Annotated in this window: 40 protein-coding genes and 2 tRNA genes (1 of these 42 only partly in view); 27 read left to right on the top strand and 15 right to left on the bottom strand. The window is 35.7% G+C overall.

What is annotated here, in order from left to right; translation table 11 throughout:
- A protein-coding gene (locus JML65_RS17270) for a sensor histidine kinase (RefSeq protein WP_047493352.1) crosses the window boundary here: on the top strand, nt 1-68 show its 3' end. 961 nt of this gene lie to the left of the window's left edge; the window shows 68 of its 1,029 coding nt (coding positions 962-1,029); its start codon lies off the left edge, out of view; the stop codon is at nt 66-68.
- Nucleotides 68-766, top strand: coding sequence for a LytR/AlgR family response regulator transcription factor (locus JML65_RS17265; protein ID WP_047493256.1), 699 nt, complete (start codon nt 68-70; stop codon nt 764-766). Before JML65_RS17270 ends, JML65_RS17265 begins: the two co-directional genes overlap by 1 nt.
- 126 nt (nt 767-892) lie before the next feature.
- Here JML65_RS17265 and JML65_RS17260 read toward each other — a convergent pair whose 3' ends face one another.
- Nucleotides 893-3,280, bottom strand: coding sequence for a M1 family metallopeptidase (locus JML65_RS17260; RefSeq protein WP_202271550.1), 2,388 nt, complete (start codon nt 3,278-3,280; stop codon nt 893-895).
- Between the two features lie 67 nt (nt 3,281-3,347).
- Nucleotides 3,348-3,926, bottom strand: a complete 579-nt coding sequence (locus JML65_RS17255) for a HupE/UreJ family protein (protein WP_047493262.1) — start codon at nt 3,924-3,926, stop codon at nt 3,348-3,350.
- Between the two features lie 151 nt (nt 3,927-4,077).
- Between JML65_RS17255 and JML65_RS17250 the strand changes: the two genes are divergently transcribed.
- Together JML65_RS17250 and JML65_RS17245 are read left to right on the top strand one after the other, a co-directional pair.
- Nucleotides 4,078-7,317, top strand: a complete 3,240-nt coding sequence (locus JML65_RS17250) for a S8/S53 family peptidase (protein ID WP_202271549.1) — start codon at nt 4,078-4,080, stop codon at nt 7,315-7,317.
- 81 nt (nt 7,318-7,398) lie between these two features.
- Nucleotides 7,399-7,911: a DUF6702 family protein gene (locus JML65_RS17245; RefSeq protein WP_047493268.1), complete on the top strand. Its 513-nt coding sequence runs from the start codon at nt 7,399-7,401 to the stop codon at nt 7,909-7,911.
- Between the two features lie 64 nt (nt 7,912-7,975).
- Here JML65_RS17245 and JML65_RS17240 read toward each other — a convergent pair whose 3' ends face one another.
- Genes JML65_RS17240 through radA form a run of 3 tightly spaced genes read right to left on the bottom strand, consistent with a single transcriptional unit; the run spans nt 7,976 to nt 11,102 of the window.
- Nucleotides 7,976-8,569: an ACP phosphodiesterase gene (locus JML65_RS17240; protein ID WP_084085556.1), complete on the bottom strand. Its 594-nt coding sequence runs from the start codon at nt 8,567-8,569 to the stop codon at nt 7,976-7,978.
- A gap of 60 nt (nt 8,570-8,629) precedes the next feature.
- On the bottom strand, nt 8,630-9,739 hold the full coding sequence (locus JML65_RS17235) for a helix-turn-helix domain-containing protein (RefSeq protein ID WP_202271548.1): 1,110 nt from the start codon (nt 9,737-9,739) through the stop codon (nt 8,630-8,632).
- A gap of 13 nt (nt 9,740-9,752) precedes the next feature.
- Nucleotides 9,753-11,102, bottom strand: a complete 1,350-nt coding sequence (gene radA, locus JML65_RS17230; RefSeq protein WP_047493277.1) for a DNA repair protein RadA — start codon at nt 11,100-11,102, stop codon at nt 9,753-9,755.
- 141 nt (nt 11,103-11,243) lie between these two features.
- Here radA and JML65_RS17225 point away from each other — a divergent pair, with 141 nt between their 5' ends.
- From JML65_RS17225 to yidC, 3 genes are all read left to right on the top strand, one after another.
- Entirely contained in the window at nt 11,244-11,813 is a 570-nt protein-coding gene (locus JML65_RS17225) for a YceI family protein (RefSeq protein WP_202271547.1), read from the top strand.
- A gap of 339 nt (nt 11,814-12,152) precedes the next feature.
- Complete coding sequence (locus tag JML65_RS17220; RefSeq protein ID WP_047493284.1) at nt 12,153-13,763, top strand: CTP synthase; 1,611 nt, start codon at nt 12,153-12,155, stop codon at nt 13,761-13,763.
- A 265-nt stretch (nt 13,764-14,028) separates the two neighbouring features.
- Nucleotides 14,029-15,828: a membrane protein insertase YidC gene (yidC, locus tag JML65_RS17215; RefSeq protein ID WP_047493288.1), complete on the top strand. Its 1,800-nt coding sequence runs from the start codon at nt 14,029-14,031 to the stop codon at nt 15,826-15,828.
- 94 nt (nt 15,829-15,922) lie between these two features.
- Here the strand turns inward: yidC and JML65_RS17210 are convergent, their stop codons facing one another.
- A complete protein-coding gene (locus JML65_RS17210) occupies nt 15,923-16,522 on the bottom strand; it encodes a ribonuclease HII (RefSeq protein WP_202271546.1) in 600 nt (199 codons plus the stop codon).
- Between the two features lie 633 nt (nt 16,523-17,155).
- Between JML65_RS17210 and JML65_RS17205 the strand changes: the two genes are divergently transcribed.
- The 5 genes from JML65_RS17205 to JML65_RS17185 all read left to right on the top strand — a co-directional run bounded on the left by JML65_RS17205 (nt 17,156) and on the right by JML65_RS17185 (nt 27,036).
- Nucleotides 17,156-20,083, top strand: a complete 2,928-nt coding sequence (locus JML65_RS17205) for a SusC/RagA family TonB-linked outer membrane protein (RefSeq protein ID WP_202271545.1) — start codon at nt 17,156-17,158, stop codon at nt 20,081-20,083.
- Between the two features lie 5 nt (nt 20,084-20,088).
- Entirely contained in the window at nt 20,089-21,657 is a 1,569-nt protein-coding gene (locus tag JML65_RS17200) for a SusD/RagB family nutrient-binding outer membrane lipoprotein (RefSeq protein ID WP_202271544.1), read from the top strand.
- 420 nt (nt 21,658-22,077) lie between these two features.
- Nucleotides 22,078-25,143 carry a SusC/RagA family TonB-linked outer membrane protein gene (locus JML65_RS17195; RefSeq protein WP_202271543.1) on the top strand — a complete coding sequence of 1,022 codons (3,066 nt, stop codon included), beginning with the start codon at nt 22,078-22,080 and terminating at the stop codon, nt 25,141-25,143.
- Nucleotides 25,144-25,154: 11 nt separating this feature from the next.
- Complete coding sequence (locus JML65_RS17190; RefSeq protein WP_202271542.1) at nt 25,155-26,726, top strand: SusD/RagB family nutrient-binding outer membrane lipoprotein; 1,572 nt, start codon at nt 25,155-25,157, stop codon at nt 26,724-26,726.
- A 172-nt stretch (nt 26,727-26,898) separates the two neighbouring features.
- Nucleotides 26,899-27,036: a bacteriocin-like protein gene (locus JML65_RS17185; protein ID WP_179140040.1), complete on the top strand. Its 138-nt coding sequence runs from the start codon at nt 26,899-26,901 to the stop codon at nt 27,034-27,036.
- Between the two features lie 186 nt (nt 27,037-27,222).
- Here JML65_RS17185 and JML65_RS17180 read toward each other — a convergent pair whose 3' ends face one another.
- On the bottom strand, nt 27,223-27,381 hold the full coding sequence (locus JML65_RS17180; RefSeq protein WP_156126093.1) for a bacteriocin-like protein: 159 nt from the start codon (nt 27,379-27,381) through the stop codon (nt 27,223-27,225).
- A gap of 214 nt (nt 27,382-27,595) precedes the next feature.
- Between JML65_RS17180 and argS the strand changes: the two genes are divergently transcribed.
- A complete protein-coding gene (gene argS / locus JML65_RS17175; protein ID WP_047493313.1) occupies nt 27,596-29,356 on the top strand; it encodes an arginine--tRNA ligase in 1,761 nt (586 codons plus the stop codon).
- Nucleotides 29,357-29,496: 140 nt separating this feature from the next.
- On the opposite strand, the gene JML65_RS17170 is transcribed toward argS, so the two are convergent.
- From JML65_RS17170 to ccoN, 5 genes are all read right to left on the bottom strand, one after another.
- On the bottom strand, nt 29,497-30,435 hold the full coding sequence (locus tag JML65_RS17170; protein ID WP_202271541.1) for a YihY/virulence factor BrkB family protein: 939 nt from the start codon (nt 30,433-30,435) through the stop codon (nt 29,497-29,499).
- Nucleotide 30,436: 1 nt separating this feature from the next.
- Nucleotides 30,437-32,764, bottom strand: coding sequence for a BamA/TamA family outer membrane protein (locus JML65_RS17165; RefSeq protein ID WP_202271540.1), 2,328 nt, complete (start codon nt 32,762-32,764; stop codon nt 30,437-30,439).
- A complete protein-coding gene (locus JML65_RS17160) occupies nt 32,764-37,794 on the bottom strand; it encodes a translocation/assembly module TamB domain-containing protein (protein WP_202271539.1) in 5,031 nt (1,676 codons plus the stop codon). Before JML65_RS17160 ends, JML65_RS17165 begins: the two co-directional genes overlap by 1 nt.
- A gap of 295 nt (nt 37,795-38,089) precedes the next feature.
- The gene (locus tag JML65_RS17155; RefSeq protein ID WP_202271538.1) at nt 38,090-38,977 is read right to left on the bottom strand and encodes a cbb3-type cytochrome c oxidase N-terminal domain-containing protein; all 888 of its coding nucleotides are present in this window, start codon (nt 38,975-38,977) and stop codon (nt 38,090-38,092) included.
- Between the two features lie 19 nt (nt 38,978-38,996).
- Entirely contained in the window at nt 38,997-41,276 is a 2,280-nt protein-coding gene (gene ccoN, locus JML65_RS17150) for a cytochrome-c oxidase, cbb3-type subunit I (RefSeq protein WP_047493355.1), read from the bottom strand.
- Between the two features lie 180 nt (nt 41,277-41,456).
- Between ccoN and JML65_RS17145 the strand changes: the two genes are divergently transcribed.
- From JML65_RS17145 to JML65_RS17125, 5 genes are all read left to right on the top strand, one after another.
- Complete coding sequence (locus JML65_RS17145) at nt 41,457-41,756, top strand: helix-turn-helix domain-containing protein (protein WP_228406077.1); 300 nt, start codon at nt 41,457-41,459, stop codon at nt 41,754-41,756.
- 110 nt (nt 41,757-41,866) lie between these two features.
- A complete protein-coding gene (locus JML65_RS17140) occupies nt 41,867-43,285 on the top strand; it encodes an amino acid permease (RefSeq protein WP_202271537.1) in 1,419 nt (472 codons plus the stop codon).
- Between the two features lie 233 nt (nt 43,286-43,518).
- Nucleotides 43,519-44,625, top strand: coding sequence for an agmatine/peptidylarginine deiminase (locus JML65_RS17135; RefSeq protein WP_202271536.1), 1,107 nt, complete (start codon nt 43,519-43,521; stop codon nt 44,623-44,625).
- A 365-nt stretch (nt 44,626-44,990) separates the two neighbouring features.
- Nucleotides 44,991-45,581, top strand: coding sequence for an HdeD family acid-resistance protein (locus JML65_RS17130; RefSeq protein ID WP_202271535.1), 591 nt, complete (start codon nt 44,991-44,993; stop codon nt 45,579-45,581).
- Between the two features lie 339 nt (nt 45,582-45,920).
- On the top strand, nt 45,921-46,553 hold the full coding sequence (locus JML65_RS17125) for an HdeD family acid-resistance protein (RefSeq protein ID WP_047493339.1): 633 nt from the start codon (nt 45,921-45,923) through the stop codon (nt 46,551-46,553).
- Nucleotides 46,554-46,637: 84 nt separating this feature from the next.
- On the opposite strand, the gene JML65_RS17120 is transcribed toward JML65_RS17125, so the two are convergent.
- On the bottom strand, nt 46,638-48,062 hold the full coding sequence (locus JML65_RS17120; RefSeq protein WP_202271534.1) for a tetratricopeptide repeat protein: 1,425 nt from the start codon (nt 48,060-48,062) through the stop codon (nt 46,638-46,640).
- A gap of 572 nt (nt 48,063-48,634) precedes the next feature.
- Here JML65_RS17120 and JML65_RS17115 point away from each other — a divergent pair.
- From JML65_RS17115 to JML65_RS17095, 5 genes are all read left to right on the top strand, one after another.
- Entirely contained in the window at nt 48,635-50,200 is a 1,566-nt protein-coding gene (locus JML65_RS17115) for a hypothetical protein (RefSeq protein WP_202271533.1), read from the top strand.
- A gap of 224 nt (nt 50,201-50,424) precedes the next feature.
- Nucleotides 50,425-50,787 carry a transposase gene (locus JML65_RS17110; protein ID WP_317194084.1) on the top strand — a complete coding sequence of 121 codons (363 nt, stop codon included), beginning with the start codon at nt 50,425-50,427 and terminating at the stop codon, nt 50,785-50,787.
- A gap of 51 nt (nt 50,788-50,838) precedes the next feature.
- Nucleotides 50,839-51,162 (top strand): helix-turn-helix domain-containing protein, encoded by a 324-nt coding sequence (locus JML65_RS17105; protein WP_202271531.1) that lies wholly within the window; start codon nt 50,839-50,841, stop codon nt 51,160-51,162.
- A 493-nt stretch (nt 51,163-51,655) separates the two neighbouring features.
- On the top strand, nt 51,656-52,684 hold the full coding sequence (locus JML65_RS17100) for a hypothetical protein (RefSeq protein WP_202271530.1): 1,029 nt from the start codon (nt 51,656-51,658) through the stop codon (nt 52,682-52,684).
- Between the two features lie 176 nt (nt 52,685-52,860).
- On the top strand, nt 52,861-53,064 hold the full coding sequence (locus JML65_RS17095; protein ID WP_202271529.1) for a hypothetical protein: 204 nt from the start codon (nt 52,861-52,863) through the stop codon (nt 53,062-53,064).
- Nucleotides 53,065-53,198: 134 nt separating this feature from the next.
- Here the strand turns inward: JML65_RS17095 and JML65_RS17090 are convergent.
- Nucleotides 53,199-53,269, bottom strand: a tRNA-Gln gene (locus tag JML65_RS17090).
- 237 nt (nt 53,270-53,506) lie between these two features.
- A tRNA-Gln gene (locus tag JML65_RS17085) sits at nt 53,507-53,577 on the bottom strand.
- Between the two features lie 99 nt (nt 53,578-53,676).
- Between JML65_RS17085 and JML65_RS17080 the strand changes: the two genes are divergently transcribed.
- From JML65_RS17080 to JML65_RS17065, 4 genes are all read left to right on the top strand, one after another.
- Nucleotides 53,677-54,705, top strand: a complete 1,029-nt coding sequence (locus JML65_RS17080) for an AMP-binding protein (RefSeq protein ID WP_202271528.1) — start codon at nt 53,677-53,679, stop codon at nt 54,703-54,705.
- 29 nt (nt 54,706-54,734) lie between these two features.
- Nucleotides 54,735-55,127: an alternative ribosome rescue aminoacyl-tRNA hydrolase ArfB gene (gene arfB / locus JML65_RS17075; RefSeq protein WP_084085516.1), complete on the top strand. Its 393-nt coding sequence runs from the start codon at nt 54,735-54,737 to the stop codon at nt 55,125-55,127.
- Nucleotides 55,128-55,527: 400 nt separating this feature from the next.
- Complete coding sequence (locus JML65_RS17070; protein WP_202271527.1) at nt 55,528-55,908, top strand: GreA/GreB family elongation factor; 381 nt, start codon at nt 55,528-55,530, stop codon at nt 55,906-55,908.
- 321 nt (nt 55,909-56,229) lie between these two features.
- Nucleotides 56,230-57,201, top strand: a complete 972-nt coding sequence (locus JML65_RS17065; protein WP_047490081.1) for a deoxyhypusine synthase family protein — start codon at nt 56,230-56,232, stop codon at nt 57,199-57,201.
- Nucleotides 57,202-57,671 lie beyond the last annotated feature (470 nt).

Here is a 57,671-nt window from a genome sequence, read left to right as displayed (position 1 = left end):
GATTTACTTTTATATCCGAAACGATGGAAAACAATATGTATCAGACTATATTAAAAATTAAATTGTAATGGCCAACCTGACGATTGTAAGTGTAGATGATGAATATCCGGCATTAGAACTGATCCGGCATTATTGTGAGCGGATGGAAGATGTCGATCTGCTGGAGGTATTTCAGAATCCTCAGGATGCTCTGGAGTACCTGAAGGAAAATAGAGTAGACCTTGTGATTCTGGATATTAATATGCCCTATATCAATGGAATTGAACTTTTACTTCAGCTTCCCTATAAACCCCTGTGTATATTTCTTACCCTGGAAACCCAGTATGCTGTAAAAGCTTTTGAACTTGATGTAGTTCATTATCTGGTAAAACCGGTAGATTTTGAGACTTTTAGAAAAGCTGTGACCAAAGCCAAAGATTTTCTTCAGTTTAAAAAATCTACGGAAGATCAAAAGAAAGAAGACTTTATTATGTTTAAATCCAATTATATCATGAATAAAGTTTTACTGGAAGATATCAAATGGATTCAGGGATTTGGAGAATATATCATTTTAATTACCCATTTGAAAAAATATATGATTCTTGAGCGGATGTCCAATTTTGAAGAAAAGTTTCAAAATTTAGGCTTTATCAGGATTCACAAATCCTATATCGTATTATCCTCTCATATCAGTTCTTATGATACCGCGAATGTATACCTTAAAGACGGGGAGAAGCTTCCGCTTGGGAGAACATATAAAAATTCTTTAAAAGCTTATCTGAATTGATTTCTGCTGTTTAAAAATTTCCTACAGATTGTACAGCTCCTGCAGATTTTGGACTTTAACCGAAATGCTGAAGCTGTTTTTATAAGAAAAAAGGTTGCCTCCTGTTTGAGACAACCTTTTATTTTTTTATGATTTCTTTCCCGAAGCCTGCATTGGATTTACTTTTCCGCTTGCGCCTCCTCTTACGGAGCCTGCTTCCTGTTTTTGTTTAAATAACTGGAATTTTGAGGTTCCGCTATTAGATCCGGTACTACTCCAGAAGTTATTGGAAGTATCGATATCAGCTGTTTCCTTCATAGGGTCAAGTTGTATTGATACTAATTTCTTATCAAAATAATACGTCTTGGAAACTTTCTGTTCATTAAGCCTCCAGATTTGAGCTGATGATTTATCGTAAGATTTTGAACCGTCTTCAAAAGTAAACTCAAGGATGATAGGCATGATCAGTCCACCTTTATTAGTGAAATCTATCTGATAAGCCGTAAGGTTTTTGAATTTCTCTTTATCCTTAGCATCCAAAGGAGTGGAGGCTTCAGTTTTGGTAGTGTATTCCTTATGGGTATCTATTTTTTCCTGACCTCTGTCATATCTGTAATAGAAGTCCTGAAGATCTTTATCTTTATCTACATAAAAAGTAATATTCTTATCCTCTCTGTTTCTTATTTTGGAAATATCTTCGAAGCTGTTTACCAAAGGACTTTCAACCTGGTATTTTTTCTCAGAAGCTGCTTTTGCTGTTTCCAGATCAGGAGTCGCTACCGTCACTTTATCAATTGCAATATCTACAGGGTCTGTTCCATAGAACCAGCCTCTCCAGAACCAGTCAAGATCTTCACCGCTGGCATCTTCCATAGTACGGAAAAGGTCGGCAGGTTCAGGATGTTTGAATGCCCATCTTTTAGCATAGGTTTTGAATGCTTTATCAAAAAGTTCTCTTCCCATGATGGTTTCACGAAGGATGTTCAGCCCAGTCGCCGGTTTTGAATAAGCATTGGGCCCATACTGAACGATGTTTTCAGAATTGCTCATGATGGGTTCCAACTGATCTTTCGGAAGTTTCATATAATCTACGATCGTCCATGCCGGACCTCTTTTGGAAGGGAATTTATTATCCCATTTTTCTTCCGTAAGATATTCGGTGAAGGTATTGAGGCCTTCATCCATCCAGGCCCATTGTCTCTCATCAGAATTGATGATCATGGGGAAGAAGTTGTGGCCTACCTCATGGATGATCACTCCAATCATTCCATTTTTGGTTCCTTCAGAATAGGTTCCGTCTTTTTCAGTTCTTCCGAAATTGAAACAGATCATTGGGTATTCCATACCGTTGGATGCTTCCACAGATTGTGCTACAGGATAAGGGTAGGGAATGGTAAATTCCGAATAGGTTTTAATAGTGTGGGCTACTGCTTTTGTGGAAAACTTTCTGTAAAGTCCATAAGATTCTTTAGGATAAAAACTCATGGCCATTACCTTATTATTGTTTTCAGGAATGGTTACCTGCATTCCGTCCCACACAAACTTTCTTGAAGAAGTCCAGGCGAAATCCCTTACGTTATTCGCTTCAAAAACCCATGTTTTTCTCTGTTTTGAATGGTTTTTCTCTGCTTTTTTAGCTTCATCCAGGGTAACGATTTCTATAGGTTCATTTGCCGCTTCAGCTTTTCTATATCTTGATAACTGATCAGAAGTTAAAACCTGATCATAGTTTTTACATTCTCCGGTTCCACCTACAATATGATCTGCCGGAACATTCATTGAAACTTTAAAATCTCCGAAAACCAGCGCAAATTCACCTCTTCCTGTAAACTGGTGATTTTGCCATCCCTGGAAATCGCTGTATACACACATTCTGGGATACCATTGTGTCATGGTAAAAAGATCGTTGCCGTCTTCAGGGAAATTTTCATAACCGCCACGGCCACCCATTTTTATTCTGTTGGAAATATTATAATTCCAGTCTATTTTAAAGACGAGCTTTTCTCCTTTCTTCAGCACCTTTGGAAGATCTATACGCATCATTGTTTTATTGACGGTATATTTCAAAGGATTTCCGGAAGCATCCGTTACTTTTTCAAGGTTTACTCCATATCCGTTGTCTTTTACGGGAAGTTCAGTTGCTTTAAGCTGCTGATCAGTAGTGGAAGAAGGAAGTACAGATGAGGCTCCATAGCCTGCATTTCTGATATTGGAGTGCTCATTTTCGTCCAGCTGAAGCCAGATATAATCCAACTCATCAGGAGAATTATTATAATAGGTAATCGTTTCAGAACCTTTCAGATTTTTCTTGTCTTCATCCAGATAAGCGGTGATATTATAATCTGCTCTGTTCTGCCAGTATCCGTGTCCAGGAGCTCCTGAAGCCGTTCTGTAAATGTTGGGTGTAGGAAGAATAGTCCCGAGCTGCTCGAATTTGTTTCCGTGATTACTGCCAGGATTATTCTGAATATTTTGTGCGGTGAAACCTGTATAAGCAAATACAGAAAGTGAAAGCATAACAACTTTTAACTTCATAACCGAAATGATTTAATAATGATCAAAGATAATAATAAGCTGTTGAAATAATGAAAATATTTCAAGGTTAAAAAGGAATTCTTTCCAATGCCATTTTTAAGGATAGAGCAAATACTCCGGAGGATACAAAGAGCACCCAATCTTTTTTATTGACCTTTAAAATTTTAAGCAAAATAAACAGAATGATTAAAATAACAAAAACAATTACAATTTGCCCTAATTCCAATCCGATATTGAAACCCAGAAGCGGAATGGTAATTCCCTGACTTTTTGCAATCATTACCCTAGCCGTATTGGCGAAGCCCATACCATGAATGAGTCCAAAGATCAAAGCAAGGTAATAATTGGCCCGCATTAAGGTTTGCTTTTGATTTTTCATGATAATATTATCCAGTGATGTTAAAACAATAGTCAATGGAATTAAAAACTCTACCCAGTCGGAAGGAACCCTGAAAACATCCAGAATGCTTAAAGCCAGTGTAATAGAATGTCCAATGGTAAAAGCGGTTACCAGGATCAGAATTTTTTTCCAGTCTGTATAAGAATACACAGCAATCAATGCCAGAACAAAAAGCTGATGGTCTAAAGCATCAAGGGAAATAATATGCTCCCATCCAAGGTTTAAATAAAATAGGAAATCCTGCATTTTACAATAGATTATTAGATTTTGATTATTATGTTAAATTGGTTAATTGGTTGTTGTTTTTAGTGTAATTTGATTTGTTTGATTATTAATATGATGTATTAATGCTTAATGAGATAAAAATTGTATAATTGTATTGTTAAATATAATGAAAATGGATTTTAAAAAATTACTCTTTGCAAAAGTAAACATTTCACGTGGAGGAGCGAAGCTTCTTAGAAATGCTACAGCTGCTTTTTTAGGATTGTACTCCTATGCTTTTTACGGGCAGGTACAAAAACTGGACTCTCGCTTTGATATTTTGTTAAAAAATAAAGAGAGCGTATCAAAAGGAAACCCTATAAAAGAGCTTGAGAATGGTAACATGAAATTGGATCAGCATCTGGTGGTAACCTCTAAAGGTGCTCAGACTATGTATTCATGTATTATTTATACCAAAGATCCGGAAAAATTGAAAGCGGATGGCTTTTTAGTACAGACCCAGCTTCCAACTTTTTCTACGGCATTGGTAAGTCTTGAGGATATTGATAAACTTACAAAACTTCCCTATGTAACTTCTGTAATGGCGCCTACCTTTGACGAGCTTCATAATGATGTGAGCAGAGCACAATCCGGGGCAAGTCTTTTACAGGATGGGGCTTTCAATAACACAGCTTATAATGGAACGGGTGTTTTAGTCGGAATTTATGATACCGGGATAGACTGGAAGCATCCTGATTTTAGAAAAGCGGACGATCAGACAAAAAGTAGAATTGTTTCTATTTGGGATCAGACTCTGACGGCACAGGGAAGTGAAGTCTCTCCAACAGGATTTGCAACAGGAGTGGAGTATACCAGAGCTCAGATTGAAGATGAGCTGGACGGTACTCCGGCAGGTTTTGTTCGTGAAAATGATATTAATGGACATGGAACTCACGTAGCAGGTACTGCTGCCGGAAACGGTGCTGCTTTCGCAGATAAAAGACATAAAGGGTTCTCATCAGATGCAGATATCGTATTTGTAAAAGGAGGGAACGGGTCTTTTCCTACTACGAATACCATTAATGCGTTGACGTATTTCAAGAATGTAGCCACTGCATTAAATAAACCTATCGTTGTAAATATGAGTATCGGAGGACAGGGAAGTGCTCATGACGGAACTTCTTCTCACGAGGTGGCTGTTAATGATTTTACAACATCAGCTCCGGGAAGAGTAGTCGTAATTTCTGCCGGAAACGAATATGGAGGAAATCTTCACAGAAAGGTTGATATAGAAGCAAGTGCTGTACAGTCTTATACTTTTACAGTAGCAAGTAATACTTCTGCTGCCACAGTATTTAGTTTTATCATGTATGCTAATGATAATACAGCAGTCACTGCAAAACTGACCGCTCCTGATGGTCAGCAGTATACGCAGAATATAAGTACAAATACCGCGCATAGTATTTTGGGAGGTGGATTTACAGCTACTATGTATAACTATTGGGGATCAGATAACAACAAACGTTATGTTCAGCTAGTGGTGAACAGAGTGGCGGGATCTACGGCCAACTGCCAGGGAACGTATACACTGGAAATTACCAATAACGGAACTCAAACCATTAATACCCATGGATGGCTTTACAGCCAGGGAGTGGCTACTACTTTACAAAACGGAGATAATGAATATATTGTTGGTTCTCCGGGAAATGCATCTAATGCAATTACTGTAGCTTCCTATATGGGAAGAGGAAGCTGGTATTCTTCTGTGGGAGGCTATCTTACCACTACACCACAGGAATTAATTTCAGCATTCAGTTCACAGGGGCCAAGAGTGGATGGTGTTCAGAAGCCGGAAATTACGGCATCAGGACAAAATGTGATCTCATCAAGGTCCAGTAATTCGGCTCCGGGAACTACAGATATTATTATTGGAACTGATTATTATGTGAAAAATCAGGGAACCAGTATGTCTTCACCGGGAGTAGCCGGAGCGGTAGGCTTGTTGCTTCAGGCTAATCCAACTTTAACAGCAGCACAGGTGAAATCCCGTCTTACTTCCAATGCAAGAAAAGACGGAGCAACAGGAACTGTTCCAAATGCAAGATGGGGATATGGAAAATTAGATATCTATAAAGCCGTTACTTCCGAATTAGGATGTGTGGCATCTAATTTTGAAATCGTAACATATGATGAACCTTATGTGGTAGTAAATACAGAAAGTAACAGTGCTAACAGTAATTTTGATAATGCTTTATTAGCTGTTCGATATACACCGACACTGACCGGTAAATTGGGAGGATTCTCATTCTCTACAGGGTCCGGTACACTTCCTAGTGATCTTGCGGTGGATATTCAGGTGAGAAAAGTAAATGCTAATGGAGATCCGGGGGATATTATTGCCACAAAAACAATTTCATCATGGCTAAACAGTACTCAAAGATTTACCTGGAACTATGTTGATCTTTCTTCTATGAATATTCAGATGGTAACAGGAAAAGATTTTTATATTGTGATCAATGGTCTTGCCGGAAGAATTGCTATAAAAAATGAATCTATCGCAGTAAGTGGGCGAAGCAAAACTTCAACGGACGGGACAAGCTGGACAGCCAGAACTTTCGATCTTAAAATGAGAGCAACCATTTATGAAAATGTAGCAGAAGTGAAAACTCTGGCCACTGCTAACCAGACAAAAGCAAGTGCTGTGGCTGCAGGATATAATTATTTTACAAATGCCTGCCAGCTGATCTCAAGAGTTGAAAAAGAAACGGCAAGTACTGTAACAGGAAATGTAACTTCAAAAGTATGGGTTGATAATGTACAGCCTAATTATGTTTCAAGAAGATATGAGATTAATCCTGCTGCAGATGCTGCAACAGCAACAGGAAAAGTAACATTATATTTTAAACAGGCGGATTTTGATGCCTACAATGCAACAAACGTACTGAAATTGCCAACTTCACCTACAGATGTTGCCAATAAAGCGAATGTAATAGTGGAAAAATATACAGGAACCAGTGCCGGAAACACAGGTACAGTAGCTTCTTTTGGAAGTGCAGCAACAATCATCACTCCTAATGCGGCTGATGTGGTATGGAATGATACTTACCAATATTGGGAAGTAAGCTTCCAGTCTGCAGGTTTTGGAGGATATTTTGTAAGAACAAACTCTGCATTGGGAACAGTGGATGTTAAACTGAATTCTACAGTTAATATTACTCCAAACCCAGCTAGAGATGTTGTCAATATTCTCTTAGGGAACTATTCTAAAGCTTTGGTAACCATTCATGATGCATCCGGAAAATTGGTTAAGACGGCAAATGTTACTACAGATTCAAATAAAATTGATGTTTCAGCATTGGTAAAAGGAGTCTATATGTTTACCATTACACTGAATGACAATACAACACTAACTAAAAAAGTCGTGAAGCAGTAAATGTCAGTCAAATGATAATAATAAGGAAGCAGCAGTTTTATAACTGCTGCTTTTTTTATATTTGTCAAAAAAATAGAAGTAATGCCGGGTAAATTTTTTTTAATATTTTTTTTATCGCTAACAGTCATTTGTCAGAGTTTCAGAGCTGAAAATGTACATCCTTACCATGTAGGTTCTGTAGAAATAAATTATAACTCAAAATCAAAAACATTTGAGGTGGCCGGAAGATTTTTCTTAGATGACCTGGAAAATGGGTTGAGTAAGAAATATGGCGGTTCTTTTCATTTTAATGATGAGAAATACAAAGAAAGGCTGAACGAAGCTTTACAAAAATATTGTCTGGAATATTTCAGATTAAAGACCGATAACCGGTTTTTGAAAATCAGTTATATTGGGTACGAAGAAGATCAGGAATCCGTCAATGTCTTTCTGGAATCAGAGCCGGTAGCGAATCCTAAGAAGATAGAAACAGCTGTCAGTTTTCTGTATAATCTGTTTGATGACCAGATTAATATTGTTCATATTATCATAGATGGTCAACGGAAGAGCGAAAAACTGTCATATCCTAACCGGTATCTGTATAAACAGTTTTAAATTCCGATTATTCTATAAAAGATAAAAATATAACAGTTACAGTAGAATGTAGCTGTTTTTTTAGTTAACCTTCAAGCTGAAGTAAAGTATTGATACCTTTTGCATGAGCATGAAGGTCCGGAAAAAAATCATCATAACATTGCTGAAGCTTATCTTTATTCTTTAAAAAAGCTTCAAAAACAGGAATGTCTTTTTCCAGGTATTTAGCTTTATTAAGAACATTCTGGATACTGAATTTTATCCCCCAATCTTCACGGTAATTATAAAGCCAGTCATCATGCTCCATTTTTACCAGCATTTTTTTGAAATTCTCCGGAAGCCATTCCTGATGCTCATTCAATACCCTGTAGACCTTCAGTGAATGGGCTTTCCATTCCGCTAAAGAGTTTAGGGAAAGATCCGTGGCTACAAAATAATCCATGGAAACATCTACAAAGGCTCCGGCATATAATCTTACCAGGGGAGCAAATACTTTTTTTGCTTCGTGAATGGCCGGGTGGGAGTCCGTAAAGGTATCAATGGCTCTGTGTAAAGTAATCCCATCCTGAATTGTCTTTGGAAATGAAAAACGATCCTTATTCCGGATAAAATCTTCAAGAAATTGTCCTACGATCTGTCCGTCGGTAAAGGATAGAAAAGAATGAGCCAGATAATTCATATTTTAAAGGTAGGAATTAAATGTGAATGGAAAATGTTTCGTAGGTAAATACTTTTAAATTTAAAGCCCTTCCTGCTTTTTTCTAAATTCAGTAGGAGTCATTCCGGTCATTTTTTTAAAAATAGTATTAAAGGCTGTTTTAGAATTAAACCCGGATTCAAATGCAATTCCCAATACGGAAAGCTTTGTAAAAGACTCATTTGTTAATAACTTTTTAGCATGTTCTATTCTGTATTTATTAACGAAATGAAAGAAATTTTCATTAAAGCCATTATTCAGAAGATAAGAAAGCTGATGGGCATTAATCTGGGCCAGGTCAGAAAGTTTCAGGAGGTTAAGATCACCATCCAGATAAGGTTTTTCCGTTTCCATTAAAACACTTAATCTCAGTTTCAGAGTTTCAAATTCATGATCGGAAATTAATTTCTTCCTTTCCGTCAGTTCTTGCTCATTTTCTATTTCTATGGCCAGTAACTCATTCCGTTGTTCCTTATTGGCCGGGTAGATTTCCTGTTGGCGAAGCACATAATAAAGCGTACTGTAGACAATAAATAAAAACAACAGGTCCATAACCAGATGCTGATGCATTTTGTACACGAAAGTGTTAAACAATTCGTAACCTACAGTGATGATAATCGTTATAAAAAGCAGAAAGCTTAATTTGATAAGCCATTGTAGATCAATATTCTCCGTGTTGGAAGAAATTGTTTTAATTCTTCTCTGATGTTTCCTTATTTTAAAATAAATGATAGCAATATAAGGCAGGTTATGAGAAACATCTATCAATAATACTATAATGCGGATGATCGGATTGTTATCAGAATAGAATAATAATATCCAATAGATAACAGGAATGATAAAGCAAACCAGATCTCTCGCTTTAAACCTATAATCAGGATTAATAAAAAAGACAACACTGAAGAATAAAAGTATGGGCGTAAATATCTGTACAGCGTATAGTGAATCAATAAAAAACGGCCCTGCAGGAATTCCGCAAAAACGTAAAATATCCAGGACCCAGTAGCTGGACCACAACAATAAAAACATTCCAAAAAAGAAATTGGCTTTCCTGTTGACCCTCATGGGATTTATCAATACCGTAAATGAGAGCAGGGTTAGCCCACCATAAAGCAATACCAGGACAAACTTCTGAATGTTTTCGAGTTGCATTTTTTATGTTTTACTAAAAAAGTCTTTCATGAAAATCTTCAATTTTACTTACTTCCTCAATCTTTATCCCGAATTTTCTTTTTGGAATTTTATTAAGATTGGAAACAAATATTTTCTCGTAGCCCAGTTTTTCAGCTTCCGTAATTCTCTGCTCAATCTGAGCCACCGGACGGATTTCTCCACTTAAACCGATTTCTCCGGCAAAACAGAAGTGTTCGGAAATGGCAATATCTTCATTGGATGAAAGAACAGAGGCAATCACAGCCAGGTCAAGAGCCGGATCATCTGTTTTGATACCTCCGGTGATATTAAGGAAGACATCCTTAGCTCCAAGTTGAAAACCTGCTCTTTTTTCTAATACCGCCAACAGCATATTCAGCCTTTTCGAATCAAAGCCTGTTGAACTTCTTTGTGGAGTTCCATATACAGCTGTACTTACCAAAGCCTGGATTTCCAATAACATCGGGCGGTTTCCTTCCAGGGTTACAGCGACTGAATTACCGGAAAGCTCTTCAAATTTCTTGGTAATCAGAATTTCAGAAGGATTTTTAATTTCCTTTAATCCCTGTGAGATCATCTCGTAAATTCCGATTTCAGAAGTAGATCCAAAACGGTTTTTATTGGCTCTTAGCAATCTGAAAAGATGATTCCTGTCCCCATCGAAGTTTAAAACTACGTCTACCATATGTTCCAGTACCTTAGGGCCGGCAATCTGACCGTCTTTGGTGATATGTCCTACCAGAAATACAGGAGTACTGTTTTCCTTGGCGTATTTAATAATTTCATTAGAACATTCTCTGATCTGAGAAACGGTTCCCGGGGAACTTTCAATCAATTGAGACTGAAGAGTCTGAATAGAATCAATAATGATAAAATCAGGTTCCAGTTTTTTGGCTTCATGAAGAATCTTTTCCAGTGATGTTTCGGTGAAAAGAAAACAGTTTGGATTTTGAACATCCGTAAGCCTGTCTGCCCTCATTTTAATTTGGGAAGCACTTTCCTCACCTGAAACATAGAAGACTTTTTTCTTCATTTTTAAGGCAAGCTGAAGTAGCAGTGTAGATTTTCCGATGCCGGGTTCCCCGCCAATCAGGGTAACCGATCCTAAAACGATTCCGCCTCCCAGTACACGATTCAGTTCTTCGGAAGGAGTTTTTATTCTCGGTTCCTCACTGGTTTCCACTTCAATGATGTTGATCACATGCTGTTTGGTTTTGGAAAACGGAGGAGTCTTATGAGAGGGTTTTTCTACCACCTCTTCCACTAAAGTATTCCATTCTCCACAGTTTTTGCATTGTCCCATCCACTGAGAGTATTGAGAACCACAGTTTTGACAGAAATATGCTGTTTTCAGTTTTGCCATACTGCGAAGTTATAAAAAAATGCATTTTTTTTCCGAAGTTTTACTGGATTTAATATTAAAAACTAACATACATCAATGTCAGAAATATCTTTTATATATTAGCTTTGTCTAATTAAAATAGTAATATAAAATATAATTACAATGAAAAAAGTATTTTTATCCTTCGTATTCGCTTTATTAAGTGTGGCAGGTTTTGCACAAGGGAGCTGGACAATAGACCCTATGCATTCTTCTGTGAATTTTACGATTAAGCATATGGGAATCAGCTTTGTTCAGGGCAGATTCGATAAATTCAGCGGAACGGTAACTACAAAAGGGGCTAATCTTGAAAATGCAGCTTTCGATATTGCTGTGGAAGCTGAAACTATCAATACAGGAGTAGAGATGAGAGACAAGCATCTTAAAAGTGATGATTTCTTTGGGGCAGGTAAGTATCCTTCAATACTATTGGAAGGAACCTCTGTCGTAAAAGATAAAAACGGCCCTTATACGTTAAAGGCAAAACTGACCATTAAAGATGTGCAGAAGGAAATTGCCATCCCTGTAACATTTGGTGGAATAACAAAAAATAAGAATGGAAAAGAAGTGATGGGACTGCAGGGGAAATTCACTATTAACCGTTTGGATTATAATATAAAATATGACCCTACCGGAACGGGAGTAGCAAAAGATGTTGATATCAACGTTTACCTTGAATTGGTAAAACAATAATTGTATATCATTTTAAATAAAAGGGTTTCCAATTCCATGGAAACCTTTTTTTGTTTTTATCATTCTAAAGGCTCTCAGCCTGAGAAATTTACTTTTCCTGAATAATAGATAATACGGCTGCAAAAATCATCAATTGGTATATGTTGACCCCTTGTGATTTGGATTGAATATGTATACTGAAGTAATGATGGGTACTGCTTTTTGTGATTTGTTTATACTCAATATAAATATTTTTTTTAATCAGGTTTTATTATTGTTTGAAGGCTGTTTTAGTATTTTCAAAATCTAAAAGATTGCTTTGTGTTTCTTTTTCCCCTAACTTTGCACAAACCTAATCTAATGAGTAAAAAGAATACAAAGTACATCTTTGTGACAGGAGGTGTAACTTCATCTTTGGGAAAAGGAATCGTGTCTGCTTCTCTGGGACTATTGCTAAAATCACGCGGTTTTAACGTAACGATCCAAAAACTTGATCCTTATATCAATATCGACCCGGGAACATTGAATCCTTATGAGCATGGAGAGTGCTATGTAACCGAAGATGGTGCAGAGACGGATCTGGATTTAGGCCACTATGAGCGTTATCTTGATGCTCCTACTTCCCAAAATAACAACGTTACTACAGGAAAAATCTACCAGACTGTAATTGAAAAAGAAAGAAAAGGAGACTTCCTTGGAAAAACAGTTCAGGTGATTCCTCATATCACTAACGAAATCAAACGCAGAATTAAAATCCTTTCAAAACAGAACTACGATATCATCATCACAGAGATCGGAGGAACAGTAGGGGATATTGAATCTTTACCATACATTGAAACTGTTCGTCAGTTGAAATGGGAATTGGGAGAAAGTAATTCTATGGTTATCCACTTAACATTATTGCCATACCTGGCTTCAAGTGGAGAGTTAAAAACAAAACCATCACAACATTCAGTACGTCAATTGATGGAGAGTGGAATTATGGCTGATGTTTTGGTTTGCAGAACAGAGCATAAAATTCCTAAAGATCAAAGAGCAAAACTGGCACAATTCTGTAACGTTGCTTTGGAAAACGTTATTGAGTGTAAAGATTTGGAAACCATCTATGAGGTTCCAATGTATCTTCAGAAACAGAATTTTGATGATGTAGTATTGAAAGAACTGGATCTGAAAAGTGATAAAACAGCTGATCTTAAAGACTGGAAAAATTTCCTGAAGAAATTCCAGAACCCTAAAAAGAAGGTAGAGATTGCGTTGGTAGGAAAATATGTTTCCCTTCAGGATTCATATATTTCTATTGCTGAGGCATTTAAACATGCCGGTGCTGATCTTGAAACTGAAGTGAAGGTAAGATGGGTATACAGTGGAGATATTACAGAAGAGAATATTAAAGATGTTCTGAAAGGAGTGAATGGTATTCTTGTAGCTCCGGGATTTGGAGACAGAGGAATAGAAGGGAAAGTCCTTACTGCAAAATATGCAAGAGAAAACAAAATTCCTATGTTGGGAATCTGTTTGGGGATGCAGATCATGACGATTGAATTTGCAAGAAATGTTCTTGGACATACCAAAGCGAATTCAGTAGAATTTGATACAGCAACACCTGATCCTGTGATCTCTTTAATGGAAGAACAGAAAAATGTAATAGATAAAGGAGGAACAATGCGTCTTGGAGCATGGAAATGTGCTTTGAAAAGCGGATCCAAATTATTTGATGTCTACGGAAGCAAAAATATTTCCGAAAGACACCGTCACCGTTATGAATTCAACAGTGAATATCTTCAGGAGTTTGAAAAGAACGGCTTCCTTGCTACAGGTACAAACCCTGAAACAGGATTAGTTGAAGCTCTTGAACTTCCCGGTCACCCATTCTATGTAGGTGTTCAGTATCACCCTGAATATAAGAGTACGGTAGCAACACCACATCCTTTATTTAGAGCTTTCATTAAGGCTTGCGAAACATCTAAGTAGATCGTTTGGTATTTGGAAAGAATGTATAAGTATACGTTACATTGTCCCCAATAAAGAATACTAAATGTCCGGATAAAAAGAAATAAGGTAAAATTTTATCATAAACGTCTTACTATAAACTCAGGCTGATTATTCTCAGCTTGAGTTTATTATATAGTAACGTAGTAAAGCATAGAGTTTTGATAAAAAAACAGTATTTTTGTCAGCTCAAAATTATGTACATATAAAGGTACATCCTAAGTTTAAAATTTTAATATAAAATAAAATGCAACAAAACAACGGAATCGATAAGAAGCAAATGATTAGTTTCGCGGTTTTATGCCTGGTTCTCTTCGGCTTTATGTTCTATTTCCAGAACAAGCAGGCGAAAGAAGAGCAGTTAAAAGCTGAGCAGCAGAAAACTGAACAGGTTAAAAACCCGGTAAAACAAACTCAGGCAAGTAATATCAATCCAAATGTAACTCCTGGTTCCATCCAGACAGCAAGTTTGTCTAACAAAGAATTGAATGTTGAATTCTCAAGTTTAGGAGGACAGGTTTCTAAAGTACAGCTTTCAGAATACAAAGCATATGATCATAAAACAGATCAGGCAGATCTTCCGCTTTATCTGATCAATAAAAATAACTCAAACTACGGATTCCAGTTTAAAGATAAAACAGGAAAGGTTGTCAACACTAAAGATTTAGTTTTTGCTCCTGCTGTCAATGGAAACGTAGTAACATTAACAGCTGATTATAACGGAGCCGTTATTCAGTTTATTTATACCTTACTTCCCAAATATACTTTAGATTTTAAAGTAAGAACACAGGGACTTTCTAAAATTACTTCTGACAATAAAGCAGACTTTATCTGGGATTATAGTGTAAGAAACTTAGAAAAAGGTAGAGCTCAGGAGCAGTCTCACTCAGAATTCTCTTATGCTTTCAATAATTATAAGGATTATGATTATGATGGAAGAACTACAATGGAGGAGGAAAAAGAAACCCTTAACTGGATTGGTGTAAAGCAGCAGTTTTTCACCTCTGTTATTGAGGCTAAAAATGGTTTCACACAGAGTAAAGGAAATCAGGAGTCAATTGAAGAGGGTGAGTATCTGAAAAAATTAAACTATGAAGGTTTTGTTCAGATGACGGGAAGTGAATTAAACCAAGATTTCACTTGGTACTTTATGCCACTGGATCTGAAATTACTGAAATCTTATGATAAAAACTTTGATGAGATTTTACCATTAGGATGGTCTTTTATCGGATGGATGAACCGTGGATTCTTTATGCCGATGTATAACCTAATTGCTGATTGGGGATTAACAGCAGGCTGGGTAATCTTCCTAATGACCATTATTGTAAAATTAATCTTGTCTCCAATTATGTATAAGCAGCATAAGTTGAGTGCAATGATGAAAGTAATCCGTCCGGAAATTGATGAGGTGAATGCTAAGCTGAAAGATGCGGATCCTATGAAGAAACAGCAGGCTACTATGGAGGTTTACAGAAAAGCCGGAGTGAATCAGATGGCGGGATGTTTGCCTGCGTTGGTTCAGATTCCAATTTTCTATGCATTATTCCGTTTCTTCCCGAACTTTATTGATTTGAGAGGTCAGGGATTCTGGTTTGCAAAAGATTTGACAGCCTATGATGATTTGATTAAACTACCATTTAAAGTTCCTTTCCTGGGAGATCACTTGAGTATTTTTGCATTGGCATGTACTATTGTTATCTTGATTTATACGGTGATGACTTCAGGAAATATGCAGCAGCCTCAGCAGGAGGGAATGCCAAACATGAAAGTGTTGATGTATATTTTCCCAATTACATTCCTATTCTTCCTTAACACTTCAGCGTCCGGTCTTTCATGGTACTATTTTGTATCGAATGCGATCAACATCCTAATTATCCTGGTGATTAAGTATGTGATTCTGGATGAGAAGAAAATTCATGCTCAGATTCAGGCTAATAAAGAAAAGCCAAAAACGGAAGGTAAATTCCAGAAGAGAATGAGAGAAATGATGGAGAAAGCTCAGGACCAGCAAAAAGCTCAGGAGCAGCAAAGAAATAAAAAGAAATAGTCTTATATTATATAGGACTACAAAAAAGAGAAGCAGTTTAACTGCTTCTCTTTTTTTATGGCTATCATTGAATGTAATTCATTGAAGATTGCTTTTAATCATATTTTAATCGGAATGATTGTCTGTGGTGTTTTGTAGGGCCATGCTTTATCAAAGCTTCCTGATGCTTTTTTGTGGCATATCCAAAGTTGGTATCCCAACCATATTCCGGATGCTGTTCATGCAGCTCTATCATTAATCTGTCTCTGTAGTTTTTGGCAAGTATTGAAGCGGCGGCAATAGACAGAACTTTTGAATCACCCTTGATGATACACTGATGAGGTATGAAGTTATAAGGATGGAACTTATTGCCATCTACTAAAATAAGCTCAGGAGTGATCGTTAATTTGTCCAGGGCACAATGCATGGCATGGATGCTGGCATTGAGGATGTTGTGTTCATCAATGAATGAAGGAGGTAGTTCAGCAATAGCGTAGTTTTTTACGTTATCCTTGATGTAAGTATCCAGCTCCATTCTTGTTTTAAAGGTTAATTTTTTTGAATCATTAACCAAATTTTGCTTAAAATTATCATCTAAAATTACTGCAGCAGCCACCACTGGTCCGCTTAAACAACCTCGTCCTACTTCGTCACATCCTGCTTCAATATAAGCATCTGACCACCTATGTAATAATTGTGTATTTATATCCGACATAAGACTGTAAAATTAGCAAAAACAAACCTATTAAACAGAGGTTTCATCTGTTTTTTGAAATTCTGAAAATAAATCATTTTTAAGTTCATGAATTAAAATAAATGATCGATAATAATATGATTTTTATGATTTGTCAAGAGGGTTTAAAATTGCTTTTTTTTAACCTAAAAACAATTTTACTTAATGGTACTATATTGGTGCTTTTGTTACGTTAATTTATTTATGATTTTTGTGATTTTTTGTTACGGTTGTAGCTTGTTGCTCGCGGTTTGTAGAATGTTTTTTCGATTTTTAAGATAAAAAAAAATAATATGCAATACATTGTATTGTTGGAGTTATTGCTTCTTTTAAAGGTTATTTTTGTATGTATATTATTTATTTACAGTATCTTATGTGATTTTGATATTTTAAATTTACATAGATAATGTCAATAATGATAATCGTTAGTATTTTTGAAAGAAAAATGTTTAATTTTTTTTTAATCTTTGTTAAAAAAAACAATTTTAACGTATTTTAATAATTTTTGTGTTTATTTATTTGAAAAATTTTGAACAGTTAATAATTTTTTAAGAATTTATTTTGTGTTGTTAATAAAGTTTTACAAATTTGTACGGATACAAAATTAAATTTGATATGAAGAAACTAACAACGAGTCTTCTTGTAGTGGTATTGTCTTCATCTGTTGCTATTGTAAGTGCTCAACAGAAGAAAAATGATACCGCCACGCAGACTAAAGAGATTGAGGGTGTAGTGGTGACTGCATTAGGTATTAAGAGAGAAAAGAAAGCTCTTGGATATGCCTCTCAAGAAATCAAAGGGGACCTTATTTCTGATGCAGGGCAAACTAATGCTGTAAGTGCATTGTCGGGAAATGTTGCGGGGGTACAGGTTACAGCACCTTCTTCCATGGGAGGTTCTACCAGAATTACCATGAGAGGTATTAGTTCGGTTACCGGAGAAAACCGACCTTTAATTGTTATTGATGGGATTCCTTTAGATAACTCAAACGTTAACAGTGTAGATACTCAGAGAGGAGCAGGAGGTAGAGATTACGGAGATGCAACTTTTGACATCAACCCGGATGACATTGAAAGTGTAACGGTTTTGAAGGGAGGTCCTGCAGCAGCACTATACGGATATAGAGCGGGTAACGGAGCGATCATCTATACCACAAAATCAGCTAAAAAAGGTAGAACAGAAGTTACACTTAATACAGGTGTATCTTTTGAATCAATCTACATCAGACCCAAATTACAAACTCAATATGGAGGTGGTTTAGAATCTGAACTTCCTACAGCAGATATTAATGGTCAGACCTATAATATTACAGAATTCGGAACAGACGAAAGCTGGGGGCCAAGATACAATCCTAATTTATTATATTTAGGTTGGAATTCATTTGACCCTGAGTTCAGTAATGATTATATGAAACTGAAAAAATGGGTAGCTCCTAATAAAGATGTTGATGATTTCTTTAGAATGGGAACTACATATACCAATAACTTCTCAGTTTCTAAATCATTTGAGAATACCAACGTAAGATTATCTTATACCAATACTAAAATTAATGGTATTGTTCCTAATTCAGAGATTAAGAAAGATAACTTCAGTTTAAATGTTAGCTCAAAATTATCAGACAACCTTAAGGCAGATGCTGTTTTCAATTATGTACATACAGCAGGTTTCAACAGACCGGAACAAGGATATGGAGATAATTCAGTAGCACAGAAATTTTATCAGTGGGGACAAAGACAGTTAGATTTTTCAGAACTGAAAGATTATAAACTGGCTAACGGAATGCAGAGATCTTGGAACAGAACTGCTTGGGATGATGGTACTCCTAACTTCTCAGATAACCCATACTGGACTATTTATGAAAATACTTCTGATGATAGCAGACACAGATTCTTTGGAAATGCAGGGTTAACCTATAATTTCTCTAAGAAGGTATATGTTTCAGGAAAAGTATATGGAGATACATATTCTCAGCAGATCAGATCAAGAGTTGCTGTAGGTTCAGCAGCACAATCAGGATATACTATCCAGAAAAGAAATAACTCTGAATTCAACTACGAAGGTAGAATTCACTATAACGATAATTTCGGTGATTTCAGTTTAAATACATTTGCCGGATTCAACATTATGGATCGTAAATGGGATATTTTAGAAGGTAGATCTGTAGGAGGATTAATTATCCCTGGCTTATATAACCTTGCTAATAGTAAGGAAGCTCCACGTGCATCTAACGCTTCTTACCATTTAGGAGTACGAAGTGTATTTGCATCCGTTTCATTAGGATATAAAGACTTTTTATTCTTAGAAGGAACAGGAAGAAATGACTGGTTCTCTATGCTTAATGAAGATCAGTTTTATCCTTCCGTAACCGGTAGTTTCGTGTTCTCTAAAATTGCTAATGTAGATTGGATCTCTTTTGGTAAATTAAGAGCAGGATGGTCAAGAATTGCAGGAGGTTCAGATCCTTATATCAGAGGAACGTATGCATCGATAGAGACTCCGTTTGGAGGAAGCCCTGTATACTCTATGCCTAACACTAAAGGGGAGCCAATGATCAAACCAGAGATCAAGACTACAAAAGAGATCGGTTTGGAAATGAACTTCTTTAAAAACAGATTTGGATTTGACTTTACGTATTATGACGTAAAATCTACGGATTTGATTATTCCATTGCCAATTGATCCGGCTACAGGATATGGATTCAAGAGAATCAATGCCGGGGAAATGACCAACAAAGGTATTGAAGCTATGGTAAATATTACGCCTATCAGAAGCAGTGATTTCTCATGGGATTTTACCTGGAACTTTACAAGAAACAGAAACAAACTTGTTGATCTACAAGGAAGTCTTCAGAATTATATCTTAACTACTGCACCGTTCAGAGTACAGCTTGCTGCTCAGGTAGGATATTCTTACGGAGTAATCTTAGGAACTGATTATGTATATGATGCTGCTGGTAATAAAGTAGTAGATGCTACAGGTCGTTATAAAGCTTCTGAAATTAAGCCTTTAGGTTCTGTACTGCCTGATTACAATATGGGATTCAGAAACTCATTTAAGTATAAGAGCTTCGGGTTGTCATTCTTAATTGATGTTCAGCAGGGAGGTAAATACTTCTCAACAACTAATATGTGGGGGATGTCTTCAGGTATGCTTGAAGAGTCTGCACTTGGAGGAAACAGAGAAGCTGGAATTACCCTTCCGGGAGTTAAAGAAGATGGTACTCCAAATGACATTCATTTAGATGCAACAACATGGGGGAAATCATATTATAACACTGTTGATGCACAAAACGTTTTTGATGCAAGCTACATTAAGCTAAGAGATGTTACATTATCTTACGATTTACCAAAATCTTTCATTGGGAATTCTATTCAGGGAATCAGAGTATCTGCTTTTGCAAGAAACCTGTTTGCTTGGAATTTAGCTAATAAAGGAATTGATCCGGAAAATACAGCTTATGGATCAGGAAATATTCAGGGAATAGAAGGAGGTTCGTTACCATCTACAAGGGTATACGGAGTTAATGTAAACTTTAAATTTTAATCACAATGAAAAAGATATTTTCAATACTAACACTGGCAGGTTTGTCTCTCGCTCTTAATAGCTGTGCAGATAAATTTGAAGAAATAGATACCAATCCAAACTCTACGGAGAATCCGTTACCAACAGGGTTGTTCAACAATGGGAACAAAGAGTACATGGACTTTACAAGAGATGGTTGGGTGTCAGGAAGAATGATGTTGCCGTTTATTCAATATTCAGCACAAAGACAGTATACTGAAGAAGACAGATACCAATACAGACTTACTACAGGTACACAATTATGGACAAGAACCTATTATGTGGCTCAGGATTATAAAAAGATCATTGATCTGAATACTGATCCGGCTACTAAGGCTCAAATGGCTAACTATGGAGCTAACGCGAACCAGATTGCAGCATCCAGAATTATGTTATCTTATGTATTTGCTAATTTAGCAGATGCTTTCGGAGATATTCCATATTGGTCTTATGGAAATAAAGATGCAGATTTCCAGGCATTAAATGTTGATGCGAATTTACAGCCTAAATTTGCTACTCAGAAGAAAGTATATGCAGACATCTTAAAAGAGCTTAAAGAGGCTTCTGAAATGATCGACGGTACTCAGGATGTTATCCTGACAGATGGAGATCAATTGTTTGGTAGCCCTGCAAAATTGAAGACATTTGCGAACTCACTGAGATTAAGAATTGCAACCCGAGTAAAAGGAGTAATTCCAGGAGCGGAAGCTCATATTGCTGATGCTATTGCTTCAGGAGTAATGACATCTAATGATGATACTGTTGGATTAACATACGAAAATAACTTAGTGAATCCATCTCCGTTCTTTGCAACCTATATTGAAAGATCAGACTTTGCTATTTCGAAAACTTTCGTACAGTTGCTTAAAGGAGAAAAAGGTAATTTTGGAGTGGATCCAAGAATCTTCAAATATGCTTCTCCAACTTCTGTAAAAGCATCTAATATCAGAGCTCAGAATATGGTTGAAGCTACAGATATCAGCCAGATCAAAGGAATGCCATATGGAGTACCAACTACCTTGGCTACAAGCCAGGCGGCTTCATCAAGTTACTTCGGTAAAAGTGTTTTAAAGCCTGGTTATACTGAGATCTTTATGGAGTATGCAGAAGTAGAGTTCTTATTAGCTGAAGCTAACGGATGGTCACAAGATCATTATGAAAAAGGAGTTAGAGCATCTATGGAAAGATGGGGTGTTCCTACTACTGATATTGATACATTTGTGGCAGCTCTTCCGGCAGCTAGCAAAGCTAATGTAATGAACCAGAAGTATGTAGCATTATTTATGCAGCCTAACGAAGCTTGGTCAGAATACAGAAGAACAGGATATCCTAATACATTATTGTTACCTGGACAAACAGCTGACTTGAATGTACCTTCTGCAGCTGGACAAACAACATACACGTTTACTTCGCTTATTGCAGGATTAACAGATGTACCAACAAGAATCTTCTATCCAACAACAGTTCAGACGTTAAATACGGCGAACTACCAGGCAGCTTCTGCTTCTATTGGTGGAGATCAAATGAATACAAAATTAATCTGGGATACCAATTAATATTGTAAATATATTTTATAATACACATTCAGTTAACATTCATATCAAAACCGCCTTTTGGCGGTTTTTTTATTTAATAATAGGGATTGTTTTTTCATTATTAAACAATTAGTGGTAGGGGGGTACTCTCATTTTTTGCTAAATGATTGTTGATTTTTTATTGATTTTTGGTCTGTTGTGTTTTTTTTATGGCAATTTAAGAGGTAGATATTTGAAATCATTTTATAAAATTCAATTTTTGATAAATATATATAAGAAACTTTATTTTATTGTTTGTTAATTAGGATTTTAACTTAAAATATTAATTAATAAACATGTTTTATCGTTTTATATTGAGCATTTTGTATTTTTTTAATTTTTTTTCTTTGACTTGTTTAGAAGGTTTTACAAATTTGTACGGATACAAAATTGAATTTGATTATGAAAAAACTAACAACGAGTCTACTCGTAGTAGTATTATCTTCATCCGTTGCTATTGTAAATGCCCAACAGAAGAAAAATGATACCACCACGCAGACTAAAGAGATTGAGGGTGTAGTGGTGACTGCACTTGGAATTAAAAGAGAAGAAAAGTCTCTTTCTTATGCTAATCAAACAGTAAAAGCTAAAGATTTAAACCTAACACAAAATGTCGATGTTAAAAATTCTATTGCAGGAAAAGTAGCAGGCGTACAGCTAAATGGACAAGCGGGATCTAAACTGGGTGAAACAGGAAAGCTGAGATTAAGAGGAGCTGTAAGTTTGCTAAGTGATGCTGATCCTATTTATGTATTGGATGGAGTAATAGTTGATCCCAATACCATCGATATGGATATTGTTGAATCAGTGAACGTACTGAAAGGGCCAAATGCAACATCTCTTTATGGAGTAAGAGCTCAATATGGTGTTATTGTGATGACTACTAAAAAAGGAAGTAAAGGTAAACTGAATATAGAGTTGAATTCTACTACTACGGTAGATATAGTTGCAAGAACTATGAAGTACCAAAATTTATATGGCCAGGGAGCAGAAGGTAATTCATCTTTTAAAACTTTTGTATTTGATCCCGGGTCTATGCCGGCAGAATGGGCGGTATTCAATGGGAAAAGGTATTTAGCAGGGGACAATAATTATGTAGATGAATCTTGGGGACCAAGAATGGATGGTCAAGATTATATTCCTTGGTATGCATGGTGGAAAGATAGTCCATATTTTGGACAAACAGCAAAATATGAATCCCATCCCAATAATGTTAGGGACTTCTATGATAAAGCCCTTACATATAAAAATTCCTTCTCTATTGCCGGAGGTGATGATGCATTCACAGCAAGATTGTCCTTTACTAATTTAGATCAAAATGGAATCACTCCCTATACTTCCTTAAAAAGAAATTATCTAAACTTTAATGGTAATTATAGATTTAATGATCGGTTGTCTGTTGATGCAATTGTAAACTTTTCTGACGGAAGAGTTACTGGAGAGCTTGATGATGGTTATAGTAATCAGACCTCAGGTTCATTCAATCAATGGTTCGGAAGAGATCTTGATATGAAGAAATTGAAGGAGTTGCAAGACTTACAGACTCCGGAAGGTTATCATGCAAGCTGGAATTGGTGGGGTCCTGAAAGTTATGCGCCAAATACCTTTACAGCGAAACCTGCATTTTGGGTTAATCCATACACATGGATGAAAAATTATAAAAACTATACAGACAGAAATACCTTATTATTATCTGTCGCCTCGTCATATAAGATAATAAACGGTTTAACAGCCAGAGTCTCTTTTTCAAGAACTCAGAACAAATCAACTAAAAGATATTTTATGCCTAATTCTTTAGCTAAGAATGGGTCGGGAACAGGGTCTTCAACTCCACAAGGATATTTAACATTACTTAATGGTTTTGGTGTAAGAGATACTCAGTATACTGAAGATCAGTATGAGGGGCGTTTGACCTATCAAAAGAAATTTGGTGAACTTGATTTTACTGCTATTGGTGGGGCTAATATTACTAATAGAAAATGGGAAGGTAATTCTCAGGAAATGGATGTCACGGGGACTACACAATGGCTTTTAACGCCGGATGTATTTGATTTTAAAAATACAAATATTCCTATTATAGCAGATCCATATGCTTATAAACAGCAATATAAATCTTTATTTGGGATGGCCTCAATAGGTTTTAAAGATACTTATTTCATTGATGGATCTGTAAGAAATGATATTAACTCAGCATACTTAAATAGTGATAATTCATTTGTCAGTTATTCGATAGGAACCAGTATCCTATTACACAATCTGCTTCCTAAAAATGATGTGGTAACCTACTTTAAGCTAAGAGCAGGTATTGCAAAAATTCCTGCTGATTTAACAGCTAATATTACTAACCCAGAGTATAGAAATGGAAAACAGCCATTAGCTGTTGGAGGTAATTTGTACCAGACTGCATGGTTTCCAACCAGAATTATAGATAAAGGTTTAAAACCTGCTATTAATGATAATAAAGAAATAGGGATAGATTTAAAATTTTTAAAAAATAGATTAACTTTTGGAGCTACCTATTATAATGAAACAAGGAAAGATGAACCTATTCCCGTTACACTGCCTTCCTCCAGCGGGAAATTAGATATTTTAATAAATTCAGCGAATGCTAAAAGAAAAGGAATTGAATTAGCTCTTTCAGGAGATGTATTTAGAAGTGAAGATGGTTTTAGTTGGACGACTTCAATTAACTGGGCGAGAAATAAATCAACCGTTTCAAAAGTGAATGAGAACCTTGAATCTATCCAGTATGGCGATGCTAATTCGTTTTCTTATGTTTCTATACTTCAGAAAGAAGGATTAGAGTGGGGGCAGCTTTATGGTACAGGGATTAAAAGAGATTTAAATGGCAATGCAGTAATAAACGCAGCTGGGCTTTATGAATATGAACCTAACAAATCTTTTGGTAGTATATTACCTAAGTTTACAGGAGGTTTTTATAATACATTTAGTTATAAAGGGGTAAGCCTAAGTTTCACAATTGATTTTCAAAAAGGAGGTAAATTTTTCTCACTTTCGGAACAATGGGGTAATGCAGGTGGCTTGCTAGAAGAAACTGCTGCCATGAACGACAGGGGACACAATGTGAGAGATGCAGTTGCAGATGGAGGAGGTGTTCGGGTGGTTGGTGTAAACAATACTGGAGCACCAGTAGATATGTATGTGGAAGCCAGTACTTATTATAAGCAGTTTCATGCAAATAGAATTGCAGAACCATTCATTCATAATGCCAGTTATATTAAGCTTAGAGAGATAGCTTTAAATTATCAATTACCTAAATCAATTTTTGCAAACACAGGAATTTCGAATATGTCCTTTGGAATAACAGCAAGAAATCCATGGCTTATTACAGTGTCGAAAGATAATAAACATCGATTTGATCCTTCTGAACTTTCTCAAAATTTTGGAGAAGATGGACAATTGCCTTCAACCAGAGGTTTTGGAGTTAATGTTAAAATCAATTTTTAAAAACGGAAAAAATGAAAAAACAACTTTTAAATAAATTAAACAAAATAGTTTTTTATTCCTTATTAATCGGCATTACAGTTTCTTGTAATGATGAAAATTATGCTGAAGATTTTAACAAAGATCAATATGGAATATATACAGCTAATTATAAGTCTTTATTGGCTGGTGCTATTATGAATTTTGGACAAAACGCAGGTGAACGTAGTAATGCTTACTTGATGATGCCTGTATTATTTTCTCAATATCAATCACAGGTTGTTTACACTACGGAGCAAACCTATGGTGATACTCCTGGTACATGGGGAAGATACTATACCAATCAAATTGCTAATTTAAATGCAATTATTTCTGCATATTCTAACAACCCTTCGTCTGAAATATTACTTCAAGGAAGTGCTGAAAATATGATTGGGGTGTCTAAGATTTTTAGAGCAATCATAATGAAAAGAGTAACTGATACTTATGGTGATGCCCCTTTTTCAGAGGCAACACAGGCAACGTCAGGTATCCTTCTTCCAAAATATGATAAGCAACAAACTGTATATGAGTCAATTATTGCAGATTTGAAAAGTGGGAGAGATATGTTAAATTCTTCTTCAACAAGTCCTATAGGTGATATTTTATATTATGGAGATGTAAATAAATGGAAAAAGCTAGCTAATTCGGTATTGCTTCAGGCTACATTGCAATTATCTAAAAAATATCCATCAGCAACAGGGTATGCAGCCACAGAGTTTAATTCTGCTCTATCTAATTCTGCAGGGGTTATAGAGACGGTAGCTGATGAAGCCTGGTTTACTATTTCGCCAACAAATTCATATCCTAACCCTTATTCTGACTTTAGATCAGCTGATTATCGAATTTCCAGAGAATTAGTGGAATCTCTGAAAGGTTCTAGTAATATTTTTAATAAAACATCCAATCATACACCTGATACACGATTGACATTATATGCAAATTCAGGAACGATGTCAGCAGTTGGATTACCGTATGGTTATAATTCTAATGATTTAGCTGCTGCTGGTTATTCTACCTCAGGTGTCACTACAGTTAATGTGAAATTTAGAAGTAATAGTTCTCCTATTAATCTAATGACTGCAGGGTATACATACTTAAACCGAGCTGAAGCTGCCGCGAAAGGTTGGACAGGTGAAATTGTTAGTAATGTACTAAGTAAAGGAATTATCTTAAATTATAATACGCTGGACGACCATTATGTGCTAAATGCTAATCCATCGGGATCATCAAATCCTTTTGGTGGAACTAAAATTACTCCCAATGCAGCTGCATATGCCGGTGCTAGGGTAGCTGATATCGTAACATTTGGTGCAGAAAGAGTAATTGGTGAAGAAAAATGGATTGCTTTATTTATGAATGGTTTTGATGCATGGGCTGAATTTAGAAGAACAGGTTATCCTGCTTTATTACCTGCACCAAGTGCAGTAAACGGTGGAGTCATTCCAAGAAGAATAAGGTATCCAATAGAAGAGGTTAATTTTAATAATTCCAATTATTTAAAAGGTGTTCAAGGACTATCACCGGCTGAAGATAAAAATACTTCAAAAGTGTGGTGGGATCAATAAATAGAACCAACATACACATAAAGCCATTCAAATTAAGAAACCGCCTTCGGGCGGTTTTTTTTGTTTTTATAAGTTTGTATTTTAGATTCTTAAAATGATTTTTTTAATAAAAAAAATATTTCTTTTTATGATGAATTATTGTTATATTTAAGTTCACAATAAAATAAATAATATGAAAAATTTGAAAAAAATGTCAACACAAGAATTAAAAACAATTCTGGGTGGGGCTGCACCTGAGTGGTGTGTTGGTCCTGGTGGATGTTGGGATCATAAAACAAAAAGCTGTTATCCAGCTGGACAATGTCCTTAATGTAATCTAAAAAAAATGAATTATCTTCTAATACTAACTCAGTATTCAACAAAATTAAACGTTGAAGAGTATGTCTAAAAATGACATGGTATGAGTCTTAGAAAAAGATCTATTGGAAAACCGCCGAAATGCGGTTTTTTTAAGTATACAATAAAAAGAGGTCTCAAAAGACCTCTTTTTTTATTTTTATTCACCTTTGCACTTTATTGAGAATGGTAAGCAGGCGCCCCAGGCTTGACATTGTCTGTAGCCATCAGGACAGGTTCCCCATGGTTCGCAGCAGGGAGCATTTCCTCCATTGATCTTTTTAAGTTCTGTTTTAGAGATTTTTCTTGAATTTTTCATGATATATTTTGTTTTAATTAGTAAAATAAATATATGAAAATTATCGATAATTTGTTGCTTTTCAGTGTAATAATGTGAAAAATAAATTAAATAATTGAAACTCTCTGATCTTGGTATATAGGGTTGTCTTTTTTATTTCACTAAATTTGTACTTCAAATTTTTGAGATGAAGTAAGGCTATTCCACGTGGCCTTTAAAAAAGTAATATATACACATGAATATTAAAGATATTATAGAAGGGAAACTTTCAGAGGTTATTTTAAATGTATATCAATTAAAAGACATTAAGCTGGAAGTTCAGGAAAATAAAACGGAATTTGAGGGTGACTTTACCATTGTTACTTTTCCGTTGGTAAAACAATTAAAGAAAAATCCGGAAAGCATTGGAGTTGAATTGGGAGAGGCTTTAACGGAACAATCAGATTTATTTGAAAGCTTTAATGTAGTAAAAGGTTTTTTGAATGTTAAAGTTATAAATCAGTTGTTTGTGGATAACTTCAGATCCGTAAGCAATAGTTTTTCAACCATAGAAAAGAAAAATGCTACGGTAATGGTAGAATATTCTTCCCCGAATACCAATAAGCCTTTACACTTGGGACATATCAGAAATAATTTATTAGGATTTTCTGTAGCTCAGATCTTAAAAGAAGCAGGCTATGATGTGATCAAAACGCAAATTATCAACGATAGAGGAATTCATATCTGTAAGTCGATGTTGGCTTGGGAGAAATTCGGAAATGGTGAAACACCGGAAACCACTCATACTAAAGGAGATAAATTTGTAGGAAACTACTATGTGGAATTTGATAAAAACTACAAAAAAGAAATTGCAGATCTTGTCAGTCAGGGAGTAGGAGAAGAACAGGCAAAGAAAGAGGCTCCAATGATCAAGGAAGCTCAACAAATGCTTTTAGACTGGGAAAATGGAGATGAAACGGTGAGAAATCTTTGGGCAGAAATGAATTCCTGGGTATACAAAGGATTCAATGAAACCTATAAAAGATTAGGTGTTGATTTTGACCAGGTTCAATATGAAAGCAATACTTACCTGTTAGGAAAGGATCTTATTCAGCAAGGTTTGGATAACGGAGTTTTATATCAAAAAGAAGATGGTTCTGTGTGGTGTGACCTTACGGATGAGGGACTTGATCAGAAGTTATTATTACGTTCTGACGGTACATCCGTTTATATGACACAGGATTTAGGAACTGCCGTTGAACGTTTTAAACAAAGCGATATCAAGAAGCTGATCTATACCGTAGGAAATGAGCAGGATTACCACTTCCAAGTTTTATTTAAGATTTTAAAGAAACTGGGATATGAATGGGCAGACCAGCTGTATCACCTTTCTTACGGAATGGTAGAACTTCCTGAAGGTAAAATGAAGTCTCGTGAAGGAACTGTAGTAGATGCTGATGACCTGATGCAGGAAATGTATGAAACTGCAAAATCTAAGGCTCAGGAGCTTGGGAAACTGGAAACTCTTTCAGAAGAAGATAAAGAAGCTTCTTATGAAACAGTAGGACTTGGAGCATTGAAATATTTTATGCTAAAAGTAGACCCTAAGAAAAAAATGCTTTTCAATCCTGCCGAAAGTATCGATTTCAATGGAAATACAGGGCCATTTATCCAGTATACTTATGCACGTATTCAGTCATTGTTATCTAAGGCGGACTATATCCAGAAAGACACAGCTGATGTAGTTTTCAATCAATCTGAGAAAGAACTGATTATGCAGTTGACCAACTTTAAAACTGTAGTAGCCAAGTCAGCAGAAACACTAAGCCCGGCTTTAGTAGCCAATTATGTATATGATCTTGTGAAAGCATACAACTCTTTCTACCAGAATAATCCCATCCTGATTCAGGATGATGAAAATATAAAACAATTCCGTCTGAATGTTTCAGACCTTACAGCCAAGACCATTAAAAAGTCTTTAGCGCTTCTGGGAATCGGAACCGTAAACAGAATGTAGAAAATAATAAGCCTCCTGAATTTCAGGAGGCATTTTTTTAATATATAAGATAGGATCAGAAATCTTTATACAGAATTACCCCTCAAAATTTTACATCACGAACCCCGTGCCTCGTATCCCGTACCCCAATTATATCTATCCTACAATTTACCACTCTCACCATGCATCTGCTTAAGGCTATCTGCGTATAGTTTCGCAGCACTCCATCTTGCATGCTTGGAAAGAACCACCTTGTATCCTTTTTTGTATGTGTAGACTTTGGTGAATTTGGCCCCGAAAAATATCAGCATACAGGAATAATTAATCCACATCATAATCAGAATCACGGTTCCTGCAGCTCCAAAAGTGGAGGTTGGTTTTACCTGGCTGAAATAAAGGCTTAGTAGAAATTTTCCTAATGTAAATAGAGCTGTTGTTAAAAAAGCACCTCTCCATACAGATTTCCAGGAGATCAGTACATCAGGAAGAACCTTAAACATTAGGGCAAACAAAAGCATGACAAGTCCGAAACCTACAGCAAAGTTCACCAGTTCTACAAGCATATAAGTTTCAAAACCAAAATATTGCGTAATGATTTTATTAAAAAGACTGATCAGAGAAGATAAGATCATCGTGATCATCAGCAAAAATCCTAGGATAAGAATCATTCCCAGAGAATTGGCCCGGTCCAGTAAAAATTTGAGTAGTGCCTTTTTAGGAGCAGCTTCTACATCCCAAAGTGCATTTAGGGAATGCTGAAGCTGAAAGAAAAGGGTTGTAGAACCAAAAACAAGAGAGCCTACTCCTACAGCTTTCATGAAAATGTTTTTTTTATCAATAAGGGCTCCCGCCAGCATCCCTTCAATACTTTTGGCCACGTCAGGTCCCATAATGCCGCTGATTTGAGTACTTATCTGTCCACGTATAGCTTCTTCACCGAAAAAGTTTCCCAATACCCAGATAATAATAATTAATAATCCCGGGATAGAAAAGATGGCATAATAGGCCAGACTTGCCGAGTCTTTTGACGCAGAAGAACTGTTCCATTCTGTAAATGTTTCCTTTAAAACCTCCCAGAAAAATTTTATATTATTTATCATATTAAAATGGATATCCGATGGCAATATTTAAAATAAGATTATCTTTTCTCCAGCTTGGATCTCCGAAATTAATTTTATCGAAAGCCCATCTGTCTCCTTTTTCATAATAAGGTACCCGCAATGGCATGGCTAAATCCAATCTTAAGATCAGGATAGAAAAATCAAGTCTCAGACCAACTCCGGCTCCCACAGCAATTTCATTTAAAAAATCTTTTGAGAATTTGGCACCGGGTCTATCCTTATCACTATTGATCAGCCATATGTTTCCGGCATCTACAAAAACGGCAGCATTCAGAAATTTATACAGATTAGCACGGTATTCGGCATTAAATTCCAGTTTTATATCTCCGGACTGATCAAAATAGGCACCTTCTTTTAAAGTTCTGGGATCAAAACTTCCCGGTCCTAATGTTCTTGCACGGAATGCTCTGATACTGTTACTCCCTCCTGAGAAAAACTGCTTGGAAAAAGGAATAAACTCTGAATTTCCATATGGATAAGCAATTCCGGCAATTACCCTTGTTGCCAGTGAGGATTTCTCGGTAAATTTATGATAGAACCTCAGGTCATTTTCAATCTTAACATATTGACTGAAAGGAATTCCGAAAATTTCTTTTTGCTTATCTTTTTTTGCATTGGCTCCGGTAACCAGTCCTGTAATGTTTCCTGCCAGATCAAGTGTCCCTTTATAGTAAAATGTATTGGTTCTGGGAAGCATTGTATTCGTATAGGTATAAGAATAGGTAGGTCCGAAAATAAGTTGCTTCTGAACAATTCTTCCCATTGCCGGATTTATTTTAGATATTGAGTCATAAACAGCAGTAACCTTTTGCGGGGAAACCAAAGTAATATCAATCACTTTCAACTCATGTTCCTTTCTGGCATTTTCCTTCCACAAGTACCCAAATGAGGCTGTGAAATTATTAAGGGTATAATATTGCGATCTGTTTTGGAATTCATACCCCAATGTAATATTAGTTCGTGGAACAAATTCGCTGGAAGAGTGGAAACGGAAAGGAGCTACAATTCTTGGAATGGAAAGCTGTACATTGGTTCCTCCGCGGAAAATATTATTGGCATCTTTAGGTCCTCCCATCTGAAAATCAAAAGCTCCATAAATAGCAGCTTTAAATTGTTCAGCTCCACGGAAAAAATTTCTGTGTGTCCAGTTTAGATTCAGCTCACTACCGGCGTAGTTTGCTGAGTTTGTTCTTCCTAATGCTTCCAGACGAAGAGATTGGATTTGTCTTGGAGTCAGTAAATAATAGGCATCAAATTGATGACCTAATGAATCAGCTACAATGAATTCATTTTTTACAAATTTGAAAACACCCAGACTTATTAACCGGTTTAGCGTAAGGTTATGGTTGGAACGGTTATACAGATCCCCTTTTTTAAAGTATAAAGCACGGTCAAAGATTTTAGGTTTAAATTTATGTTGCGGATCAATAACATACATATCATCGAAAGCATACTTAGAAAGGGAGTCTTTATCCATCGGGATACTGTATTTCCCATCTTTTACATCCTGGATGTTATAGTTGGGGAACACAATCACCTTATCAATACTAAACTGTTGGGTGGCTAGATCCGGAGTATTATCTTTAAGTTTTACGTTGAGTTCAACCTTATGATTTTTATTTACAGTACTGTCTGCCTGTACAATGATATTATCAGGATGGAAGTAATAAAAACCTCTTTCTTTTAAACCATTATCAATTCTTTCCCTTTCAGTTTTGATGACATCCAGGTCAAACGGCCTTCCGTTTTTAAGAAAAGTTTTATGGGTTAAATTTTGAATTTCCTGATTAACGAGGGTAGAATCTTTCTGAAATTTTACGCCCTCAATCATATATCTGGCACCGGGCTTTACCGTATAAATGACGTGTGCTTTTTTGTTCTTTGAAACCGTATCATAGGTTGCCCGTGCATTGAAATATCCTTTGTTTTCAGAATAGTTTTCAATAATATCTTTATTAAACTCACGGTCTACATCGCCTAAAAGTACTGGTTTTTCACCCACTTTATATTTAAGCCAGTAATTAAAACCTTTGTCTTTTTTGGGCTCTTTGGCTATATTATAGAAATATAATTTTGGACGAAGCCCCAGGAATGTAGAATTGGGTTTTGGGGTAAGGTTGGCTTCCAGTGCTGACTGGAGATCTTTTTTTTCTTTTTTTGAAATAGTGTCGTTTACGATTTTTACCTCTGCACCCGTATAGAGCATCTGCCCCTCTCTCAAATACTTGGTATTACTGCAGGAGAGAGCTACCGATGAAAGCCCGGAAACAAACAGATATTTGCAATATGTATGAAATGTTTTACCCATTATTTAAATTCTACCACTTGGTTATTTTGATTTTTTTTTGGCTTTTTCTCTTTAGATTTTTGAAAAATCTCCCGGAATTTGTCATAATCCAATGTAATGATAAATCCTACTCCGGTTTCTATGATCTGCCCCTGAAGAGCCACCTGATATTCATCTTTACGGTAAGCACGAAGCATATATCTGCCGTCTTTAGACAGACTGTAATCTACAGAAACATTTCCTGCAATATTGGTCATATTTTCATTTTGACGGGCCTGGCCTTCCAGTCCGAAATTACTTCCTACCGTTACTTTCAGTCTATCATTCAACAGTTTTTTACTGATATCTACATTAAGGTCTGTTCTGGTGTTTTTCTGCCCTGTTGAATAGTCTTCTGAAGAATCAAGTCCAAAATTAAGATCAACCCCTTTAATCAGTCCGGCGGCAAGGTTATTCAGCTGTTGGGAGAGGATTTTACTCACACTCTGTCTTGCCATGGTTTCTGCAGACATTCCAGCGCCGCTTTCAAAAGGGTTTTCTCCAATAAATCGGTTGAGGAGAAGTAAAGCAAATACCTGCTTATTCAATTCAGATTCCTGAGTTCTGAGCTGGGCCAGTTTCTGATCAACAATATCTTTTACATTAGTGGATACAGAATTGTTTTTTTCTTCCGTGGTAACATCAAAACTAAGCTGAGGTTTCAAGAGCTCACCTTTCATTTTCAATAAAGCATTGAATGGTATTCTCTGTTTAAACTGATTGATCAGGGATGCTCCTCCGTCAGTACCTACCTGTTGTTCTACAAGGTCAATAGGAGCAGCTTCAGTTTTATAAACTGCGGTAATATCCATTACAGCCGTTGTAGGCTCGCCTGTCCAGGTGATGGTACTTCCTTTCTGGATGTCAAACTTACGTTTCAGAAAGCTTACAGAAAGATCATAGCTTCCTTTTTCTACTTCATAAACCCCTACCAATGTGGTTTTTCCTGATGGATCAATTCCTCCGGTAAGCTCTGCTTCGCCCTGAAGCTCTACAAAATCCCCGTTGGCTTTGTCTATAATAAGTGAAATTTTTGCTTCTTTGCTTACTTCAATATTCACACTTACATCCATTCCTTTGATGCGGCTCTGCGCATTAAGAGAGTCTGCCTTCACCGTTTTATTGAGAACCACCTGATCCTGATCAATAAACTCTACAATCCCGTCCCTTTCCTGTAAAGATGGGGTAGATTGAGGAAGTACAAAGGTAAAATCAGTATTGTCAGCAACGCTTAATCTTCCGTCTACTTTTGGTAAATCAAGGTTTCCGCGGATACGAAGCCCTGCATCAATAGCAAGAACACCATACATCATGGCATCATTGGATTTCTCAGAGTTGACCACTTTGAAATCTTTAGCATTCACATTAAGATTAAATGCAAAATCTCTATAGGTCTGCGTAAGTACTTCTCCATCTACAACAAGAGCATTTCCGTCTTTATCATTGATCTTAAACTTATTAAATTCAATACCACGGTTTGTGAAGTCTATATCATCATTGAGTTTTCTGAAATCACTTCCTGTTTTTGCAATTTCAAGACCTGCATCATTAAATTTTACTTTTCCTAAAATATTGGGTTTTTCCGAACTGCCTGTGATTTTTAAATTCCCGGAAAGATATCCCTCCGTATTGGTGATTGCATTCATGGAAAAGCCCTGGATACTTTTCATCTGAAGCTGATTGATAGCCATATTCAGATCAAAGGTGCTTGAAGAGGTATTGTAATCTCCAAGGATTTTTACATCATTATTATTTCCGGAAAGAGCGATATCAGCATTTAAAAGATTCGATGAAGAATTGTTCACCTTGACAGCAAGATTTCCAACGGGACTTCCGTAGACAATCAGGTCTGAAATATTTAAATCTGAAGTGAAGGTCATCTTTTTCATCACATCCCTCAGCTGAGCTGTACCATTAATTGTCCCTCTCGCCAGAACCGTATCTTTTTTAATAAGTTCTGTAATGGTTTCTATTTTGAAATCTTTCAAAGAAACATTCAAAGGACTGTTAGGGTTGTCATTCTCAGATTGAAGAGAAATTTCGCTTCCTCCATTAGAAAGGATGAAATTGTCTGCTAAAATCCCTTTATTGCTGATCTGAATTTTATTATTTTCGGCAACATTCCAATCGGTATAATTAAGTTTTAGCCCATTGGGATTCAATGATATTTCTGTAATGTCGTTCAGTGATTTTGCATTTCCTGCAATAAGGAACCGGGTGGCATCTTTATCATCTTTCGTACTCACGTTGTAATTGATGGTGTTATCGGCAACATCTCCACCAATATTGATTTTCTTTAAAGTTAAGCTTGAACTTTTCAGAGCGGCTACATTAAGGTTGTACTGTAATGCCTGATTTTCATTGGTCACTTTAAGAGCTGCATTTTCAATGGAATTTTCACCATATAGCAACTGGGGAATCTGTCCGTCAATCTCAATTTTCTGAGAATCTGCATCATAATTTCCTGTCAGATTAATAGTCTCGAAACTTTTCAGATCAGGAACAAATTTTCTGATAAGATCATCATTCTTAATTTTTGCCAGAAAGTTGAAATGCTGTCCCGGATCAATTTTCTTTGTTTTATCCGGTTTCTGAAACTGGTAATATTGATTGATCGTCTGCGTTAAAGCTCCGAAGATCTGTGTGAGTTTATATTTTCCCTTTAACTCTACATCTGCAATTTGAGAATTGAATACAATCTGTGTGGAGTCATTGGTAGAAGAGGCTTTTAAATTGACTTCCTGTACAGGATACACTTCTTTGGTATCGGAAAAAGCAAAATCTTTAAGGTTTACATAGCCATTCAGATTATTAGGATCTAAACTGCTAAAGTCACCATCAATTTTTCCGGCAATGATCATCTGTTTATCATAGAAGCCCAGTTTGTTAACATCCAGTTTAATGATTTCTCCATTGACTTTTACCGTAGGATTTTTTTCATTATAAACACCCGAAGCGGTCAGTTGTAAATTCGCATTCGGATCTTTTGAATCTAAAACAATATGATAAACACCTTTGTTAATTTTCCCGGTTAGATTCATATTCTGGTATCGGTAACCTTTATAGACAGCTGAAGCAACATGTCCTTTTACATCTGCATTGACATTTTTAAAATCAAAACTTTCTCCTTTTGCCGAAATCTGAGCTGTGATGGGGCCAATGTCTTTATTCTGAATGATTTTTCCCACCTGTACTCCCTGAAGATTGGCTTTTATATCGTACAATTCATGATTTTTTCTACGCATATCAACATTTGCAACGATTGCTGCATTTCCAAGTGTAGAATAAAGATTGAGATCTGTGCTCACTACTTTTGTCGTTCCTTTTGCATTTCCTTTAACGCTGAAATGCGAAGGAAGGGAAATATTGGAAGGAATTGTATTTTTAGGCACAAGATTGAAGATTGTTTTGGCACTGGAAGAAAATTCTCCGATTCTTACATCATAATACAACTGGTCGGGATTCATTGCATTTTTGATCTTTCCTGATGCCACGACTCTCAATTGATCCAATCCTGACACTTTGAGATCCTGGATAAAAAGATCATTGACACTCCCTTTTACATTGGCGTTAACATTTAAAATAGCATTCGGATACTTGTTGAAAGGAACGGTGTTTTTTAAAGTGGGAACCAGGTTTAAAATATCAGAAAACCCGATTTTTGAATCTTTAATGTTAGCTGAAATTTTAACAGCACCCAGATTTGAAGTGAGCTGGTCAATGGAATTATAATTCAGGATTACCTCATCCCGCAAAAGAGTTTTTGGAGTTTGAAGGTAAAGACTCTTAAGGTAAGCTTCTTTCTCTCCATACACGAAATCTGTATTGAATTTCTGAATATTCAAACCTCTGGCTTCCTGAACTTCTGCAGAATTTACTGTTCCTGCAAACGTATTGTTTTCCATTTTGAAGCTTCTCACTTCAACATTCATTTTTGAAAAATTCAGGTGGTTGAAATCCATTCCCTGCTTGGTAGCAGCAATTGCTGTATTATTGTAGATCGCTTTTACGTCATTAAGAACAAGTTTTCCTAACAACAATTTCATGGCTTTATCCTGATCTGAAACTTTGGACACTTCAGCCTCCTTTTCCTTTTTTGGATTAGCATTCTGAGCCGGAAGATAAAGGTTGGCATTAATATCCGCTCCGGATAAAAATACATTGGCAACGCTGTAATCGTTATTCTCAAGATCAATTTTATTGACTTTCGTACTAAGTTCTTTAAATATAACCTTAGCAAAGGTTTTGGTATTTTCGTCCCCGTAATCAACGTCGAAATTGGTCAGTTTAATTCCTCTCAGCCCAATATTCATAGGCTTTTTTTCGTTGAGTGAATCTACCTTTTTCTCAACTTTTTTAGAAACCTCCTCTACAAGGCCCTGCTTCAGTTTTAATTTTAAACCATCAAGGTTAATATCATTGACAGCATAGGTATTTTTAGTGAGATCAAACTTTTTAACTCTCGTATCAAAAGATTTAAAATAAAGGCTAATGTCATTTCTCGACTGCTGATCGTTAAAAGTGACCCCTACATCTTTTAAATTAATTTTATCAAGGGAAATAATGAAAGGCTTGGAAGAGCTTTCCTCTTTATCGGTGGTAGCAAAAGCATCAATAATATAATCAAAATTGAATTTACCATCGGGTTTTCTGACAACATGAGCGTGAGCTCCCTGCATATCTACAGAGGTAATATCTGCAGTAGAATTGATGAGCTTGAGCATATGTAAACCTACATCCAGCTTTTTTACAGCCAAAAGAGTATCAACATCCTGTCCTTTGAGATACAGATTTTCCATCACAAGACTATTGGGAAATCCAATATAGACTTTTTCAAGGCTTACTTTGGTCTTGATTTTTTTCTCAAGGTAGACAATAAGCTTGTCTTTAATAAAGTTCTGAACGGCTGGAAGTCTTAAGCTTAGGATCAACAGGGTAACAAAAACCAATATCGAAATAAAAGTTATTGCAATACGCCTTAAGAGTTTTGTGGTGTTGATTTTTAGTTTCAAATGCGATGTGGTTTCTGACAAAGATAATAATACTAAATTATTTTCACTTTGTTGTGGTACCCTTGCAAATGCAAAAATCCTGCCTTGGCTGTCTAATTATGGAATTTTTAGTCTGTAGTTGTCAAGTGAATAGTTGAGTAAGACGAGCCAAGGTGTGGATTTTATTCTTTAAAAAGCCCCCTTTATATCATTTTTTTTGATGTTGAAAAGGTTAGTTAGCAAAAATGAAAATTCAAATGTAATGTAGTTCTAAAGGGGGCTTGGCATGGTTTGTATATTGAGGTAATCAATTTTTTTAATTGTTTCCGTTTTCCCATTTCACCTCTTCTCCCTGTGCTGCAGCACCACCCTGCGAAACTGTAATAGGAGAGGTTTCCTGGTTAATATGATAAACATAGGCTGCAATTTTTTCAGCATCTTTTCCTGTAATGGTTCCGTCCTTAATGAAAGGTCTCATGGTAGGATTATTAGGAGAACCGTTTTCAAGCATCCAGAAAACATTTTTAAATAAGCTTTTCTCTTTGATGTTGATCCAGTGGGTATCGGTAAGATTGGGGCCAATACCTCCTTTTCCACCATCTCCGTGACAGGTCACACAATTGGTTTTGAAAAGTTCCTGTCCTTCTGCAATATTATCTGCGCTATATTTTGCTGTTTCCAGATTAATTTGAGGTGCTGTTTTTTCAAATTCTGCAATGGAAGCCAGCATTGTTTTTGTTTCTTTCGTATATTCTGCTTCCGGGTGAGCATAATCTGTAAAGCTAAAAGCTGTTAAATAGACAACACAGAAGATACATCCGAACCAAAATAAACCGATCCACCATTTCGGAAGTGAATTATCAAGCTCTGTAATTCCATCAAAACCATGGTCAATAAGAATGTCTTTTTCCTCAGTGACAGATTGTTTTTTGAAGGCAGAGTTCCATAACTTTTCATAATAGGGAACACTCTTTTCCGCCAGGTATTGTTTTTTCTCTTCCTCAGACAGTCTGCTGAAGCTTTCATTCTCAATCATGTCTCCTATGGAATTCATGATCATAAGGAGGATGATGGCAATCAGGATCAATGCCCAGAAGAATGGAGAAGAAAAATATCCGAAATCACTGGCGAACATTTCAAAGGCCATGATCGTTAAACCTATCGTTGTTGCGATATATATTGAAAGTGGGGTTCTCGTTTTCATTGCAATACAATTTTAATGATTAGTCTGCACTTGCTGTTTGAATCTGTGTTGTTTTGATATCCGTACCTAATCTTTGAAGGTAGGCGATCATAGCTACAATTTCTCTTTGCTCAAGCGGTACATAAGCAGATCCTTTTGCTATTTTTTCTTTTGCCATCTGATCTTTTACATCGGTAGCTTCCGCATAAATTCTTTTTACAATATCTTTTGACTGGTTGTCTGCCCATTGGTTTGCAGAATCAATCTGAGCTTTTGTATACGGTACATCAAAAGAATTTTTCATTAATTTTATTTTATCAACCATTTGAGAACGATCCAGTTTATTGGTGATTAACCAAGGGAAACGGGGCATAATGGAACCGGCAGAGGTAATTCTTGGGTTGTACATATGTTTAAAGTGCCATGAATCCGGGTTTCTTCCTCCTTCTCTGTGAAGATCCGGTCCTGTTCTCTTAGATCCCCATAAGAATGGTCTGTCGTAGATAAATTCTCCAGCTTTGGAATACTGTCCGTTTTTACCTTCGAATCTTAATACCTCATCACGGAAAGGTCTGATCATTTGAGAGTGACACGAGTTACATCCTTCACGAACATATAAATCCCTTCCTTCCAGTTCTAATGGTGTATATGGTTTTACCGCCGTAATAGTAGGAACACTTTGCTTAAGAGATAACGTAGGAACAATTTCCACAAGCCCTCCAATAGCAATAGTAATGAATGCAAGGATAGAAAGCAGGGTAGGAGTTCTTTCCAGCCATAAATGGACACCTTCTCCTTCTTTTCTTCCCGTACCGATGTTGGCCAAGGCTGGGGCTTCAGCAGGAACTTCTTTTTGGAATGAACCGGCTCTTACCGTTCTGATCACATTGATCACCATTAAAATAGCTCCGGACAGATAAAGGATACCTCCTAAAAATCTCATTTTAAAGTAAGGAATGATTGCTGTTACAGTATCCAACCAGTTTTTCCACAATAATGTTCCGTCCGGGTTGAACTGTTTCCACATTAATCCTTGTGTGAAACCAGAAATATACATTGGTACTGCATAGAAAATAATTCCTAATGTTCCCAGCCAGAAATGCCAGTTGGCTAATTTTTTAGACCAAAGTGACGTTCTCCACATAATAGGAACCAGGTAATAGATCACCCCGAATGCCATGAAACCATTCCATCCAAGAGCTCCCAGGTGTACGTGACCGATAACCCAGTCGGTGTAGTGACCGATTTTATTTAAAGATTTTGTTGCTAATAAAGGTCCTTCAAAGGTGGCCATACCATAACAGGTAATTGCAACCACGAAGAATTTAAGGATAGGATTTTCTCTTACTTTATCCCAAGCTCCTCTTAAGGTAAGAAGGCCATTTAACATCCCTCCCCAGGATGGTGCAATAAGCATAATAGAGAATCCTGTTCCTACTGCCTGTGCCCATGCCGGTAATGCTGTATATTGCAGGTGGTGAGGCCCGGCCCAAAGGTATACAAAGATCAACGACCAGAAGTGAATAATAGATAGTTTGTATGAGAATACCGGACGTTGTGCTGCTTTTGGCATAAAGTAATACATCAGACCTAATACAGGAGTGGTCAATACGAATGCTACCGCATTGTGTCCATACCACCATTGTACTAATGCATCTTTTACACCTGCATATACAGAATAAGATTTCCAGCTTGTGAAAGATAAAGGAACTTCAAGGTTATTGAAGATGTGAAGCATTGCCACAGCAATCCATGTTGCCACATAGAACCAGATTGCTACATACAAGTGTCTTACTCTTCTTTTAGCGATCGTTCCAAACATATTGATCCCGAAGATCACCCATGAGAAAGTAATTAATATATCAATAGGCCATTCATGTTCAGCATATTCTTTAGAAGTATTGATTCCCATTAAGAAAGTAATCACTACCGTAATGATCATAAACTGCCATGACCAGAAATGTAACCATGATAATGTATCACTGTACATTCTCGTTTTCAGAAGCCTTTGCATACTGTAATAAGCACCACAGAAAAAGGAGTTACATACGAAAGCAAAAATTACGGCACTTGTGTGAAGCATTCTGATCCTTCCAAAGCCCAAAGCGCCCTGAGTGTTGATCAGCCCCTGAATATTTCCAGATGCTAAACTTTTAATAGTGGTGTCATCTGTACCGAATAAAAATTCCGGTAATTCCGGATAGAAAAGCATTAATGCTGCAGTAAGTCCCAGCAGAAATCCGATGAGCCCGAATACGATAGTAGCATAGAGGAATGCCCTGACAATATTATTGTCATAATTAAATTTTTGCGTCTCCATAAATTCCAATAGTGTTTACCGAAGTGATATTTTCTCTGAAAAAGACTTATTTTCTGTCTTTTTCTATGATGAAAATAAATATCATGTAATGTGTATTATGTTTTGCCAAAGGTATTTATTAACTTTGTTAGAGTCTAATAGGTAATCTTCTAAACTATACCAAAAACTACTAAAACAAAAATGATGAAAGTATGTGGCCAAAATATCAGGAAAATTCGTCGGAGCAGAGATCTTACTCAGGAATATATGGCCTTTGAAATGGGGATTTCCCAGAAGGCATACTCCGACATTGAAAATTCTAAAGTGAAGATCAACCTGGATATCCTGACTAAAATTTCAGATATTTTAGATATTAAGCCTTCCGATATCTGCAGTATTTCACACAAATGTGGAACTGACGATGGATATGAAGATAAATATCAGAATCTTTTGGAATATATGAAGAAGAACAATATTTCGATTCCGAAAGAATATCTGTAAAAATAAAATAGCTTTTTTGTTTTTCGTTAGCCAGAATTGTCAATTTGCCCTATGGAACGAGAATTTCTGTGAAAAGTTTTTATATATTTAGCGCCTGAATAATTCATTCTATGAGCAACGAAAATAAAACAGGACAAAACGAGACTTTAGTTAGAGGATTAACAAATCGACACATACAATTAATTGCCCTTGGAGGTGCCATAGGAACCGGATTATTTCTAGGAATTGGACCTGCAGCCGTATTGGCAGGACCCTCCGTTATTTTAGGGTATGCCTTAGCCGGAATCATTGCCTTTTTTATTATGCGCCAGCTTGGCGAAATGGTAGTTCAGGAGCCGGTATCGGGAAGTTTTAGCCACTTTGCCTATAAATATTGGGGAAATTTTCCAGGTTTTGCATCCGGATGGAATTACTGGATTCTCTATATCCTTGTAAGTATGGCCGAGCTAACGGCAATTGGGCATTACATCCATTTTTGGTGGCCGGAAATACCGCTCTGGGTTTCCAGTTTATTCTTTTTTGTAGTGATCACAGCACTTAACCTTGCCTCTGTAAAAGTATATGGAGAAACTGAATTTTGGTTCTCTATCATCAAAGTGGTAGCCATTATTGCTATGATTGTTTTCGGAGTATACCTCTTAATCAGTGGAACAGGAGGTGAAAAGGCAACAATTACAAACCTATGGAATGACGGTGGCTTTTTCCCAAAAGGTCTGTTTAATAAAACAGAAACCGGATATTCAGGTTTGTTCGCCGCTATGGCGATGATTATGTTCTCATTTGGAGGATTGGAACTGATCGGTATTACAGCAGCAGAAGCTAAAAATCCTGAAAAAACAATTCCTCAGGCTACTAATCAGGTGATTTATAGAATACTTATTTTCTATGTAGGAGCTTTAGTGATCCTGTTTGCATTGAGCCCATGGAGAGAAATTACAGAAGGATCAAGCCCGTTTGTAATGGTTTTTCAAAACTTAAACGGCCTCGAATTCAGTCTTTTTGGTAAGGTTATTCAGTTCAATACCTTGATAGCCAATGTTCTTAATTTAATTGTATTAACAGCTGCTTTATCAGTTTACAACAGTAGTGTTTACAGTAACAGCCGAATGCTTTTTGGACTGGCTCAACAGGGTAATGCCCCGAAGTTTTTGAAAAAGCTGAATAAAAACTCTGTTCCTACAAATGCCATCCTTATCTCTTCATGCTTTGCAGGGATCTGTATTATCATTAATAAATTGGTGCCTGAAAAAGCTTTTGAATACCTAATGGCTTTGGTAGTATCTACATTGATTATCAACTGGCTGATGATATGCTATACCCATTTAAAGTTTAAAAAAGCTATCAATAAATCAGGGATTCAATCCAAGTTTCCTTCCATATTCTATCCTGTATCCAATTATATCTGTATTGCCTTTTTGGTTTTAATTTTAGGATTGATGAGTATTACAGGAATGGAAATTCAGGTGATTTTAATTCCGGTTTGGCTGGGCTTTCTGTTTGTCATGTATAAACTGTATAAGCCGAAATAAAATATAAAACAGTCTGATGTTTTAAAAGATGAAAATAAATTTATTTTCATCTTTTTTGTTTTTTCTGTACCTTGGTAATAGTCCATAACTTCAAATTCCGGCTGGGGAAATCAAATCAATCTCTCATTATTCTTATCGGATTTTTTTAGATTTTTCATGAAACTATGTTGACATTTTCAAAAAATGCTGCGCTTTGAAATTTTGGTGTATTTATTGGAACAAAATATAATGATATGAAAAAACTATTCACACTCACTTTTGTGTTGAGTTTTATATTAAGTATGGCACAGACAGATTATCATTTTCCCGAAGAATCTTCACGGCATGAAGGAACGTGGCTGCAGTGGCCCCATCACTATCAACATGGAATGACTTACCGGAAGAGGGTAGAGCAAGCCTGGGTGGATATGACAAAAGCTCTTCAGTCTGGTGAGAAGGTTCACATTATTGCTTATAATGCCGAGGAAAAAAATAGAATTATCCATATTCTGGAGGAAAATAAAGTTCCTATGAAAAATGTGGATTTCAAAATGTATCCTACAGATGATGTATGGATCAGAGATAATGGACCTATTTTCGTAAAAGATAATAAGGGCAATGTTCTTATTGAAGACTGGGGATTTAATGGCTGGGGCGAAAAATTTGACTTTGAAAATTGTGATAAAATTCCACAACGAATCGGAAAAGATCTTGGAATAAAAGTGATTGACCTGAATGAAGAAATGGTGAATGAAGGAGGTTCTGTAGAGACTGATGGAAACGGAGTTTTAATGGCTTGTAAAAGTTCAGTGATCAGCCAGAAAAAAGAAGCAACACGAAATAAAGGAATCACACAGGAGGAAGCTGAAGAAATGTTTACAACATATTATGGGGTGTCAAAAGTAATTTGGCTGGATGGTGTTACCGGATTGGATGTTACAGATATGCATATTGATGGTTTTATGAAGTTTGTTAACCATAATACCATGATCACCATGAATGAAAATGATCTTCTTGAGCTTGGGCTTTCTGATAAAGATATTAAAACGCTTTATGCAGCCGCCAATACAGATGGTAAGGAATATAAAAAAGTCTATCTGCCTGCGACTCAAAATAAAGTAAAGACAGCTTATGGAAAGCAGCTGGACGAAAAAGGTTCTTATGTAAACTATTATGTAGCTAATACAGTGGTATTGGTTCCTAATTATGGGGATCCTAATGATGAGGTAGCCAATCATATGATTCAGGGTCAGTATCCTGAGAGAAAAGTTATAGGGATAGATGTAAGAAATCTATATGAAAATGGAGGCATGGTGCACTGTGTTACCCAGCAGCAGCCTGCGGGCAATCTGCTGAAATAAATAAAAAATTTATGCTGTGAAAAAATCCTATAGAATACATGTGCTATTCCATAGAATGTTTTTTTTGTATAAATAATATTGTTAAAAATTAATATTTGAATAATATGTTTTTGTATTTGTAAAAAATGCATGAAAAAAATACTAAAAATCATTTAATAAATGAATATGCTTAGTATTGATTGTGTTATAAAATATTCTGATATACAATTTGTTAAGCTTGGATTCTATTATTGAATTTGCCGTTTTTGTAAGTTTGTAACGGGAAAAACTTCAATTAAGGATGAAAAAAATAAAAGGTTTTAAAAACTCCTGCGGAAATGCCGAACACCGCTTCATAAAGTAGGTAAAATCTAAAAAAGCATTGTATGTCGAACTCATTTCAAACGATTAACAGCTCTGTTAATCATTGGTATATTCCGTTGATATTCGGAATTACTTTTTTAATCTGTGGATTTTATGTTTTCAGTGTACCACTAGCAGCCTATGTTACACTTTCTATTTTTTTTAGTGCTTCGTTTTTATTCTCCGGGATTACAGAAATGTTCTTTTCTTTAGAGAACAGGACCTCCCTGCAGGGATGGGGGTGGTTTCTTATAAGCGGTTTAATGACTACCACAATCGGCACTTATCTCATTGCTAATCCGCATATTTCAATGTCTGTTCTGCCTTTTGTAGTGGGGATTACTTTATTGTTCCGTTCTTTTCAGCTGCTCGGTTTTGCATTTGATCTGAAAAACATGAAAGTAGCAGGCTGGAGTAATGTAGTTCCAACAAGTATCGGAGGCATGATATTCTCTTTACTATTGATATTTAGTCCCATATTTATGGGAATTTCTTTAGTGATATTGACGGGGATTTCTTTTATCTTAATAGGGACAGCCTCTATAATGCTGGCTTTGGATTTTAAAAAAAATAAAAAATATTTCCGGAGGAACAGGCCTGGAATACAGAGATAGAATCAGAATTTAAACAGAAAATGATGATCTGAAAAAATAAGCATATTATATACATAGAAAAGACCTTAGTAAGAGGTCTTTTTGTTTTTTTAATCCGTATATATCTCTGTGTAAAATCATTGATGAAAAAGAGAAGATTTTTATTATAAATATCAGGTTAATTTCTTTTCTGAAAAAAATGAATTCATCTGTGGTTTTATTCACTATGTGTGCTATTTTTCGTACCTTAGTTCAGGTTGTATTTCAAATTCAGGTGAAAATTATAACCTGTTTGAAAGTACAGCTACGGAGATGCCGAACACCGTTATGCAAAGTAGGCAAGACTAAAAAAAGACACCTATGGCCAATTTATTTCAAACCCTTACAAACACTGTAAAACATTGGTATATTCCTTTGATTTTTGGAATCCTTTTCCTTATCTGCGGTTTTTATGTTTTCAGTGTACCACTTGCAACCTATGTCACACTTTCTATTTTCTTTAGTGTTTCATTCTTATTTTCCGGAATTACAGAAATATTCTTTTCCCTTCAAAACAATAAATCCTTACAGGGGTGGGGTTGGTTTCTTGTAAGCGGATTATTAACAACAGCTATAGGAATTTACCTTATTGCAAATCCGCAAATTTCAATGGCCGTACTTCCGTTTGTTGTAGGATTTACCTTACTGTTCCGTTCTTTTCAGCTCCTGGGCTTTGCTTTTGACCTGAAAAGTATGAAAATAATGAGCTGGGGAAATGTAGCTCTTGCCAGCGCAGGAGGAATTATATTTTCTTTACTGCTTATATTCAATCCTATATTTACAGGAATTTCTTTGGTTACCTTAACCGGAGTTTCCTTTATTTTTATGGGAATAGCTTCTATTATGTTAGCACTGGATTTACGAAAAGTTAAAAAAATTCCCGGAAAGATAAGCCAGGAGCTAAGAGATCGGATTAAATCTATTCAGGATGAAATTGATGATGTGAAAAAGTAAGTATACCTTATATTTATAAATGTAAAAAGACCTTAATAAGAGGTCTTTTTGTTTTTTATCAGCATTTTTCTGTACAAAATTAAGTTACAGGTCCAGAATCCATTTCTGAAGATCCGTGTTCGAAGATAATTTAAGCTTTTTCTTAAGTCTGTATCTTTTTGTCTCTATCCCACGGACACTAATGTTTTCATATTGGCAGATTTCTTTATTCGTAAGATTTAATCTGATATAAGCACTGAATTTTATATCATGTTCTGTAAGTTCAGGAGTATGTGTAATTAGTTTTTCATAGAATTCAGGGTATACTTCTTTAAAACGTACCAGAAACAGAGGGCTTCTGCTCTCCATAAGCTGAATGATTTCATCAAATGAATTATTTACTTTCAATTTAAGAACATCCGTTTCAATGATCTTTTTCTCTAGAATTTTGTCCTTTTTAAGGACTTTTTTAATATAGATTTTTCTGATGAAATATAATAACAGGCCAAATGATACTACAATGAGCATGACTATAACGTAGAACATCCTTCTTTCTTTTCCTTTTTCCTCATGCTTTAAATCAATCAGTGTATTAACGGCAAGATTTACGGCTTCTTTTTCGTTTTTACTGATATCGTCATGAAGAATGGTGTATTTTCTTAGAAATTCATTAGATTTTTCAATTTCATTTAAAGATTTATAAACACTGGAAAGTGTGTCGTAAACAGTCAGTAAGGAGCCTGGGGTATTTTTCGTTTTTTGAAATACGTCAAGTGATTTCAAATAATATTCAAGTGCTTTTTCTTTATTTCCTTTTATATTATATAGATCTCCATAGCTGAACCATGCAGTGGCTTTTTCAATATCAGATGCATTGTTAGAATAGGCAAAAGCCTTATTCATATAGTATTCAGCAGAGTCTAAATGTTTTTTTTCAGCAATAAATTTGTCTGCTGTTCTTGTATAAGACGTGATATTGGGTTTTGAACCCAGTATTTTCTTCTTTATAGCTTGTAAAGAATCAAGGTTTTTATCTTTGGGAAAATTCTGTTGTTTCCATGAATAGTTGTAGGCCAGAGCAAATTCTCTCTGTTTAAGATTGGTAATTTTCTTTATATAAGATGCTGCCTGATCAAAGGCTGCATTGGATTGTTCATAAAGCCCCAGCCGTGTATAATTCCTTCCGTATTCATTGTATAAATTGGCCTTCAGAAAAGGATCATTACTATGCAGCAGTTCTTTTTTAGCTTTGTCAAGATATTCCAGGCTTTCTTTATTCCTGTCAAGTCCGGATAATATGCTTCCTATATTGGTATATACCATAATAACACCCTTGGTGTCATCATTTTTTTCATATTGTGTAAGAGCGTTAATATTGTATTTTAAGGCTCCTTCGGCGTCTAGTCTCTTTCGATATTCTAATGTCGTTTTTATAGGTTCGGGTTGAAAAGAGAAGTCCTGAGCGTCAAAAAATACTGAGAAGGAAAAGAAAATCAGATATAATATTTTAATTCTAAAATTTTGGAACATATTTTTTAAAATTATTAACACAAAAATAACTTTTTTATGAATATGATTAAGAAATTAATCAGCTGCACGTAATTTTTTATTTTGACATATAGCAAAAATGTACTTCAAAAATACTCCATTTAAATAAGTAAAGTATTGTTTGTTAATTCATTGTGTTGTGAAGTGTATTTGAAGTAATGCTTAGTGTAGATAATATTGATAGATTTATCACGAAATAATTTTTTCATTCTTTCACGTTTGAAAAGTGTTTGTGTTTAGAGGCAGGGATATTGATGGTCCCTGCTTTTTAAATAAGAGAACTATTGGAGTTCTAAAGTGTTTATAATTATCCTCTTTCCTCTGAATATTGCTCAGAGAATACTAATAATTCACTTTTTCGACTTACTTCAAAGTTACTTCACTTGTATTGTAACTATTTGTTTTATAGATTGTTGTTGGTTGAAGTGTCTTTGATGTAGATTTTTTTTTGTTTGCAGGCAGTAAGTTTGCATCATCAAGTTCGAACACTGGAGATTTCAGACCGGTCATGTTTTTCAGTACGATTCTAAATACACACAAGAAAAAATTAAACAATGAAAAAAATAATAATTTCATCTGCGATATTTGTCGCGAATTTTGCCTTTTCTCAAGTAGGTATTAATACCCCTAATCCACAAGCATCATTGGATATCCAAAGCAAAGGAAATACTTCCGCTACTAAAGCTATGAGAATCAATAATTCAAATAATACAGAAATGGTTACCATTACTGATGCGGGGAGAGTAGGAATCGGAGCTGCTGTTCCAAAATCAAACCTGCAGGTTATTGGAGATGAATTGAGGGTGGGTGGGCCATCCACACAACTTGGCAGTGTTGCCAATCCAGTGTTAAGAATTCATTCTAATGCAAATACGGATGGTTCAGGAGGTTCATTACTTTTTAGTGAGAATATGGAGACTTTTGGATATTATATAAGACAAAATACAGAGGCAGGAAATACTTATGGCTTCGATGGTTTAGCAATTGGCGCTGCACAAGCAGGGAAGTATGCTTATAATCCAGCAAAACCGGGAGTCTTTATTTCGGATAATCAGAATGTAAGCTTTGGAACTGCTACTCCTCAAGCAATGTTTCATATAGATGGTGCAAGAGATAATAATGTTAATTCTGCTCCCACTCCTGCACAGCAAGTAAATGATATTGTGGTTAATACCTCTGGAAATATAGGAATAGGAACAATCAGCCCTACCCATAAGCTCGATATTCGTTCCGCAACTAACGGAGCCGTTAAAATTGTAGATGGAACACAGGGAGCCAATAAAGTTTTAACCTCAGATGCTAATGGTGTGGCTACATGGAGAGATGGTGTTACTGATACAAGTATCTATAATAGTAATGGAACACTGTCGGCTAACCGAACCGTTGCACAAGCAGGTAATAATTTAGCATTTACAAGTACTGCTACAACCGGAACCAGCCATTTTACTGTAGATGGGGCCACTTTTAATATTGATGCAAGAAATAACAGAGTGGGTATTGGAACCACTAATCCCCAAACTAATTTTCATACCATCGGAACAAGAAGATTTGAGAATGCCACAAGTGGTTCGGTAGTGGCAGGCTCTGTATTAACGGCAACGGATACTAATGGTACTGCTGAATGGCGGATTCCCGCTTCTCAAACTGCAGTTGGAGGTGCTGCAGCAAGTTCGGGAATTAGTATTCCTTTTGCTAATGATGGAACTTATAGGTATACAGGACAGTATATAACGCTGCCTCCTGGAAAATGGGCGGTTACTATTACTCAGCTGGCACAAACTGTGGGGAGCCTGGATAATGACGACTGGATGTTTGTGAGAAGTTCTTTCGGAGAAGGGAATGTAGCTGTAGGAGCTGCACTTACACGTTCTAGTGATCTGAAAGGACCTTCATTAATGAGTTTCAGAGTACAAGGACCTGCTTCTACAGGACATCCTCAGCAGTTTGATGTATTTCAGGGGACTATTATCATTGAAAATACTGATATCAAAGAGAAAACCTATAGATATATTGCCGGAGCTACAGTTACTGGCGGAAGTCCTAATAGCTCAACCGTTATCTCGCGATTTGGAGACTTAACGTGGTCAGAGAGTTCCATTTTTGCTACAGCCATTAAATAGTAAGAGAAAAGAGGATATTTTATTTTTATGGTTGTTGACAGGCAGGGATACACTGGATCTTCCATATCCCTGCTTATTTAAACACAGTATAATTGGATACCTAAAGTTATGTATGGTGTAATTAAACAGATTAAATTTTATTATAAGAGACAATGGAGTTAGATTTTAAAAACATTCACATAGGAAACATGATTCACTTACAGGTAGAACAAAATCAATTTGAAATGACAAGGATATGTAAGTTTATGAAGTCTTCGGAAAAGGAAATAAAAGCAATGTATCTACAAAAAGATCTTCCAACCGGTATATTATTAAGATGGAGCAAACTGTTACAATATGATTTTTTCCGGATCTATTCTCAGCATTTAATATTATTTGCTCCCCAGAAAAGTAGTGCACGGATCTACGTAAAACAAACGGAGGATAAGAAAAGTAACCTCCCACAATTTAAAAAAAACTTATATACTAAGGAAATTATTGACTTTATTCTTGAGCTTATCCGTACTGAGGAAAAAACAAAAGAACAGATAATGAAGCAATATAATATTCCTAAAACAACTTTGTATAAATGGCTTAAAAAATACTAACGAAAATTTATAAGGATCTGTAAAATAGTATACTAAATCAAATGAAAAGAAATGAAATGTTCAAAACCTTATTATAAAAAGATATTTACTGATATGTTGGCATTAAAATTTCCTGATAAAAAAGAACAATGCTTGTTTTTTTTAGATAAAGAAGAACTTTCTGAGCTGGATGTACTAAAGCTTAATAAAATTATATTTGGCGAGGATGTTTCAGAAAATGTGAATGCCAAAAATCACAGGTCTTACGATAAGTCTACCATTTTTAAAATTTTGGATTATCAAAAGAAACAGAAACTGAATAATATACAGACTGCCAGGTATTTTGGTCTCAGCAGAAACACAATAGCAAAGTGGAAAAAAATATTTTTAGTCTAAAAATAGTAGGTGCGGTTCCCAATAATTCAATATCTGATTCAAAATTATAGCTAAAAATGTTTTTTTTACTATTTCCTGATTCGAATTCTATCCAACTTTTGATAGAATATATCTTGATCATCTTTAGGAAAAAAATGTGCTTTTATCCATAGCTGCTTCTGTGTAATTCATAATAGTTATATTTTAAAATTATAGCTATATAAATGTGGGTTTTACATTTAAAAAGCTATTTATTGAATAATATTCTTAATTAAAATGATATATGGGTGATTATTTTTATGTTTTTTTTAACTGGGATATTGTTTAGTATCTGTTTTGTTCTTAATTTTAATCCATTGATAAATAATATTGTAGAGAGTTTTAAAGTGTAAATGCAGAAGTAGTAAAGTAAAGAGGTTTTGTAAGGATTACATTGATATATAAACTAATGTTGAAGTAAAATTTTATAAGATTCAAAAAATACATCATATTACTCAATTTAAAAACTAATAAAATGAAAACAAGCATTTTACTATTATCAATGCTGATAATTGCCAATTTTACACGTGCACAAATTGGAATATACACATCAAACCCTCAAGGCGCGCTCCATTTTGATGGTGCAAAAGACAATCCGGCAACGGGTATTCCAACTGATGTACAGCAAGCCAATGATTTTACAATAACCTCTACTGGAAATGTTGGTATTGGTACCATTACCCCGTCATCAAATCTTCATATAACAAATAGAGGAACAGCTACGGGGATTGGAACAGGTGAGGTGACGAATACAGGACTTTTGATAGAAAACCCTATTGCCAACAGTTCCATATTGTCAATTTTAAGAACCACCGGAGCAGCAGGAACTAAACAGACAGTAATGGGAATAAACCCTAATATCAATGGAAATAATGGATTGTTTGTTATTTCCCGTACCCCTGGTGCAACTGATTTTGTAATGGATTTATCTTCCGGCAATATAGGGATTGCCAATAATGCACCCACCAATACTTTAGATGTGGCTGGCAGTACCAGAATAAGAACTTTAGCTGTAGTACCTGGAGCTACAGTGGTTACTCCTGTATATGCAGACGGTAATGGTGTTCTGAATAAAGCTGTTGATACTACCTATGGAACAGTTATTAATAATACCGTTACTATAACATCAGGCGCTACAAATACATTGATTACAGGAATTGAGAATAATGCTGTATATAAAGCTGTGGTATATGTTGGTAATACTTGCGGCCGTATTGGTATTGCAGAATATTATGTCACTAATAATGCTTTTAACAATTCTTTCTCTATTAAAGGAATAGATGGTATTTTAAATACTGATACGACTATAAAAGCCCCTACTTTCACTGAGGTAAACAGATATACAACATCAGTAGTCTGGTCTGGTATTCCAAATTGTGCTGCTGGAGGTACTAATATTGCATTTAGTTATACATTAACAATGCCTTCTGCAGGAACAATAAATCTCACCAATGATGGGGATGCAAGTTTACAATATAGGGTGATACTTACACGAATGTTTTAATTTTTTTTAAATAAAATAATAGCCTATTTTCATATGAAATAGGCTTTTTTTATGAAAGTCTATCGTGTAAGATTCTGGAAAATGATTATTCTATCAATCTATTCTTATTGTATGGTTTTCCGTATTTTTTTAGGGTAATCATCATTTAGTTTTGCTAAATATTTAAATAGTAAAAAATGAAAAAAATGGTATTATTGATCGTTTTAGGAGGGATGTTCAATTCTTGTGGAGGAAGTAGTGATGAAAGTGAAAGAGGTTCAGAATCTTGTACCTATAATGGACACAGACTGTATGTAGGTGAAAAAGGAGGGTGTTATTATCTTTCCTCTGGAGGAAGCAAAGAATATGTTGATAAAAGTTATTGTATAGGATGTAACTAAAATCTATTAGTTGTATCAATATATAAACATCATTACTATTCTCGAAATAAAACTCTGTCATAAAGGAGACAGGGTTTTATTTTTTTCAGAGAGGATTATAAAAACAAAAACCATCCTTAAAGAAGGATGGTTTGTAGACCCACAGGGATTCGAACCCCGACTGACGGTACCAAAAACCGGAGTGCTACCGTTACACTATAGGTCTGTTTATTTTTGGTGATGCAAATTTATAGTTTTTTTTTAAATGTACAAATACCTTATCAAAAAATCTATAGTTTTTACACTCAAAATTGATAGGAATTTATCTTTTCTGACGGATTTTATATTGAATCTTTTATAGATGCTCCATATTACCACTGTGAAAAATAGCTTTACAGAAAAATAAAACAGTATAATATAGCCCTATAAAAAACAAAAACCATCCTTAGAAAAGGATGGTTTGTAGACCCACAGGGATTCGAACCCCGACTGACGGTACCAAAAACCGGAGTGCTACCGTTACACTATAGGTCTGTTTTATTTTGGTGGTGCAAATTTACAGCTTTTTTCTTTACTTACAAGAACTTTTTAAAATTTTTTCTAAATTTACTGTGCTTTTATGAATACTAAAATATGCTGATAGACTTCAATAATCTCAATACTAATAATTTATCGTTTAATACGGAATTTGAAAAAAAAGTTGGTTTTTTTCTGGAAGAATGGTTTTTTAACGCAAACACGGTAAAAGTTCAGACTTCGGGTTCCACAGGAACACCTAAAATTTTTGAAATTGAGAAAAGTAAAATGATAAATTCTGCGGTAATGACCTGCAACTTTCTGGGATTACAACAGGGGGATAAGGCGCTTTTATGCCTGCCGGTAGAATATATCTCAGGGAAAATGATGGTTGTACGTGCTCTGGAAAGAAAATTAAAACTAATGGTGACAGAACCCTCCTTAAACCCTGTTGAAAATCTGGAAGAGGAAATAGATTTTTGTGCAATGACTCCTTTGCAGGTAGAAAATTCACTGGATAAACTTCATTTAATAAAAAATCTGATCATTGGGGGGGCTGCAGTATCAGAGAGTTTAAAAAATAAAATTCTCAAAATGAATCTGAGTGTTTCAAACCGTATTTTTGAAACCTATGGAATGTCTGAAACCCTTTCTCATATTGCCTTAAGGCAGCTGATGCCGGAGCCGGAAGAGTATTTTACAGCTTTTGAAAATGTAAATATTTCCTTGGATGAGAGGGCGTGTTTGAAAATATTTGCACCTGCAGTGAATGATGAAGTATTGATAACTAATGATTTAGTTGAAATTAAAGCCGGAAAGAAGTTTAGGTTTTTAGGACGGATTGATAATGTAATCAATTCCGGTGGAGCCAAAATTTTTCCGGAAACTCTTGAAGCCCTGGTAAAAAAAGCGATTCCAAATGAAGTGGTATTCTTAGGTATAAAGGACGAAAGTTTGGGTCAAAAATTGATACTGGTTATAGAAGGAAATAAATCAGAAGACTTGTTTGTGAAAATTTCAGAAATACCGTTTGATAAAAATTTCCACAAACCCAAAGAGATTATTTTTATAGATGAAATACCCAGAACGCCAAACGGAAAAATAAACAGGATAGAACTGTATAAAAAGATCAGTACAGAGGCCTAATCTTTTTCACTTATTTTAAAATAAATACAATGAAAGACTTTTCAAAAGAACTCAGTTTCAAAACCTCCCGAAGTAGTGGTGCTGGAGGGCAAAATGTGAATAAGGTGGAAACTGCCGTTACCGTACTTTGGGAAGTGAATGCATCTGTTTTCTTTCATGAGGAGCAGAAAGCATTACTACTGGATAAATTGAAAAACAGGATCAATGCTGATGGAGTTTTATTTTTAACTGTTTCTGAAAGCCGAACGCAGCTGATGAATAAAAATAAAGCAATTGAAAAAATAATTGAACTGGTGAACAAAGCGCTCATTGTTCCCAAAAAAAGAACGGCGACAAAACCTTCAAGAGCTCAGAAACAGAAAAGATTGGATAGCAAGAAAAAGCTCTCCGATAAAAAGGAAAACAGACGGTTTAAGTTGTAGTTGTTTACTCAAAAATAAACGATTGCTTCCGGAACGTTGAAAGACATGATCATGATGGGGAAATATTTAATTTGGCGATAATTTGCCGCTACATTCCGATTTTAAGTCCTATATTTGTTAGGATTAAAACAAAATATAATGACAGCAACAATCTTTTTATCTGCGATACGCCGACCGTCAGGATTACTGCTGTCATTACTTTATTTACATACAGACTCTTTCCTGAAAAGTTCTAAGGACTTTATCAATTAAGCCCTGTCAGGATCCAAGACAGGGAATCACTCCGGATTTTATTTATTACTTTTTTGCAGTTTTCTATAGAAGAAGGCTGTTATATGCCTGGATTCTACATTGGATCGTTAGGGAATAACTGCATTTTAATTTAAAAAAATTGAACAAAATGTCCAATCATATTATTGTAACCACAGGGATTTATGATGCCATAAAAGATACACTCAGAAGGAAAAAGGTGAGCATCGGAGAAGAAAAAAGACTTACGGAAGAACTTAGAAATGCAAAACAGGTATTGAGAAGAGATCTGCCTGCTGATATCGTAACGGTTGAAAGGAAAGTGACATTGAAAGACCATACCTTAGATTTTGAGCACGAATATATTTTTGTACCTTCTACCAAAGCAAAGCTTAAAAAGAATAAGCATTCCATATTATCGGATATTGCCCTTGCAGTAGTAGGATATAAAGTAGGAGATATTATCAGTTGGCCTTTCAAAGATGGAGAACGTAAAATTGAAATCCTGAAAGTGGCTCCCTGGGAAGGATAAATCCTTGTTGAAAGCTATTAAATTAAATTACAATGAAAGCGGGGGCTCAAAGTGAGCCCCGCTTTTTTAATTTTATTAGCTCAACTGTTTTGGAAAACGCAAAGGCACAAGTTTTTTATATCATATGTGCTTTAAAATCTTAGATTTTATTGCTGCTAAAAACTTTCATACTACATGAAAAGTTCTTTGCGCCTTTATGTGTTCCAATAAAACAGCTTTAGCATTTAACAAATGATAAAAAAAGCCCCCTCTGTGACACTTTCTTCAAGTGCTTGGGCTGCATTCCGTTTTTAAGTTTTATCTTTGCAAAAATTAAAAAAAATGAGCAAACCAATTTCTGAATTTATAGAGAAATATTACCTGCACTTCAATGCAGCTGCATTGGTGGATGCATCTAAAGGCTATGTTGCCCATCTTAAAGATGGCGGAAAAATGATGATCACTTTAGCTGGAGCAATGTCTACTGCTGAATTGGGTAAAATTCTTGCAGAAATGATTCGCCAGGGGAAAGTAGATTTTATCTCTTGTACAGGTGCTAACCTTGAAGAAGATTTAATGAACCTTGTGGCACACTCTCACTACGAAAGAGTTCCTCATTATAGAGATTTAACAGCTCAGGATGAGTGGGACCTTCTGGAAAGAGGTTTAAATAGAGTTACAGATACTTGTATCCCTGAAGAAGAAGCATTCAGAAGATTACAGAAACATATCGTTGAAATCTGGAAAGATGCAGAAGCGAAAGGAGAAAGATATTTCCCACACGAATTTATGTACAAAATGATCCTTTCAGGAGTATTAGAGCAGTATTATGAAATTCCTAGAGAAAATTCTTGGATGATTGCTGCTGCAGAAGCAAACCTGCCAATTGTAGTTCCGGGATGGGAAGATTCTACAATGGGTAACATTTTCGCTTCTTACTGTATCAAAGGAGAGCTTACAGCTACTACAATGAAATCAGGAATTGAATATATGACTTATCTTGCTGACTGGTATACTAAAAACTCAGGAGGTAAAGGAGTTGGATTCTTCCAGATCGGAGGAGGTATTGCAGGGGATTTCCCAATCTGTGTAGTACCGATGTTGTATCAGGATATGGAAATGCATGACATTCCTTTCTGGTCTTATTTCTGCCAGATCTCTGACTCTACAACATCATATGGTTCGTACTCAGGAGCCGTTCCAAATGAGAAAATCACTTGGGGTAAACTGGATATCACTACACCGAAATTCATCGTTGAAAGTGATGCAACTATTTGTGCACCATTAATGTTCTCTTATATCTTAGAAAACTAAGAACAAAATTCTCGAAAGAGATTACAATATCAGCGCTTCAAATCATTTGAAGCGCTTTTTTATTTGTGAGATAATTCAGCAAGTATATTTTGATTGGAAAACGCAAAGTGGCAAAGAACTTTTTATGTAGTGTGTAGATTTTCCGCAGATATAATGTTAGATTAAATTTTCTCGCAGATCACGCAGATTTTAATGAGCATCGGCGTAACATGCAAAATCAGCGTGAGATAAAAATAAAATATACCGTACACAATTTTATCGGAGATAAAATCCTTGCGCCTTAAAAGCATGAGTTATATCAAAAAAATTGCGCCTTAGCGTTTTCCAACTCCTCATCCTTTTTAGTAAAAAAAAGACTGCTTCAAAATTGAAACATTCTCTTGTGTATTCTTATTTTTTCAAGCTGCTTAGCATCTCTTTTTTGTTGGAATACGCAAAGGCGCAAAGGATTTTCATGTAGTATGAAAATT

Origin of the sequence: Chryseobacterium sp. KMC2 (genome assembly GCF_016756935.1) — a bacterium.
In the GTDB taxonomy this organism is placed as follows: Bacteria; Bacteroidota; Bacteroidia; order Flavobacteriales; family Weeksellaceae; genus Chryseobacterium; species Chryseobacterium rhizosphaerae.
The sequence above is the reverse complement of the archived record's forward strand: the minus strand, read 5'-3'. Positions and strand labels throughout refer to the sequence as shown.

Excerpts from the sequence above, each read along its gene's own strand:
- JML65_RS17265 (WP_047493256.1), top strand. The coding sequence starts at position 68 with ATGGCCAACCTGACGATTGTAAGTGTAGATGATGAATATCCGGCATTA.
- JML65_RS17260 (WP_202271550.1), bottom strand. The coding sequence starts at position 3,280 with ATGAAGTTAAAAGTTGTTATGCTTTCACTTTCTGTATTTGCTTATACA.
- JML65_RS17255 (WP_047493262.1), bottom strand. The coding sequence starts at position 3,926 with ATGCAGGATTTCCTATTTTATTTAAACCTTGGATGGGAGCATATTATT.
- JML65_RS17250 (WP_202271549.1), top strand. The coding sequence starts at position 4,078 with ATGGATTTTAAAAAATTACTCTTTGCAAAAGTAAACATTTCACGTGGA.
- JML65_RS17245 (WP_047493268.1), top strand. The coding sequence starts at position 7,399 with ATGCCGGGTAAATTTTTTTTAATATTTTTTTTATCGCTAACAGTCATT.
- JML65_RS17240 (WP_084085556.1), bottom strand. The coding sequence starts at position 8,569 with ATGAATTATCTGGCTCATTCTTTTCTATCCTTTACCGACGGACAGATC.
- JML65_RS17235 (WP_202271548.1), bottom strand. The coding sequence starts at position 9,739 with ATGCAACTCGAAAACATTCAGAAGTTTGTCCTGGTATTGCTTTATGGT.
- radA (WP_047493277.1), bottom strand. The coding sequence starts at position 11,102 with ATGGCAAAACTGAAAACAGCATATTTCTGTCAAAACTGTGGTTCTCAA.
- JML65_RS17225 (WP_202271547.1), top strand. The coding sequence starts at position 11,244 with ATGAAAAAAGTATTTTTATCCTTCGTATTCGCTTTATTAAGTGTGGCA.
- JML65_RS17220 (WP_047493284.1), top strand. The coding sequence starts at position 12,153 with ATGAGTAAAAAGAATACAAAGTACATCTTTGTGACAGGAGGTGTAACT.
- yidC (WP_047493288.1), top strand. The coding sequence starts at position 14,029 with ATGCAACAAAACAACGGAATCGATAAGAAGCAAATGATTAGTTTCGCG.
- JML65_RS17210 (WP_202271546.1), bottom strand. The coding sequence starts at position 16,522 with ATGTCGGATATAAATACACAATTATTACATAGGTGGTCAGATGCTTAT.
- JML65_RS17205 (WP_202271545.1), top strand. The coding sequence starts at position 17,156 with ATGAAGAAACTAACAACGAGTCTTCTTGTAGTGGTATTGTCTTCATCT.
- JML65_RS17200 (WP_202271544.1), top strand. The coding sequence starts at position 20,089 with ATGAAAAAGATATTTTCAATACTAACACTGGCAGGTTTGTCTCTCGCT.
- JML65_RS17195 (WP_202271543.1), top strand. The coding sequence starts at position 22,078 with ATGAAAAAACTAACAACGAGTCTACTCGTAGTAGTATTATCTTCATCC.
- JML65_RS17190 (WP_202271542.1), top strand. The coding sequence starts at position 25,155 with ATGAAAAAACAACTTTTAAATAAATTAAACAAAATAGTTTTTTATTCC.
- JML65_RS17185 (WP_179140040.1), top strand. The coding sequence starts at position 26,899 with ATGAAAAATTTGAAAAAAATGTCAACACAAGAATTAAAAACAATTCTG.
- JML65_RS17180 (WP_156126093.1), bottom strand. The coding sequence starts at position 27,381 with ATGAAAAATTCAAGAAAAATCTCTAAAACAGAACTTAAAAAGATCAAT.
- argS (WP_047493313.1), top strand. The coding sequence starts at position 27,596 with ATGAATATTAAAGATATTATAGAAGGGAAACTTTCAGAGGTTATTTTA.
- JML65_RS17170 (WP_202271541.1), bottom strand. The coding sequence starts at position 30,435 with ATGATAAATAATATAAAATTTTTCTGGGAGGTTTTAAAGGAAACATTT.
- JML65_RS17165 (WP_202271540.1), bottom strand. The coding sequence starts at position 32,764 with ATGGGTAAAACATTTCATACATATTGCAAATATCTGTTTGTTTCCGGG.
- JML65_RS17155 (WP_202271538.1), bottom strand. The coding sequence starts at position 38,977 with ATGAAAACGAGAACCCCACTTTCAATATATATCGCAACAACGATAGGT.
- ccoN (WP_047493355.1), bottom strand. The coding sequence starts at position 41,276 with ATGGAGACGCAAAAATTTAATTATGACAATAATATTGTCAGGGCATTC.
- JML65_RS17145 (WP_228406077.1), top strand. The coding sequence starts at position 41,457 with ATGATGAAAGTATGTGGCCAAAATATCAGGAAAATTCGTCGGAGCAGA.
- JML65_RS17140 (WP_202271537.1), top strand. The coding sequence starts at position 41,867 with ATGAGCAACGAAAATAAAACAGGACAAAACGAGACTTTAGTTAGAGGA.
- JML65_RS17135 (WP_202271536.1), top strand. The coding sequence starts at position 43,519 with ATGAAAAAACTATTCACACTCACTTTTGTGTTGAGTTTTATATTAAGT.
- JML65_RS17130 (WP_202271535.1), top strand. The coding sequence starts at position 44,991 with ATGTCGAACTCATTTCAAACGATTAACAGCTCTGTTAATCATTGGTAT.
- JML65_RS17125 (WP_047493339.1), top strand. The coding sequence starts at position 45,921 with ATGGCCAATTTATTTCAAACCCTTACAAACACTGTAAAACATTGGTAT.
- JML65_RS17120 (WP_202271534.1), bottom strand. The coding sequence starts at position 48,062 with ATGTTCCAAAATTTTAGAATTAAAATATTATATCTGATTTTCTTTTCC.
- JML65_RS17115 (WP_202271533.1), top strand. The coding sequence starts at position 48,635 with ATGAAAAAAATAATAATTTCATCTGCGATATTTGTCGCGAATTTTGCC.
- JML65_RS17110 (WP_317194084.1), top strand. The coding sequence starts at position 50,425 with ATGACAAGGATATGTAAGTTTATGAAGTCTTCGGAAAAGGAAATAAAA.
- JML65_RS17105 (WP_202271531.1), top strand. The coding sequence starts at position 50,839 with ATGAAATGTTCAAAACCTTATTATAAAAAGATATTTACTGATATGTTG.
- JML65_RS17100 (WP_202271530.1), top strand. The coding sequence starts at position 51,656 with ATGAAAACAAGCATTTTACTATTATCAATGCTGATAATTGCCAATTTT.
- JML65_RS17095 (WP_202271529.1), top strand. The coding sequence starts at position 52,861 with ATGAAAAAAATGGTATTATTGATCGTTTTAGGAGGGATGTTCAATTCT.
- JML65_RS17080 (WP_202271528.1), top strand. The coding sequence starts at position 53,677 with ATGCTGATAGACTTCAATAATCTCAATACTAATAATTTATCGTTTAAT.
- arfB (WP_084085516.1), top strand. The coding sequence starts at position 54,735 with ATGAAAGACTTTTCAAAAGAACTCAGTTTCAAAACCTCCCGAAGTAGT.
- JML65_RS17070 (WP_202271527.1), top strand. The coding sequence starts at position 55,528 with ATGTCCAATCATATTATTGTAACCACAGGGATTTATGATGCCATAAAA.
- JML65_RS17065 (WP_047490081.1), top strand. The coding sequence starts at position 56,230 with ATGAGCAAACCAATTTCTGAATTTATAGAGAAATATTACCTGCACTTC.